General features: G+C 47.5%; 57 protein-coding genes and 1 riboswitch (1 of these 58 running past the window's edge). Of the genes, 27 read left to right on the top strand and 30 right to left on the bottom strand.

Going from position 1 to position 57,671, the window contains the following annotated elements; all coding sequences use genetic code 11:
* The 4 genes from BUF15_RS02580 to BUF15_RS02565 form a co-directional block, all read right to left on the bottom strand.
* Positions 1–127 carry the 5' portion of a molybdopterin molybdotransferase MoeA gene (locus tag BUF15_RS02580; protein ID WP_073611891.1) on the bottom strand. The gene continues 1,082 nt to the left of window position 1, outside the view, so only the first 127 of its 1,209 coding nucleotides appear in the window; it begins with the start codon at positions 125–127; the stop codon falls past the left edge of the window.
* 3 nt (positions 128–130) lie between these two features.
* Positions 131–1,147 (bottom strand): GTP 3',8-cyclase MoaA, encoded by a 1,017-nt coding sequence (moaA, locus tag BUF15_RS02575; RefSeq protein ID WP_073611890.1) that lies wholly within the window; start codon positions 1,145–1,147, stop codon positions 131–133.
* Positions 1,137–1,262, bottom strand: a riboswitch (molybdenum cofactor riboswitch). Its footprint overlaps the gene before it by 11 nt.
* Before the next feature lie 67 nt (positions 1,263–1,329).
* The gene (locus tag BUF15_RS02570) at positions 1,330–2,112 is read right to left on the bottom strand and encodes a cyclase family protein (RefSeq protein WP_073611889.1); all 783 of its coding nucleotides are present in this window, start codon (positions 2,110–2,112) and stop codon (positions 1,330–1,332) included.
* Between the two features lie 28 nt (positions 2,113–2,140).
* Positions 2,141–2,947, bottom strand: coding sequence for a cyclase family protein (locus BUF15_RS02565; protein WP_073611888.1), 807 nt, complete (start codon positions 2,945–2,947; stop codon positions 2,141–2,143).
* Between the two features lie 721 nt (positions 2,948–3,668).
* Between BUF15_RS02565 and BUF15_RS02560 the strand changes: the two genes are divergently transcribed.
* From BUF15_RS02560 to BUF15_RS02550, 3 genes are all read left to right on the top strand, one after another.
* Positions 3,669–4,184 carry a universal stress protein gene (locus BUF15_RS02560; RefSeq protein ID WP_073611887.1) on the top strand — a complete coding sequence of 172 codons (516 nt, stop codon included), beginning with the start codon at positions 3,669–3,671 and terminating at the stop codon, positions 4,182–4,184.
* Positions 4,185–4,305: 121 nt separating this feature from the next.
* The gene (locus BUF15_RS02555) at positions 4,306–4,740 is read left to right on the top strand and encodes an FKBP-type peptidyl-prolyl cis-trans isomerase (protein WP_073612069.1); all 435 of its coding nucleotides are present in this window, start codon (positions 4,306–4,308) and stop codon (positions 4,738–4,740) included.
* 357 nt (positions 4,741–5,097) lie between these two features.
* Complete coding sequence (locus BUF15_RS02550; RefSeq protein ID WP_084553395.1) at positions 5,098–5,490, top strand: PaaI family thioesterase; 393 nt, start codon at positions 5,098–5,100, stop codon at positions 5,488–5,490.
* A 241-nt stretch (positions 5,491–5,731) separates the two neighbouring features.
* Here BUF15_RS02550 and BUF15_RS02545 read toward each other — a convergent pair whose 3' ends face one another.
* Both BUF15_RS02545 and BUF15_RS02540 read right to left on the bottom strand, forming a co-directional pair.
* On the bottom strand, positions 5,732–6,556 hold the full coding sequence (locus BUF15_RS02545; RefSeq protein WP_073611885.1) for a 4Fe-4S dicluster domain-containing protein: 825 nt from the start codon (positions 6,554–6,556) through the stop codon (positions 5,732–5,734).
* Positions 6,556–9,171 carry a molybdopterin-dependent oxidoreductase gene (locus tag BUF15_RS02540; protein ID WP_073611884.1) on the bottom strand — a complete coding sequence of 872 codons (2,616 nt, stop codon included), beginning with the start codon at positions 9,169–9,171 and terminating at the stop codon, positions 6,556–6,558. Before BUF15_RS02540 ends, BUF15_RS02545 begins: the two co-directional genes overlap by 1 nt.
* Before the next feature lie 518 nt (positions 9,172–9,689).
* Between BUF15_RS02540 and BUF15_RS02535 the strand changes: the two genes are divergently transcribed.
* Positions 9,690–10,367 (top strand): GntR family transcriptional regulator, encoded by a 678-nt coding sequence (locus BUF15_RS02535; RefSeq protein WP_073611883.1) that lies wholly within the window; start codon positions 9,690–9,692, stop codon positions 10,365–10,367.
* 184 nt (positions 10,368–10,551) lie between these two features.
* A complete protein-coding gene (locus BUF15_RS02530) occupies positions 10,552–11,412 on the top strand; it encodes a 3-hydroxybutyryl-CoA dehydrogenase (protein ID WP_073611882.1) in 861 nt (286 codons plus the stop codon).
* Positions 11,413–11,831: 419 nt separating this feature from the next.
* On the opposite strand, the gene BUF15_RS02525 is transcribed toward BUF15_RS02530, so the two are convergent.
* Complete coding sequence (locus BUF15_RS02525; protein ID WP_073611881.1) at positions 11,832–12,173, bottom strand: hypothetical protein; 342 nt, start codon at positions 12,171–12,173, stop codon at positions 11,832–11,834.
* A 287-nt stretch (positions 12,174–12,460) separates the two neighbouring features.
* Here BUF15_RS02525 and BUF15_RS02520 point away from each other — a divergent pair, with 287 nt between their 5' ends.
* Positions 12,461–12,667 (top strand): hypothetical protein, encoded by a 207-nt coding sequence (locus tag BUF15_RS02520; RefSeq protein WP_073611880.1) that lies wholly within the window; start codon positions 12,461–12,463, stop codon positions 12,665–12,667.
* A complete protein-coding gene (locus BUF15_RS02515) occupies positions 12,667–16,254 on the top strand; it encodes an ATP-binding protein (RefSeq protein ID WP_073611879.1) in 3,588 nt (1,195 codons plus the stop codon). Before BUF15_RS02520 ends, BUF15_RS02515 begins: the two co-directional genes overlap by 1 nt.
* A 105-nt stretch (positions 16,255–16,359) precedes the next feature.
* On the opposite strand, the gene BUF15_RS02510 is transcribed toward BUF15_RS02515, so the two are convergent.
* From BUF15_RS02510 to BUF15_RS02500, 3 genes are read right to left on the bottom strand one after another with little or no spacing between them, the layout of a single operon-like run.
* Entirely contained in the window at positions 16,360–17,016 is a 657-nt protein-coding gene (locus tag BUF15_RS02510) for a response regulator (protein WP_073611878.1), read from the bottom strand.
* A 15-nt stretch (positions 17,017–17,031) separates the two neighbouring features.
* On the bottom strand, positions 17,032–19,350 hold the full coding sequence (locus BUF15_RS02505) for an ABC transporter substrate binding protein (protein ID WP_073611877.1): 2,319 nt from the start codon (positions 19,348–19,350) through the stop codon (positions 17,032–17,034).
* Between the two features lie 30 nt (positions 19,351–19,380).
* Entirely contained in the window at positions 19,381–20,400 is a 1,020-nt protein-coding gene (locus BUF15_RS02500; protein WP_159441206.1) for a TRAP transporter substrate-binding protein, read from the bottom strand.
* A gap of 501 nt (positions 20,401–20,901) precedes the next feature.
* On the opposite strand from BUF15_RS02500, the gene BUF15_RS02495 reads away from it, so the two are divergent.
* A complete protein-coding gene (locus BUF15_RS02495; protein ID WP_073611875.1) occupies positions 20,902–22,011 on the top strand; it encodes an MBL fold metallo-hydrolase in 1,110 nt (369 codons plus the stop codon).
* A gap of 301 nt (positions 22,012–22,312) precedes the next feature.
* Here the strand turns inward: BUF15_RS02495 and BUF15_RS02490 are convergent, their stop codons facing one another.
* Positions 22,313–23,125, bottom strand: coding sequence for a hypothetical protein (locus BUF15_RS02490; RefSeq protein ID WP_143170615.1), 813 nt, complete (start codon positions 23,123–23,125; stop codon positions 22,313–22,315).
* A gap of 225 nt (positions 23,126–23,350) precedes the next feature.
* Between BUF15_RS02490 and BUF15_RS02485 the strand changes: the two genes are divergently transcribed.
* Positions 23,351–23,791, top strand: a complete 441-nt coding sequence (locus BUF15_RS02485; protein WP_073611873.1) for an alanyl-tRNA editing protein — start codon at positions 23,351–23,353, stop codon at positions 23,789–23,791.
* A gap of 100 nt (positions 23,792–23,891) precedes the next feature.
* Here the strand turns inward: BUF15_RS02485 and BUF15_RS02480 are convergent, their stop codons facing one another.
* From BUF15_RS02480 to BUF15_RS02385, 19 genes are all read right to left on the bottom strand, one after another.
* On the bottom strand, positions 23,892–24,611 hold the full coding sequence (locus BUF15_RS02480; protein ID WP_073611872.1) for an HAD family hydrolase: 720 nt from the start codon (positions 24,609–24,611) through the stop codon (positions 23,892–23,894).
* Positions 24,612–24,671: 60 nt separating this feature from the next.
* Positions 24,672–24,989, bottom strand: coding sequence for a hypothetical protein (locus tag BUF15_RS02475; protein WP_073611871.1), 318 nt, complete (start codon positions 24,987–24,989; stop codon positions 24,672–24,674).
* A 130-nt stretch (positions 24,990–25,119) separates the two neighbouring features.
* On the bottom strand, positions 25,120–26,097 hold the full coding sequence (locus tag BUF15_RS02470; protein WP_073611870.1) for a quinone oxidoreductase family protein: 978 nt from the start codon (positions 26,095–26,097) through the stop codon (positions 25,120–25,122).
* Positions 26,098–26,565: 468 nt separating this feature from the next.
* On the bottom strand, positions 26,566–27,837 hold the full coding sequence (locus BUF15_RS02465) for an MFS transporter (RefSeq protein WP_073611869.1): 1,272 nt from the start codon (positions 27,835–27,837) through the stop codon (positions 26,566–26,568).
* A 177-nt stretch (positions 27,838–28,014) separates the two neighbouring features.
* Complete coding sequence (locus BUF15_RS02460; RefSeq protein ID WP_073611868.1) at positions 28,015–29,271, bottom strand: hypothetical protein; 1,257 nt, start codon at positions 29,269–29,271, stop codon at positions 28,015–28,017.
* A 161-nt stretch (positions 29,272–29,432) separates the two neighbouring features.
* Positions 29,433–30,377, bottom strand: coding sequence for a methylenetetrahydrofolate reductase (locus tag BUF15_RS02455; RefSeq protein WP_073611867.1), 945 nt, complete (start codon positions 30,375–30,377; stop codon positions 29,433–29,435).
* Positions 30,378–30,436: 59 nt separating this feature from the next.
* On the bottom strand, positions 30,437–31,120 hold the full coding sequence (locus BUF15_RS02450; protein ID WP_073611866.1) for a methylenetetrahydrofolate reductase C-terminal domain-containing protein: 684 nt from the start codon (positions 31,118–31,120) through the stop codon (positions 30,437–30,439).
* Positions 31,121–31,254: 134 nt separating this feature from the next.
* Complete coding sequence (locus tag BUF15_RS26520) at positions 31,255–32,553, bottom strand: (Fe-S)-binding protein (protein ID WP_084553393.1); 1,299 nt, start codon at positions 32,551–32,553, stop codon at positions 31,255–31,257.
* A gap of 74 nt (positions 32,554–32,627) precedes the next feature.
* The gene (locus BUF15_RS02435; protein WP_084553391.1) at positions 32,628–33,065 is read right to left on the bottom strand and encodes a hydrogenase iron-sulfur subunit; all 438 of its coding nucleotides are present in this window, start codon (positions 33,063–33,065) and stop codon (positions 32,628–32,630) included.
* The gene (locus BUF15_RS02430; protein WP_159441205.1) at positions 33,065–37,510 is read right to left on the bottom strand and encodes an FAD-dependent oxidoreductase; all 4,446 of its coding nucleotides are present in this window, start codon (positions 37,508–37,510) and stop codon (positions 33,065–33,067) included. The genes BUF15_RS02435 and BUF15_RS02430 overlap by 1 nt, the downstream gene beginning before the upstream one ends.
* Before the next feature lie 959 nt (positions 37,511–38,469).
* Positions 38,470–38,613 carry a hypothetical protein gene (locus tag BUF15_RS27330; RefSeq protein ID WP_200802312.1) on the bottom strand — a complete coding sequence of 48 codons (144 nt, stop codon included), beginning with the start codon at positions 38,611–38,613 and terminating at the stop codon, positions 38,470–38,472.
* Between the two features lie 119 nt (positions 38,614–38,732).
* Positions 38,733–38,933: a cold-shock protein gene (locus tag BUF15_RS02420; protein ID WP_073611861.1), complete on the bottom strand. Its 201-nt coding sequence runs from the start codon at positions 38,931–38,933 to the stop codon at positions 38,733–38,735.
* 43 nt (positions 38,934–38,976) lie between these two features.
* On the bottom strand, positions 38,977–39,219 hold the full coding sequence (locus tag BUF15_RS02415) for a hypothetical protein (RefSeq protein WP_073611860.1): 243 nt from the start codon (positions 39,217–39,219) through the stop codon (positions 38,977–38,979).
* A gap of 207 nt (positions 39,220–39,426) precedes the next feature.
* Positions 39,427–39,681, bottom strand: coding sequence for a hypothetical protein (locus BUF15_RS02410; RefSeq protein WP_073611859.1), 255 nt, complete (start codon positions 39,679–39,681; stop codon positions 39,427–39,429).
* A gap of 212 nt (positions 39,682–39,893) precedes the next feature.
* Positions 39,894–40,094, bottom strand: coding sequence for a DUF3553 domain-containing protein (locus tag BUF15_RS02405; protein WP_073611858.1), 201 nt, complete (start codon positions 40,092–40,094; stop codon positions 39,894–39,896).
* A 202-nt stretch (positions 40,095–40,296) separates the two neighbouring features.
* Positions 40,297–40,518, bottom strand: coding sequence for a tautomerase family protein (locus BUF15_RS02400; protein ID WP_073611857.1), 222 nt, complete (start codon positions 40,516–40,518; stop codon positions 40,297–40,299).
* Between the two features lie 543 nt (positions 40,519–41,061).
* Positions 41,062–41,322, bottom strand: a complete 261-nt coding sequence (locus BUF15_RS02390; protein WP_073611855.1) for a hypothetical protein — start codon at positions 41,320–41,322, stop codon at positions 41,062–41,064.
* Positions 41,323–41,327: 5 nt separating this feature from the next.
* Positions 41,328–41,489, bottom strand: coding sequence for a hypothetical protein (locus tag BUF15_RS27005; RefSeq protein ID WP_159441204.1), 162 nt, complete (start codon positions 41,487–41,489; stop codon positions 41,328–41,330).
* A gap of 85 nt (positions 41,490–41,574) precedes the next feature.
* Positions 41,575–42,132 carry an excalibur calcium-binding domain-containing protein gene (locus BUF15_RS02385; protein WP_159441203.1) on the bottom strand — a complete coding sequence of 186 codons (558 nt, stop codon included), beginning with the start codon at positions 42,130–42,132 and terminating at the stop codon, positions 41,575–41,577.
* A 295-nt stretch (positions 42,133–42,427) separates the two neighbouring features.
* Here BUF15_RS02385 and BUF15_RS02380 point away from each other — a divergent pair, with 295 nt between their 5' ends.
* The 18 genes from BUF15_RS02380 to BUF15_RS02295 all read left to right on the top strand — a co-directional run bounded on the left by BUF15_RS02380 (position 42,428) and on the right by BUF15_RS02295 (position 57,588).
* Positions 42,428–43,177 carry an MBL fold metallo-hydrolase gene (locus BUF15_RS02380; protein ID WP_073611854.1) on the top strand — a complete coding sequence of 250 codons (750 nt, stop codon included), beginning with the start codon at positions 42,428–42,430 and terminating at the stop codon, positions 43,175–43,177.
* Positions 43,178–43,554: 377 nt separating this feature from the next.
* Complete coding sequence (locus tag BUF15_RS02375) at positions 43,555–44,175, top strand: LysE family translocator (RefSeq protein ID WP_073611853.1); 621 nt, start codon at positions 43,555–43,557, stop codon at positions 44,173–44,175.
* A 115-nt stretch (positions 44,176–44,290) separates the two neighbouring features.
* On the top strand, positions 44,291–45,217 hold the full coding sequence (locus BUF15_RS02370) for an alpha/beta fold hydrolase (protein WP_084553385.1): 927 nt from the start codon (positions 44,291–44,293) through the stop codon (positions 45,215–45,217).
* A 151-nt stretch (positions 45,218–45,368) separates the two neighbouring features.
* Positions 45,369–45,749, top strand: coding sequence for a tautomerase family protein (locus BUF15_RS02365; RefSeq protein ID WP_073611852.1), 381 nt, complete (start codon positions 45,369–45,371; stop codon positions 45,747–45,749).
* A 69-nt stretch (positions 45,750–45,818) separates the two neighbouring features.
* Positions 45,819–46,403, top strand: coding sequence for an HD domain-containing protein (locus BUF15_RS02360; RefSeq protein WP_084553383.1), 585 nt, complete (start codon positions 45,819–45,821; stop codon positions 46,401–46,403).
* A 260-nt stretch (positions 46,404–46,663) separates the two neighbouring features.
* Positions 46,664–47,455 (top strand): TIR domain-containing protein, encoded by a 792-nt coding sequence (locus tag BUF15_RS02355; RefSeq protein ID WP_073611850.1) that lies wholly within the window; start codon positions 46,664–46,666, stop codon positions 47,453–47,455.
* Positions 47,456–47,802: 347 nt separating this feature from the next.
* Positions 47,803–48,258, top strand: a complete 456-nt coding sequence (locus BUF15_RS02350) for a hypothetical protein (protein WP_143170614.1) — start codon at positions 47,803–47,805, stop codon at positions 48,256–48,258.
* 148 nt (positions 48,259–48,406) lie between these two features.
* Positions 48,407–49,240, top strand: a complete 834-nt coding sequence (locus BUF15_RS02345; RefSeq protein ID WP_073611848.1) for a CvfB family protein — start codon at positions 48,407–48,409, stop codon at positions 49,238–49,240.
* A 119-nt stretch (positions 49,241–49,359) separates the two neighbouring features.
* Positions 49,360–50,127 (top strand): sugar phosphate isomerase/epimerase family protein, encoded by a 768-nt coding sequence (locus BUF15_RS02340; RefSeq protein ID WP_073611847.1) that lies wholly within the window; start codon positions 49,360–49,362, stop codon positions 50,125–50,127.
* A gap of 247 nt (positions 50,128–50,374) precedes the next feature.
* Entirely contained in the window at positions 50,375–50,932 is a 558-nt protein-coding gene (locus BUF15_RS02335; protein WP_073611846.1) for a DUF3833 domain-containing protein, read from the top strand.
* Positions 50,929–51,462, top strand: a complete 534-nt coding sequence (locus BUF15_RS02330; RefSeq protein WP_073611845.1) for a chalcone isomerase family protein — start codon at positions 50,929–50,931, stop codon at positions 51,460–51,462. The genes BUF15_RS02335 and BUF15_RS02330 overlap by 4 nt, the downstream gene beginning before the upstream one ends.
* Positions 51,463–51,483: 21 nt before the next feature.
* Positions 51,484–51,900, top strand: a complete 417-nt coding sequence (locus tag BUF15_RS02325) for a nuclear transport factor 2 family protein (RefSeq protein ID WP_073611844.1) — start codon at positions 51,484–51,486, stop codon at positions 51,898–51,900.
* Entirely contained in the window at positions 51,897–52,616 is a 720-nt protein-coding gene (locus BUF15_RS02320; RefSeq protein ID WP_073611843.1) for an SDR family NAD(P)-dependent oxidoreductase, read from the top strand. Before BUF15_RS02325 ends, BUF15_RS02320 begins: the two co-directional genes overlap by 4 nt.
* The gene (locus BUF15_RS02315; RefSeq protein WP_073611842.1) at positions 52,613–53,854 is read left to right on the top strand and encodes an NAD(P)/FAD-dependent oxidoreductase; all 1,242 of its coding nucleotides are present in this window, start codon (positions 52,613–52,615) and stop codon (positions 53,852–53,854) included. The genes BUF15_RS02320 and BUF15_RS02315 overlap by 4 nt, the downstream gene beginning before the upstream one ends.
* Entirely contained in the window at positions 53,851–54,588 is a 738-nt protein-coding gene (locus BUF15_RS02310; RefSeq protein ID WP_073611841.1) for a DUF1365 domain-containing protein, read from the top strand. The genes BUF15_RS02315 and BUF15_RS02310 overlap by 4 nt, the downstream gene beginning before the upstream one ends.
* On the top strand, positions 54,585–55,841 hold the full coding sequence (locus BUF15_RS02305; protein WP_073611840.1) for an SAM-dependent methyltransferase: 1,257 nt from the start codon (positions 54,585–54,587) through the stop codon (positions 55,839–55,841). Before BUF15_RS02310 ends, BUF15_RS02305 begins: the two co-directional genes overlap by 4 nt.
* Positions 55,838–56,353, top strand: a complete 516-nt coding sequence (locus BUF15_RS02300; protein WP_073611839.1) for a DUF2878 domain-containing protein — start codon at positions 55,838–55,840, stop codon at positions 56,351–56,353. The genes BUF15_RS02305 and BUF15_RS02300 overlap by 4 nt, the downstream gene beginning before the upstream one ends.
* A complete protein-coding gene (locus tag BUF15_RS02295; protein WP_073611838.1) occupies positions 56,350–57,588 on the top strand; it encodes an NAD(P)/FAD-dependent oxidoreductase in 1,239 nt (412 codons plus the stop codon). The genes BUF15_RS02300 and BUF15_RS02295 overlap by 4 nt, the downstream gene beginning before the upstream one ends.
* The last annotated feature ends 83 nt before the right edge of the window (positions 57,589–57,671 follow it).

Raw genomic sequence — 57,671 nt, 5'->3', positions numbered from 1 at the left:
ATGGTTCTGGCGAGAGAAGGTCGTCGGCCAGGCGACGCGAGAACGCGTCTTGTAAAGGTAACTGTACTATCCGTGGATGTGGCAGGTTCTCTTTGAGTATATGTAACGCTTCATTTACAGAAATCATCTTTCACCCCCCAATGGTTGCCATTGAGTTTTCACATTTCCCTGGTCGTTGGATGGCAGCCTGATGTCCATCGGGCTGCTTGTTCCAAACTGCTGCTGTTATCTGTTTGCCGATTTCAATATTGTCTGCGCCTTCGCGTAACAGGTCTCGTAAATTGAGAATGCCATCGTCGTAGAGGCAGTTTTTCATGAGACCGGTAGGTGTGATTCGCACTTTATTGCAGGAACCACAGAACTTTCTCGATTCACCTTCTATGATTCCGAGGCTCCCGAAATAACCATTCATGGTATAGATTTTTGCTGTTGAAATATCTTTGGCCTCCATTTCAGTCAGGCCGGGGAAGAGTCGCAGCAGCCGTAAGTTAAGTGGCTCAGATTGTTGCGACTGACTCGGGACAAGTGCGCCAGTAAACGGCATGAGCTCAATAAATCTGACAGTTATTGGATTGTCTTTGGCGAGAGAGGCCATCTGCACCAGCTCGTCATCGGTGGTGTCTTGCTGGACAACAGTGTTCAGTTTCAGGGGGATTCCCAGCTCCATTGCCATATGAAATCCAGACAGAACGGTTGCCAGCTTGTCTCGTCTGGTAATGTGGGCGAATCGATGGGTGTCCAGAGAGTCGAGGCTGAGGTTGATTCCGCCGATGTTGATCTTGCGCAGCCTGGGGAGATGTTGCACCAGTTCGGTACCGTTGGTGGTAATCCGCAGATCAAGTTTTGGATGCTGCAGCCTCAGCTTCTCCATGAATTCCAGGCAATCCCTTCTTACAAGCGGCTCGCCGCCAGTTATACGGATTTTATTTATGCCCAAGCCAATAAAAATATTACTTAGACGCTCCAATTCCTCATAGGACAGGATCCTGGCATGGGGAAGAAATTGCACACCATTTTCCGGCATACAATACCTGCAACGCAGGTTACAGCGGTCCGTTATAGAGAGTCGGAGATAGGTGACACACCGGCCATGCTTGTCGCTGAGGCGGGGGAGAGAGAACAGGCCATTGCTGAGAGGTGCATTCATGTGGACTCCTTTACGAGCATCGGAAGGTTGTACCGTTTCCAGTGCAACCCTATCGGCCGGAGACCATAGTCTTTGTAAAGATCGTAGGTCTTGTGGCTCGGAGTTATAGTTTTGCATGTGAAGAGGTCGTTTGAACAAGCCCCTTCACATGTTTGCTGCGTTGATATAACTTTTGGTCGAGGCTATAGCCCGGTTTCGAAACGGAAGGTCTGGTCCGGATCGATAACGGCAAGTACACGCATGATGCAACCGTCACCTCCGGGCCAGCGCCATGGGAAGGCCATGAAAAAGCAGCGCTTGCCGGTTACTTTGTCAAGATCACCACCGATGTTCTCGATACCTGGGATGCCGCCCTTGACCATCAGGGTCTTGTGGGCCGGTTCCCAATCCGGGAAATCTTCCTTGGGGTCTCGACCGGTTACAGCCTTGTATTCCTCTATAAGATGAGGTTGGGAGGGTCCAAGACCGTGATCCACCAGTTTGGTGGCGATGGGATGGTCATTGGCCTGGCATCCGTAGCCGACACATTTTACTTTTTTATCGACCAGCCATTGGGCACCAGCTCCGGAAATACCGCACCCATAGGCAAAATAGTCATCACAGTCCGCCCACTTATGATGGAAACCGGTGTTGATCATGACGATATCGCCTTCCTGGATCTGCGGGCTGGCTTTTTCAAGATCTTCCGGTGTTATTACACCCCATTTCTCTTTGGGGATGGATACCGCAACTCCTGTACCGACAAGCCGCCAGGAAGGATAACCGTTAATGCAGGGTGTGTTTTCGGTAACATGAAGTGGCGCGTCCATATGGGTGCACCGGTGCATGATTCCGTCCCATCTGACCTGATACACACCATCTTTGGCGTGAAACTTGTCGACAGTGACATTGACCCCGGGGGTTGATGGCCACTCCGGCATGTGCTGATGAAATGGATGGCTTAAATTATATATTTCAAGAGTCATATTCTTCGCTCCTCGACATTGAAGGTTGTTATTTTCCGCTATCGATCCGACATTTCCCGGAAGGATCCACCATCGCCATGAAACGGACTGGGCACGCATCGCCGTGTTCAAATTTCCATGGAGTTGCTGCAAAGGTGGCTCGTTTTCCATTCAGGATGTCGACATCTCCACCAACCTGTTCAATGGTTGGTATTCCTGCTGCGAGAAGTGTCTTGTGGGCGATATTCCATTCTGCGTGTTCCTTCAGTGGATCCAGACCGGTGGCATCCTGATAGGCTTTTGCCAGCCGTTTCATGGTGGGGCCACCGCGATGCGGACCTAATGAAGTGGCCAGAGGGTGGTCAACCTGAGGCATATCGACGGCAACCAGTTTACAGTCTTTGGCAACCAGCCATTCGGCAGCATCCTTCGACAGCCCGGGAGATTCACCATAATATTCGATGGCGTCAGAGTACTTATGATGCCATCCGCAGTTGATGACGACGATATCACCAGACTGTACTGCCGGTTTGGCAGCTTCAAGGTCTTTGGCTGTGATAACTTCATATTTTTTCTTGGGGATATGCAGTACAACACCGTTGCCAAAAAAACGATCGACAGGAATGGATGCGAGGTCAGCGGCTCTCTGGACCAGATGCAGGGGGGCGTTCATGTGGGTCCCGGTATGCATGACGGTATTTATTCTATGAGCTAATACACCGTGCTGGGCAAATTTTACTGAACGGAACATTTTCACATCATCCTGGCCAGGATAGGATGGCACACCATGGCCCCATTCATGACTAAGTTCGATCAGTTGTAACCCACTGTACGGGTCGGTTGTGACTGCTGTCATAATTCTCTCCCTTGGTTCGGCCACACTTTTTGAGGTGGCGGAGTCTTATTGATCGATGAATACAGTAACTTTCGTGAGAGGCCTTCCAGTTATGAGGCCAACTGTAATGCGATTATGATGCTTAAGTGGTAAGGATCCGTTGCCAGCAGAGAATTTTTTCGACATCTCTTGCGATTGAACGACATCTTTCGTACTTGGGCGGGCACGATTCCAACCAACGCCCTAATATGAGTGCATGTTGGCATATTGTACGAAGCCGGTTCTTCTCAACCTTACTGCCTGCAAATCACTCTACCGTACTGTATAATTACACCCTGGGTCTCATGTGTCAAGATATATTACATGTAAAATTAAATGTTCTTTATTCTTGTACAAAAGTAATAATAATAATATTTTATCGTCTTAATGTCTCGGATGACAGGTGTCACTCGCCTAAGTTGTCTTGACATGGTTTAGGGCGTGGCATATATTTGTGCATGGAAAGTGGCAGGTTACATCGGCAAGAGGGATCCATTAATTCTCGTCATATCAGAATAATATGACAATAAGTCGGTATTTTTCGCGTTATCTGAAACATCAAGGTTTTCTCATTATTCTCGTGAATAGAGAGGTGTTGCATGATAAATCGTGTGCAACGATGGGCCGCCGGGAGATATGATAACCACATTGCAGTCGTTCGTATCGTCGAACTGTTCATTCATTAAAATCAAGAGGCATCAACATGTTGAAACCTTTAAACGCAATCCTCTTTGCCACCGATCTGACACCCAATTGTCAGGAAGCGTATGAATTTGCCATATCGCAGAGTCTACGTTTTAAGGCTGTTGTTTATATTCTCTATATTATTGAGGCAATGCCTGAAAATGTTGAAGGAAGGATTAAGGGGTTGCTGGGACGGCATCGCTGGGAAGACATCATTGAAGCAAAGAAAACCAATGCTCAGAAATCGTTGACAGGGAAAATCCGAGCGAGTCATCTGCTAACGGATATACATGACTTTTGTGAGATTACCGGGGTCGGTGATGATGCCTGTCAATTTCAACCTAGAGAGTTGCTGATTAGCGCTGGTGACATTGCAGAAACGATTATAAAAAATGCCCAGGAAAATAAATGCGATCTGATTGTTCTTGCAGCTCGCAAGGGGATTATGTCACGTAACCTGATCGGGAATAACATCAAAAGCGTGCTCAAGCAGTCACCGATCCCAGTTACAATTGTTCCAACGAACAATGGCTGATAAAGATCAGGCCGCTGTGAGCTTTCAAGAAGATTGAAGCGCCGGAGCGCGGGTCTTCAAGGAAGACGAAATCGTGAATTTTCTCAGTTCACATCACCATAAGGAATGCATGGAAAGCCATATGACAACTGAAAATGTGATCGCGGAAAGAGGCAAATCTGTCACGATACGTTACACCATCATCCTGGAAGATGGCACCAGAATCAGGGAAGGAGCAACAAAGCCTTTGACCTTCAAGATCGGCGGAAGAAAAATTTTGCCGGCCTTGGAGGAGGGGGTTGTCGGTATGCGGGTCAATGAGGTAAAGCAAATTCCGGTCAGTAGTGAGCAGGGGTATGGAAGATACAAAGAGGAACTTGTCATAAAAGTTGATCGGAAGATGTTTCCCGATGATATCAAAATTGTACCGGGACGTACGGTCCAATATCAGAATAGGGATGGTGAGAGGGCTAATTTTGTCGTCCAGGTAGTTGAGAACGATAAGGTCGTTCTCGATGGTAACCACCCTTTGGCCGGGCAGAATCTGGTGTATGAGGTAGAGTTGGTGAGCCTGTAGCCCCGTAAGCGATTTAAAAGTAGAATTTTCCATGAATGTCTAGAGTGCGGATATACGGAAAAGGGCAGTGTGATACACTGAGTTGGCAGTCTTTTTCGTATTTCCGCTATCCGCAGTTAACTGACAGAAGAGTTTCCAGTTTTCGTCCGAAAGCTGAACTTTGAACAGATCACGGATCCGTCCTCACAATTCTGTAGCGATTCATCATCCCTATCGTGCATAGTGCAGATTTGGTACGCCAAAGCTTTTTAATGAGTTTACGCAGAGGTGTGAAATCGCAAACAGGGCCAATCATATACAACCGTTATGTTTTTTTTGAGCGGTTGTCTGTAAATTTCAACGGATATGCAACACGTTATGGATACTGAATTTGAACAGGTCAGCCACACAGGTTTCATGCAACACAATGGTGGTATGTTGTTTCGCAAAATTTCCGAGTTGGAATATCAATTTAAGACCACGGTGCAGGAGTACCACCTCAATCCCGGTGGGATCACGCATGGTGGTTTTATCATGAGTCTTCTGGATTCGGGACTGGGCACGGCGGTGCATCGTTTACTGGCGCCCGATGCGCGAGCGGCGACTATATCGTTTGACGTGAAATTTATATCTGGATCCAGCAGTGGCGATGTGCTTTTAGGAACAGCCTGGGTGTTGAAAAAAACTCGATCTTTGATTTTTGTACGGGGTGAGATCTCTTGCGGGGAAAGGTTGATTGCCACGGCCGAGGGAGTTTGGAAAGTTCTATAGAACTATCTTGCTTGTGCAGACAGACGAGCAAAATTGCTGTTCGCTATGAAGCTCCGTGAAAGGTCTTTTTTGGGGGAAGGGGTGTAGAGGAGTTTGGGTATTTCAGCAATTTGAAGAACCAGCCCTCTCTCACCTGAAAATATATTCCAGGCGAGAGAAGGTCGGCCAAAACGGTATCGAAGAGGAGAACGACCATTACTGGCAGCCGATACCGTTTTGATCTCTTATGTTCTACGTATCTTCACTTCAGGTCCATTGGGATATCGCCGAGTCCTCGATCGATATCGGTTGTGATCCCGGGTATAACCTTCTGGTGGCCATCTTTTTCAATGGTCAGGGTGAAGGAGCGATCATCCGGCAATCCCTTCAGCCAGAAATCACCAAAGTTTGTCGTTGTTTCGGAGAATGTCTCGCCAGATTGCTCATCTTTCAAGGTGCATACTGCACCGATGATGACCTCTTTGTCTGTCGGCTCATAGACGGTTCCGGCAATGAACTTTTTCGGCAACCCTTTGTAGTATACCCTTGATTTCGTGCCTGCTTCCACCCGATAGGGCTCGGCCTCGGCAATGAAATCGGCAAAGTCTTCTTCCTCTCCAAAACGGATTGCCTCAGTTGGGCACTGGTCAACACATCTCGGCACAGACCACTCCTCGGGGTCGCTGTCGAGAAGATGGCTGCAGCCAGTGCATTTTTGCGCCATATTCAGCTGTTCGTTGAAAAAGATGGCGTTATGCGGGCAACTATCTGCACACAGCTTGCAGCCGATGCATTTCTCAGGATCGATAATAACCAATCCGTCTGCACGCTTGTAGATTGCCTCAGCCTTGCATTGCTCAATACAAGGTGCATCGTCACAATGGTGGCAAAGGTTCGGAGTATACGCGACCTTGACATGGGGGACATGGCCACGAACCACTTCGGTCAGCCCAATCCAGAACTGGCCGGTATCTGGCTGTGGTTTGGCATATGGTGTCCAGTCATTTCCTACATGCTCGTCTTTACAAGCAATCTGGCAACAATAGCAACCGTTGCAAACTGAGAGATCTATAGCAAATACTTTCATTATTTCTCACCTCCGTCAGCTATCCAGGCTTCAACGCGCAGGCCGGCCGCTGGATCATATTTTCGTGCAAATGCCTCTGGATATTTCTTTCGCCAGCTGTCCATTTCTTCGCCGCTTACTTTTTGAACCTCTACCAGGTAGCCGCCACCGATCTGGCCAACACAGTTCTCGCTGGTGATAGCACCCGGGGTGATGGTATTGATTGCGCCACCTCGTTCTATCTCGCCTGTTTTAATCGGGTCATGACGTGCACCGTGGTCAATATATGTAACTCCGGGGCGCAGTCTTTCTGTGACATAGGCACCGGCGAGTACAATACCGCGCTCGTTATAGATTTTGACAATATCACCGTTTTTGATTCCCCGTTTTTCTGCTTCGCTCGGGTGCAGCCAGCACGGTTCATATTTATATCCATCCGGCCCGGTAACCTTCATTGTTGGAGTCTCACGGGTCCAGGTAATATCGTCGCACTGGGCGTGAACACGCCAGCGGCCGTGATTTGACATAACCAGTAAGGGGAACATCTTTGCCCTATGACTGGAGAGGCGCTCGTCGTGGTTTTTACTTTTTTCTATCCATTTGGGGATAGGTCCACGTTCCTTGTCGTCAGGGAAGTTTTGCGCGAGTGCTTCGGAGTAAAATTCAAGCTTTCCAGATGGAGTTGTGAGCTTATTCTTTTCAGGATCATTATAAAAATCTCGGAATCCCGGTGTGTCATCGGCCCAGTCTTCGGCTGTGGAGTAGATCCAGTAGCCTTTTTCCTTCAGTTGTTCCCAGGATACAAGTTTCTCACCACCCATGTAGCCCCAGATAGCTTCCTGCAGGTCGGCGGTGGTTTTGCCTTCGGTCATCTGCTCTACCATGCCTTCGAACTTTTTGGCGACCTCACGAACGCATTCCGCATCACTCTTTGATTCGCCGACCGGCTCAATGGCTTTTTCGGCGATCATGATGTTGGGCTGCATGGTGCCTTGGCGGATATTGGTTACAATATCATCAACTTCCATGTAGGTGTTGGCCGGGAGGACAATGTCCGCATAGACGCAGTCGTTTTCAAACCAGGGATGCTGGGCAACAAAACACTCAATCTGCGGGCTTCTCATCGCAACTTCGGTCTCATTACCGTAATTCCAACAAGTGATACGGCATGGACTGTCCGACCAGATCATATGAATGGGGGATCCATTCTTCTCTGGCTCGATTGGATAGGTATATTCAACAAACTGATCGTGAACCAGAGCGTTTTGGGCACCGGTACCCCGGAAGGTGATGGGCTCGTCAGTAAGGAACGCATTTTGGATAAGGGTCTTCGGAATCACCTGTTCCTGCCATGCGGTTACAGAACTGAGAACCGGCAGGGCGAGCTGCTCTTCAATTTCAGGATTCCAGAAGAATGTCCCGCCCAGGCCTTCCGCACGAGGTAATCCGAAATACGTCCATTGGTGCTGATGGACGCCTGGTCCGCCGAGCCCCTGCATACCAAGAAGGATGCACTCAAGTCGTGCAGGCTCATGGGAGAACGGTCCGCGAATGAAACCACCGCCGAAGTAGTGGGCGATGGATGTGGTTTTGGTACCGAACTCACGAGCCAGTGCCTTGATAGTCCATTCCGGCACACCGCATTTCGGTGAAGCCCATTCAGGAGTTTTGGCAACACCATCCTCTTTGCCCAGAACATAATCGGCGACTTTTTCCATACCGATGGTGTGGGTTTTGACATATTCCTTGTCGTAAGTTCCTTCCGTCAGCCACATGTAGATAATCGCCAGCTGCAAGGCGGCATCGGTGTTCGGCAGGACCGGAATCCACTTGTCGGCATGGATGGCTGCGCCGTAGTTGCAATCAGGGCAGATATATACCTGCTTAATACCGACTTCAGTGAGGAAATAACAGAGACGGCTGGCAAACTGGCCGACAAAGCCCCATGGGGTGGTCTCCGGATCGCAACCCCAGAAGAGGACCATATCAGCATGGTCAATGGTGTCTTTGACGATATTGGCAGCGGGGTACATGATACCCTGCGCACCCTGGCCCCAGACGTGTTTCGCTCCCCAGTACCAACCTTCCCAACTGTCGGGGTTACGTACCTGAAGGGTGAAACCTCCAAGATATTCCAGCAGAACACCGGGATGGCCGTGTGGTGTATTGATGGTTTTACATTCACCGTGGCCGTCACCCTGCATGAGGATGGCATTATAACCATACTTCTCATGAACTCTTCTGATTTCGCTTGAGATAAGTTCGGCTGCTTCATCCCAGGAGATTCTGACAAACTTGCTTTTACCGCGATTTTGTGGGTTCCGTTCACCATTTGGATCCCAGTCGATGCGTTTCATAGGGTACGGCACCCTGTTGGGTGAGTAGACGCGCTTTTTGTAAGCAAGAGAGAATGGGCCGGGCAGAGACTTCCAGGTTGGCTCAAGAGTTTTGCCATTTCGTTCCATTTTCCACTGGCGCACTTCCTCTTTCTTGTATTTCCAGCCGTACCGCATCGGTCTGACTCTGACGATCTTTCCGTTCTTGACATCCACCATCCCTTCAGCTCCGCCGCCGAAATAACCACCGAGACCGAGCGATCGTAAAACAGTTTTGTCTTTTATTTTGACTGGTTTCATAGATGTGACTTCTCCTTTAGTTAGAATTTCATCGTCCGGCAAACTCTCGCGGCCTGGTAGTTGATTCGGGCACCTAAAACACATCCAGAACACGTGACTTGGTTGAATACCAGTGTGATCATTTCGTTTTATGCTCCTTTTAATGTATGTAATATTGCATGGAGCATAGGCTGGGGAAATGCTCAATTTTTCCCCTGATGGATGCCAAGTATGTGTTGCCTCTTGTCACAGCTTACGCTTTTAGACCCAGATCAATGGTTGTAGCCAATTCGGAGAACCAAAAGCCAGCAACCTCCTAAAATGAAATGAATTTGTCTATTCTTGTTTGTGTGCAAGAGCAGAAACATGGAAATCTAAAACGAAAAGTATAACTTGATTGCTATTGCATTATATATTACATGTTATGTTGTCGGTGTCAACATATTAAAATGGCCAAATGCAATCGTGTAAAGGCTTGAAATACCTAGGCGGAATCGTTGCAACTTTATATATTTACTGGAAAAAATGAAGGAGCATGTTTGAAAAGAAACAAAAATCTCACCTTAAAAGTGTATCACCGAATTCTTGAGCTCATGAGTAAATATGAGATCGTTCCTGGTCAGCGTCTGGTTTTTGTTGACCTGGCAAGACAGCTTCAGGTGAGCAGAACACCAGTCAATAACGCGCTGTCCATTTTGGCACAGGAGGGATATCTCGATTTCAGGCCGCATCAGGGGTATTCGGTACGAAACTTGTCGAGAAATGAGGCAGAAGATCTTTATGAGATTCGTGATGTGCTGGAGACAGGTTTCATGTCGCAGGCAATAGACAACCTTACGGACGATAATCTCAAAAAGATAGAACAGCACAAAGTATCGTTTGAGAAAGCAATTTCTCATCGTGTCCACCGAGGTCTCTTTGTGCTCGATACCGAGTTTCATCTGGCCATACTGGATCTGATTGGCAATGAGATGCTTTCATCCAGATACAAAGAGATCTGCCAAAAGATATTTCTGCGTATTCGTATTGAACAGCTTGGAATGGAACGTGTTGAGGCGATCATTCAAGAGCATAACCAGCTGTATGAGGCGATCTGTAACAGGGATAAGAAAGGTGCAAGAGATATGGTTTTACAGCATCATGAAAACTCAAGGAATTCACTGTATCCTATCCTCTTTCCGGATGAGCCTCATACTAGAATTGAGCTGAGAAATTGACAGGATCGAACCTACTACTGATTACGCACGAGTGGCAAACTTAACATTAACATAAAGAGCAGACGGCTATGGCACCGGCTGAAAAATTGTGCAGTCAAGAATGGCAATGGTGGTGAGTAATAAAAATTGAAAATTCAGAGTCGGGTGTATTGAGCCTCGACCGTGGGTGTGAAAGGAGACTGTTATGGATGTGAAACGTATTGGTGTAATCGGGGCCGGTCAAATGGGTGGAGGCATTGCCCAGGTGGCAGCCACAGTTGGCCTTGATGTTATGCTGATGGACATCAAAACTGAATTTATTGAAAAGGGTATGGCGGCTATTTCCGCAAATCTCAGTCGAGCAGAAAAAAAGGGAAAAATATCTGCTGAAGAGGCAAAAGCTGTCCTGCAGCGAATCAAAAGCACGACAGATATTGCAGGTATGCAGGAGGCTGATTTTGTGATCGAAGCAGCATCTGAGGTTGAGGAAATTAAAGGTAAGATTTTTCAAAAGTTGGATGAGGTTTGTCCCGCAAAAACGATTCTCTCTTCAAATACCTCGTCAATCCCGATAGGCCGCATTGCGTCCATGACGTCTCGACCGGATAAGGTCATCGGCATGCATTTCATGAATCCTGTTCCGGTTATGAAACTTGTTGAAGTAATCCGTGCCTTGCCGACTTCAGATGAAACGTTTCAGGCGACCGTTAGCCTGGCCGAGAAAATGAATAAAGAAGTGGCAGTTGCAAACGATTATCCCGGGTTTATTGCCAACAGAATATTGCTGCCAATGATTAATGAAGCAATATTCTGCCTTTATCAGAGTGTAGGTACCCGTGAGTCCATTGACACGGTTATGCGTTTGGGAATGAATCACCCTATGGGGCCGTTGGCGCTTGCTGACCTCATTGGACTTGATACATGTCTGGCAATTCTCGAAACCTTACATAAGGGCCTGGGGGATCCGAAATACAGGCCATGTCCAATGCTGCGCCAATATGTGGAGGCCGGCTGGCTCGGACGTAAGACGGGAAGGGGATTCTACAGTTATAGCGACCCTTCTTGAGAAAAACAGGTAATTGTCGCCTTATTCTCATTGGTTCCGCTGCTTGTCACGGTGGAACCAATGAGCTTCTTCAATCCCCCCCAAAAAACAGAACGATTTTTTTCCTGATCTTTCCACAATATGTTGGACTACCTTTCACCAGCAATGTGTGAACAGAACTTTTAGCCGGTTACCAGAGCCGCAAGAGGTTTGGTTTCCCCTATCGATGTCCTGCCTCAGCCTTAGACCATGGTAGTGAAGAAATCCTTTTGGTAAGCGTTTGAGCAGGCCCGAATATCCGGATTTGCCTGACGTTAAGATTGTGTCGTTCAGGTTTTGACATATCAATGAAATTTGGTAAAGGGAAAGAACATTGGTAAGGGGTATTGTGCTCCCCGGTATCTCCCAGGGAACAGCTATCAAGATATTACAAGAATGCGTTACTCTTGAAGGGAAATTGTTGTTATGACATCAAAGCCAATCTCAGCAGGCTCAATTGTTACCGTCACCACTCCAACCAACTGATCAACATAGTTGAACAGCCCGTCATCGATAAGATTTGATAAGGTTGTCATATCGTCTGTAATGATCACCAGTTCTGCGCTTGATGAATTACCGCCTCCCATATCATCGAACACCATTTCAGCGTGTGGGGTGTCAGCTATCATTTCATCGACACGGAGAAAAATTTCTTCATTAATCTCCTCCAGTGGATGATGGGCGAGAGCAACAGTTGTTGACATCAACATGCAGCAGGCAAAAAGTCCGATACATTTCTTCATAGTGTCCCTCCAAAGTGCAAAGATTTGGAAAAAACAGCTCCTGACTGGATACTGTATTTATGTGAACGTATCAAAAAAAACCAGGTTACAACCTTTATCTAGAGTCATTCGACGGTTGGAGCTCCGGTGCCTGTGTGTCAGGGATCTGGAAACTCTTTCAACTGCTTGTTAAGAAAAAAGGTTTCTCCTTGAAAAAGAGAGCCCCTTCCCCCACAATGAAAGTAGACAAGGTCTTTTGCAGGCTTTTTGTTCTGGCCTGAATGGTTTCTGCCTTGGGGGAATGTGATATGTTACGGCATCCTGAGTTCAGCGTGGTTCTTTTCTTTCTCTGTCTCTGTATTTTTGGCTGGCCCTTTATTTCCATTCCTGGAGCGAGTTCCCTGAAATCAATGTTTTATTACCTCTTTATCAGTTGGGGGATAATCATTGTCCTGTTGTTTCTCATTGGCATTAAACAAGGCAAGAGCGACAACCACGATGGGAACCTGATCTGATGTTCAGTCAAGCGGTTGTCATAGCATCATTTACTTTATACGTCTGTTTACTGTTTCTCGTTGCTCTTTTTGTTGAACGGAAATCGCTGACGGGCAGGGATATCGGCAATAATCCTTTCATTTATTCACTGTCTCTTGCGGTGTACTGCAGCACCTGGACCTACTACGGCAGTGTAGGCAAGGCGGTGACTTCCGGGATGCTCTTTCTGACGATCTACCTTGGGCCGACCATTGCTATTGCGGTTTGGTGGACCGTTCTACGAAAAATGATCCGGGTCAAGAATCTCTTCCGCATCACTTCAATTGCCGATTTTATCTCTGCGCGCTATCAGAAGTCGCAGGGATTGGCCGCACTGGTAACGGTTATCTGCATCGTCGGTATAGCTCCCTATGTTGCAATCCAGCTGAAATCAATTCTGGCGACCTTTGACATTTTGACAAAGTCGACCAGTACAGGTTCGCCTTCATATGATGTCGGATTAATCATTGTCGGTCTTATGATCGTTTTCACTATTATCTTCGGGGCCAGGAGGCTTGACAGTACCGAGCGGCACCAAGGTATGGTCGTAGCGCTGGCGGTTGAATGTGTGGTGAAATTGGTGGCTTTTCTTTCTGTTGGCATCTTTGTTACCTATTTCATGTTTGACGGTTTCGAGGATGTTTTTGCCCGTCTGTCGGCGTTGCCTGGAAAACACCTGTATAACCCTGCCACAGCCGGCATATCCTATTATATGACGTGGACGACCTATCTCGTGCTCGCCATGTCGGCCATTCTTTTTCTGCCGCGGCAGTTTCATGTAGCGGTTGTCGAAAACTTTGAAGAGAAGCATGTGCGGACGGCGATGTGGGTGTTTCCGCTTTATATGTTTCTTATCAATATCTTTGTACTCCCCATGGCCGCAGCTGGGCTGCTTCTTGGTTTGCCCGAATCGGCGGCGGATACTTTTGTCCTTGCCTTGCCTATGGGCGCCGGCCAGAAGTATCTGTCTCTGCTGGTCTTTTTGGGAGGGTTTTCGGCGGCGATGGGCATGGTGATGATTAGTACCATGACAATGTCGACAATGATAACAAACCACCTTGTCCTGCCCGCTATCGAGTTCCTGCAGCCTCTGGGGGGTCTGAAGCGTTATCTGATACAGTGTCGCTGGGTCGCCATCGCTGCATATATCATGACTGGTTATCTGTTTGCCCGTCTTATCGGCGAGTCGTATATGCTGGTCAATATGGGCATGATCTCCTTTGCCGCTGCATTGCAATTCGCACCGGCTGTGCTGGGGGGGCTTTTCTGGGAAAAAGGGAACAGATTTGGCGCCATATCAGGACTGACCGCGGGCTTTGTGATGTGGTTCTATACTCTGCTGCTCCCGACTTTTGTGAAGTCGGGATGGATTGATGCGAGCCTGCTTATTGATGGTCCCGTCGGGATATCCGCGTTGAACCCGGAACGGCTTTTCGGTTTGGCAGGCCTGGATCCGCTGAGTCATGGTGTTCTCTGGACCTTGCTGTTCAATGCAGGAATGTATGTCCTTGGCTCATTATCGTTCAGGCAGGATGACGAAGCTCAAGAGAAAGAGGCTGATGCGTTCATCAATGTTTTGAATGCGGAACCTTCGCGACAGTATCGCTTGAGTGAGCCCTTTATTGAAGTGGCCACGAAGGAGAAGGAGATCGAGAACCTGCTTGTGCAATATTTCCCCGTTGAGAAAGTCCGCTCTATTACCAGACAGTCGCTTCTGCGGATGGGGCTGGAAGAGCGGGAACGTATATCGATTGTTGAACTCATCGAACTGCATGAGGATATTGAGCGGGTGCTTGCAGGCTCGATTGGTGCGGCTGCAGCATATCATGCGCTGCGGCGGGAGATATCCTTTTCTCCACAAGAACAGAAGGCGCTCTCTGATACCTATGCGGAGATTCTTGCAAACCTCAAGTTGACTCCCTCAGACCTGAAGGCAAAAATCGATTTCTATCAGGAACGTCATGATCTCCTGACAAAACAGGCTGCAGAGCTAAAGGATAACGTCAACGAGCTCAATACGGAGATAGAAGAAAGGCGAAAGGCTGAAGTCGCGCTCAGGGACAGCGAGGAAAAATACAGGACCCTGGTAAACAATATCAATATCGGTGTGTTCAGGAGCACGAGTGGCCGAGGGAGATTTGTTCAGGTGAATCCTGCCATGGCGAAGATCTTTGGTTATGAATCCGTTGACGAGTTTCAGAAGGTTGAAGTTGTCGATCTGTATCAGAATACCGATGACCGGGAAAAATTCATTGCTGAAATTCATCAGAACGGTTTCGTCAGGGATTGTCCTCTGGCCATGCGTAAGATGGACGGGACGCCAATCTGGTGCTCGGTGACGGCAACCGCTCACGATGATGTGGCCGGTAACCTGTTATGGATCGACGGTGTTATGGAAGACATAACGGAGAGAAAAAAACTTGAGGATCAGCTGCGTCAGTCACAGAAAATGGAGGCAATTGGCACGCTGACAGGAGGAATTGCCCATGACTTTAACAACATCCTGACAGCGATACTGGGCTATTCGAACCTGTTAAGGCTGAAGATCCGCGATGATGAGACGGTACTGGTCAATTATGTTGAGCAGATCCTGGCCTCGTCTGAGAAAGCGGCGAATCTGACTCGCAGCCTGCTGGCCTTCAGCCGTAAGCAAATTATCGATCCAAAGCCTGTTGATCTCAATGAAATTGTTAAAGGGGTTCAGAAGCTGCTTATCCGGGTAATAGGTGAAGATATCGAGTTCAGGACAACTATGGCCGACAGGGATCTGGTGGTTTTAGCCGATACAGGACAAGTCGAGCAAATACTGCTTAATCTGGCCACGAACGCGAGAGACGCCATGCCCAATGGCGGTATCCTCACCATCGAGACGAGTTATGTGAATTTTGCCGGGGACCACGCCGGATTCAGCAACCAGGTAGAACCTGGAGAGTATGCGGTGATTTCTGCTTCTGACACTGGCATAGGCATGGACGAGGTGACGCGGCAGCGTATTTTCGAGCCTTTCTTTACCACCAAAGACGTCGGCAAAGGGACGGGACTGGGGCTTTCCATTGTCTATGGGATTATCAAGCAGCATCGGGGTGATGTTCATGTCTACAGTGAGCATGGAAAAGGAACAACATTCAAGATTTATCTGCCATTGCTTGCGCGGGAAGCGGCAGACAGCGAAAAGAAAACTGTTGAACCGTTGACAGGTGGGACAGAAACCATCCTGGTGGCAGAAGATGATGACGATGTCAGAAAACTGATGGTTGCAATGCTTGAGCAGTTTGGCTACACGATCATTGAGGCAGTTGATGGTGAGGATGCGGTGATGAAGTTCAGCGAACATAAGGCTGAGATTGATCTGCTTATCCTTGATGTCATCATGCCGAAAATGAACGGCAAAGAGAGCTTTGAGCAGATCAAAAAGATGAATCCTGAAGTGAAAGTTATCTTTTCAAGTGGCTATACCGCAGATATTATCCACTCAAAAGGCATACTTGAGAGCGGTGCTGGATTTTTGCAGAAACCTGTGCAACCTCAGGCACTTCTTTCTCTCATCAGGAAAACCATTACAGGATAAGGGACGTGAAGCTAAAGCGATTTTGTCAAGACCTGAAACGGGAGCACAACGGTCCTATTCTGAGAGTTGAAATTGGGTTGTTATTAACGCGGAGATCGAGCTGAATCATTCCAGCTTAATCAATCCTTTCATTATTGCATACTTCGTAAGCCTGGCTGTTCCGTAAATGTTTAATTTGTTTTGGATGTTCTGTTTGTGAACGTCAATCGTTTTTGTCGAAATGAAGAGCATTTTTGCTATTTCACGATTGTTGTAGCCTTCAGCGATTAATTGAAGAATTTCTTTTTCTCTCAGTGTTAATTCAAGAGTCTCATTTCTGTCGGTTCTTTCGCTCCCTAATTTTGTATATTGATCTATAATCGTTCTGGAAATAGTTGGGCTGAGATATGATTGCTTATTGGCTACAGCGCGTATAGCCGAGCATAGATCATAGGGAACTGTATCTTTAACCAAAAAACCAGATGCACCCGCGAGGAGAGCTTCTTTAACATATTCTTCATTCGTATACATCGTGAGAATAATTATTTCAATTTCAGGAAATGATTTTTTTATGTTTCTGGTTACATCTATACCATTTAACAAAGGCATATTGATATCAACTAAAATAACATCCGGTGAGGTGGTATTGAGGAGACTGATGAGCTCTCTTCCATTTTCCGCCTCCCCGATGACAGAGATATCTTTTTCACCTTCAAGAAGCGAGCAGAGCCCTTTCCTTACAATTGTATGGTCATCAGCGATAACTACTCTAATATTTTCCAATTGATCACCTTGCAGTTATTCATTCAAGGGAAGCTCTACTACAATTCTCGTCCCGATATTCACTGTTGAATAAATGTTAAAGTTCCCACCTAAATTGGTTGATCTTTTCTGCATTCCCAGAATACCAATTCCCATCGTATTTTCAATACTATGAGCGTCTGGAATATGAAAACCTTTTCCGTTATCTGTAATTGTAAGGTGAATATTGTTGTGATACCGTTGTAGAGAGATAGCAACCTCACTGGAACTGGCATGTTTTACTACATTATGCAAAGCCTCCTGGATAATGCGGAATAAATTGATTTCGATTTCAGGGGGAAGCTTTGCTTCACATTGTTCCGCCATAAGCTGAACAGAAATCCCGGTTCGTTTTTGAAAACTGGTAATGTGGGCTTTTAATGCAGGCAATAAACCAAGTACATCGAGCATTGGAGGACGCAACTCATGGGAAAGATCTCTTATCTGGTCTGCCATAGTATGAATTGATCCGGTGATGTCATGTAGCAATTCTATAATTTTATGGTCATTCAACTGTCCTGAGATAACTTTTTTCTCAAGAAGCGACACACTCATGTTCATTGCAGTGAGGGCCTGCCCAAACTCATCATGAAGCTCCAACGAAATCTTTTTCCTTTCATCTTCCTGGCTCCTGATTAATATGGCAGACATTTTTTTCAGATCTCTTTCACGGTGCAGGATATTATTTACAAATATTGTAGCCTGTATTGCCAATGCCAATGAGGTCGAGATCTGTTTAACTGTTTCAATTTTTTCGTCACTAAACACTGAAAAGTCAGAATGGCCAAGGGTAAGTGCCCCAATTAATGTTCCATGATACATGAGGGGGATTCTAACGTATGCATTGATTTTTTCTGCTATTAGAGCTTTGTCAACTATAGATTTTTCAGTGATTGATATTATGTCATTTGCATAAATAATATTTCCTTCCTTGAGGTCATCAACTGGAAAATTCTTTAAGGGAAATTTCGTTTTTTCGCCAATAGTGGTTTGATGATCACAGTTTACAGCAAGAACAACAGCATAACGTTGTTCATAATCAAATAATATGACGCTAACCCTTCGGCATTGAAATAAATTTCTGACATATTTCAGAGCGTCATTTGCGATTTTTTCGGTAGGCTTTGCTTCTAATATTGCGCGGTCAATCTTGTTTTGAATTTCAAGTTGGTTTGAATATTTCTTTTGGATTATTTCAGCTTGTCTTCTGCGAAAAATATTAATGAGGAGAGTGAAAATTATTACTATAAACAGTACGAAACCGATTAGTATCGACCATATAACTGTTTTGTATTCATTGTAAATATTCGATGGTTTGTTAATAATTTTGCTGTCTTCAGGTAGTAACTCCATATCGATCTGAAACTTCTCCAAAACATGATAGTCAAACATGTATTCGTTAGGGCTTTCCCTGATGATATCAATTTGAGAAGGTGATTCTCCTTCAAATACTTTTAATACCATCTGCGCTGACTGTTTCCCCTGACCCAGTCCGCTTATCAGTTTGCCACCTATAATTCCGTTTCCTAGGTAACTGTCCCAGAAACTATACACCGGCACTTTTGCTTTTTGAGTTATCATTTGTGTGCTTTGTTCGATAGAGTATGTCTGACCAGATTTGTCTACAATAAAATTGACCACAATAACAACCCAGTCTGTGGGAAGTTCTGCAACAGTATTTATCAGTTCTCTCATGTCCATATCTTCATTAAAATAAAAAGAGAGCCTGTCTTGATACGTATGCATATTTTCGATAAACAACTGTATCGCTGCAATGCTCGTGGGTGTTTTGTCAACCACGACAAACGCGTTACGCACCTTGGGAGTGAGAGTTAAAACGAGGTCCAATGTTTCATCTATATCTATCGTCTGAACAATGCCGGTAAAATTGCTCTGCCCGTAGAGATCATATGATGCAAAATAATTTACACCGCAGAAAATGACAGGTGTTCCCGGCAAAAGTCTGCTGTGATAATTCAGCATGAATTGAAAGGCTCGATCATCGGTTACTATCGCGGCGTCAAATTTGACAATGCTAAATTTATGTTTGTAGAGCTCATATAAATTTTGAACATGTTGATTGTCAAATATTCTATCTGTATCCATATATTCATAGAAAATACGAACAGGAAATTGACTTTGGGAAAAAACTGATTCGATCCCGTTGCTGAGTCTGTCGTTCCATGATAGCCCCTTGTGAGATGCATGAAGGACCAATACATTTTTTATTTCACTGTTGTGTGTAGCAATCGCTGCTGGACAGTTAAGTGGCAGATTAAACAAGACAACTATTGTCAATATTATGAGTGTGAGCATGCTGTTGCAGGATATTTGATATATTTATTATCACATCATGTCGCGTTCAATGCCTTCTTCGATAATTGACTGGATCCTTTGTAGAAAAATATCGGAATCCTTAAATCCAGCACTTTCAGCCTCAACTTTCCATTGGTTGAAAATACGCTTTATCTCTGGCTGTTGCATCCATGTATCTATGTCTTTTTCGCTTGTTAAAACTATTGTCCGGCCCAGTTTTTTATGCTCAGCTATATTGAGTCTAAACCAATATGAATAATTCTCAGTCATTTTTTTTCGCACATTTGACGCGGCGATTTCAATTTCATTTTGAATATCTTCTGGAAGACTGTTCCAGGTATCAAGATTTATGGTGATTTGTAGTGGCCTTGGAGTCCATATCTCTCTGGCAATAAAAACATATTTCATGATTTCATTGAATTGTATCACATTTGCAGACATAGAGGTCATAAAACCTTCGATTGCATTTGTTTTGAGTGCTGTATATAAGTTTTGTCCTGAACTAGTGATAGGTACCGCGCCTAATCCTTGTAGTATTTCAGAATCCCAACGACTTGTACAGCGAATTCTTTTGCCTTTGAAATCTTCAATACTTGTCACGGGCTTATTGAAAAAAACGACTGTCGGTAAGTTGGCAAACCTGTATATTGTTTTTAGATTGAACTGCTTTATCTCATTATTTAATTCAGGTAATCTCTTGTATATCTGGTCGTATATCCACATTATGTTATCATAATGAGTTGGTCCTCTCTGGAACAGATAAATAGAACTGTTTAATATTAATCTTTTAGGGTAATAGGCAATGTTTAAAGCTCCAAGCTCGACTCTGCCCGAACTCACTTCATCGAAAATTTCATCGGTTTTATGAAAATATTTACTCGATCGCTGTATGAGGACTTCTCCATTGGTTTGCTTTTCGATTTCATCAAAAAATAGTTGTTCAGCATCTCCTATATAACCTTTTGGGGGACCTATTGAGGCGAAGGTAAGCGTCATTGGTTTTGAAAAAGCTAGTCCATTTATAAATACTATCATGATAACAAGAAACATAATCTGACTGCTCTTTAACACAATTTTTCTCCAAATTGTTGTAAAGCGATATCTCTTAGGCATGCAATCGAATCCGAGAGTGCCCTCAAATACCTTCATCTGCAATTCTGTGATCTAAGATGGTCGCCCATCTTTCCATGTCTCACTTGCATTCATTTTATAGCCTTTTTAGTGTCACATAGGAAGTCAATAAAGAAAACAGTGGTTTTTCTACATGGAAATAAGGAAATCACCTATTGAGAGCCCAGTGTAATCCCGTCATAATTGGTAGTAATTCAAAAGTACATATATTGTGGTTAAATATATGATAAATATACAAATAACCTTGTAGCTGTTATGTGGTTTTGGAATTTACTGAAAAAGACAATTTAGGTTCATCCTACTGATCGTACGATAACGGCTGCAAAAGGGGCAGCTTCGCTCAGGTAACAAAAGATTTTTTATATCCTGTGCTTTCGGTTGCTTATCCCAATCAATAATAAAAATGCTGGGAGGTATAAAATGAAAAAGAAAACCCTTGGGTTGTTGGCTGTGTCGCTTTGTCTGAGCTGGGGCTTTTCGATGTCCGCGGTAGCCCAAGATCCTGCTAAGATTTGGCTACGTCAGGGGCCTAATAAACTTTTGGATTCAGATGCGATTATGGCCAAAATGGATATGGCTCGTGATCTCGCGGGATATGATTATTACTTATCTACTCTCCAGCGTTTACAGTGTCAGGATATTGATGAAACTTACACGATAGTTCAAACTCCCGGCGTTAATATGGGCGCATGGAAAGAGGTACCTGCCGAGCCGACACAAGTGTTTGACAATGTTTACTATGTTGGAGGAATGGAAGTTGGTGGCTGGATAATTGATACCGGCGAAGGGTTAATCATGCTCGACTCTTCGTACGAATATGGCGCTACTACGATCCTTGAGCCTAACATAGCGGCGCTGGGCCTGAATCCTGCTGATATAAAGTATATTCTAGTTACCCATGCCGGCCCGGACCATTTTGGTGCTGTGATGCACTTCGTTGACAATTATGGCACAAAAGTTGTCTTTAATCGCCAACTAGCTGGTGGGCCTGCAAATCCACCTTGGCTGCAGGTTGTACCGGAAGATATGGTCATAATGGGTGACGGAGATAAGCTGACCCTTGGGAATACTACTATTACTGCAGTTCACACACCAAGAAGTTACAATGCCGATGGAATTACCCCCGGAGACGGACTCTCGTATTTCATCCCTGTAAAAATTAATGGAAAGCGTCACCTGTGGGCGACATATGGGAATACAGGCCTTGTCGGCACGGTAGCTGATAAAGTGTTATATCGAGAGTCTATGGCGAAATGGCTGAAGTATGTAGACGCTCTTAAACCTGATATTGCGATAAGTAGCCATCCGTTTGTTGATGCATCACTTGATCGCATGGAGATAATTCGAGAATGCAATGACAGAAGAGGTCAACACAAAGGATGGAACAAGCAAGAGTGCAGCCGCAATCCATTTGTGATAGGTAGAAAGGCTGCAAGGCGCTACTTCGAGATCATGGATCAGTGTGCGGTGGTTCAAACAATGCGCCAAGAAGCTGGTATAAATAGCACTGGACTTGAGGAATTGCCATAGGGAGGATAGGGGCAGGTGCCAGTATCGAAGCGATTGGGCCCCTATCAGACGCCTCCGTTGAATCAGCAAAGACGTGATCTGACACTTTGAAAATGATATATATGGAGCTCCGACGGGTGTGAGAAGCATAGCGGAAACACCGGTCGGAGCCCTTTCAATCCTTTCATACAGGGCAAAGGAGTGTCAGCTTGCTAAGCACAAATGAGAAGACTTTTGCTATAGATTTTGCAGCAAGCCACATATACATCGCACCTGATCGTAAAAATTTTGTCAAATATATCCACCGGAAGGTAAGTTGTCGTTAATGCGACACGATGGCACGCACGGTTTTTCCTAAAAGATTGTCCAATAACTGGTCTGCCGCGTCAATTTCCCTTGAGGAGGAAAAGCCGGAGTCGAGCTCCATATAAATCTTTTCGTATGAGGAATGTCGAATTTCCTGGGTTGCCCGAAAGGCATCCGGTCGAGGGTAAAGGCCATTTTCAAAAAAGAAGTTGCAGGGGGCCGGAGAGTTATCTCGACGATAAGGCCAGTTGGACTTGAGTTCGGCAAATTCCCTGAACGCATCTCTTGCCCCGGTATTTTGTGTGTAATCACTTTCGGTGACGCGTCTGCCAAGGCGCAATTCAACTTCCTTGAAATACGCGGTCAAAAGGGCGTGCTCTGTCACAATCAGTCCAAACACATACCAATCGTCAATGGTTCGGATAAGTATCGACTGGTAAATGGTTGGTAATTTCTTGGTGGAAGGGCAAAAATAGGTCCTACATGCCTGCTCACCGTACCAGCTCAGAGATCGATAATCTACGCCATTGTTACCAGGCGTAGCCGGGTGGAGAAGGCAGCCAGGGCGGCTCTTCTTTTCACCGATGAGCCCCAGGAAAGGGCAATGATGAAATTGGGCAAACGGCCGTGATAGCCTGTGAGGCCCCTTGTTCTTTCTTTGGAATTCAAAGATCCCGTCTTCGGTTCTGGGGACCGAAGTGAAGTCTTTGGTCCGCTTTGACAACAGATTCTCTAGTTTTTCACGTGATAGATCTGGCAAATTATACAAACCACAACAGGCCCCGCAAGATACTGTTTCACTCACCTGGCAAAAGTAAATGTTGTTCATACCATCATCCATTCATCTATCACCCTCGTGCTCATTAACCATCCATACGCTTGAGTCGCAGCGGTTTCGATTTGACTTCACATTAACCAATTTACAGGTGCCTGTCAGATCAAATTCAATTAAGCTTGCTACCAGCATGACGATGTGGAATTGACAAGGTCGTTCCTCATATTTTCATGAGTGACGGGGGGCCGCTTAACTCTCAAAAACCAGCAACAGGTTGACATGGCAAAATCTTATGCCCCGCGGATGCATTCGGCAGAACACATACTCAATCAGGTAATGGTAAGAAAATTTGACTGTGGTCGTTGCATCAGTGCTCATGTGAACAAGAAGAAATCCAAGTGTGATTATCGCTTCGACAGGCTCCTGACTGATAACGAAGTGAAGGAAGTGGAGGCCGAAGTCAATAAAGCTATTTCTGCGAATCTGGATGTGACTGAAGAGATAGTCTCTCTGGAGGAAGCCGATCGGAATTTCAATCTCACCCGTCTGCCTGATGGAGTCGAAACGGTTCGTATTGTTCGCATCGGCGACTTTGATTCCTGCCCATGTATAGGCGAACATGTTGACAATACATCAGAAATAGGGGTGTGTCACATAAGCTCCCAAGATCTTAACGATGGCGTTCTGCGGATACGTTACAAACTCGACAACCCTGAATAACGATAAGAATGAGCAACTAACAGCCTATTTACTACACCGAAAAGGCGCAAGTATTTGAAAATACACTTAATGGATAAATTTTTCGCTGAAATTCCGTACGTCATATTCTCTGACTCTTTGTGTCCATCATGGCAATGAGTGATTCAATCAGAGGATTTGAAAATCCCTGGCAAAAGACAATATCTTGGGTTGGAATTGTCATTTTTGTTTGATCAAGATATGGCTCAACAGCGACGATTTTTGCAGCACCAGCACGATAGGCAGCCCGGATGCCCATGTAACTGTCTTCGAATACGAGACAATCTGCAGGGGCCAGGTTCAACTTTTCTGCGGCAAGAAGAAATACATCTGGAGCCGGCTTGCCCGGATAACTGCCATCGTCATAGACAACCTGCGAACGGTTGAACCACTTTGCCAGGTGAAGGTGTTGAAAGTAGAAATCAACATTGACGGAATACGAGCCGGTGGCAATGGTTATCGGGAAGCCTGCATCTTGCAATGAGTCGAGAAAGGGGATCACGCCCGGTGCAAGACGAAAGGTTTCTGTGTTTTCAAGGCACATTTTACGATAGTACGATTCCTTTTCTTCAACAATATTGCCAAGCTCTTCCTTGTCAGGTTCGCGGCCCAGCAAATCCGTTATGATCGCTTTATTGGTACGTCCATGACCCGTCAGTCGGAACTCCTCGGCGGTAAAGGGTGTTTCCCTCAGTTTTGCCGACATGATGATCCAGGCTTCTTCGTGTAAGGGGGAGTCAAGCAACAGGGTCCCGTTAAAATCGAAAAGTATGCCCTTAATGCCATGTAACAGGGAGCTCATTCTTTCTCGTGGCCAAAAAATTACGAAACAGCTTTGTTGACAGCCTGGTAGAATGTCATCTCATTTCTCATCTTCGAAATGGCCGAGTGGCCGTTTAAAGGTGAATTCCGCGGGTTCCGCGACCAGTACGTCCCAGGCTTCCTGGGTGTTTCCACCCATAGCTGAAAAGGGCGAGGATACCAAGAAGATTACCGACCCACATAGCGTTGCCACCAATCCAAGCGGGCGGACGAGAATGATATCGACGGTCATAACCTCCGGACTGTTTTTCTCTTTTGCCTGATTACCATCAACGGTCGCAGCAAAAGAGCCATACGGCAGCATCATCAATCCACTGATCAGACACCAGGTAATGACTGTTTTCTTGAGTAGAAACATCGCATCTCTCCTGTTCAAATCTTTTGTGTGAATACCTGGCTGACGTACAACCAGATGTATGCCAGGCTAACGCGAAGCCGGTTTGCATTCTATGGTGTTTCTTTAAATCTTTTACTGCTCTCGTAAATGCTTATGGCAGGAGTATCGTGCTGCCAGTTGTCTTTCGCTGTTCGAGGTCACGATGCGCCAACGCGGCATCTTTGAGCTTGTATTCCTGCATGATATGCATTTTGACTGCCCCGGAGGTTACCGCATCGAACAGGTCGGCAGCATGAGCAAGAAGATCTTCACGCCTGGCTGTATAATGCATGAGGCTCGGCCGGGTTAGAAAAAGCGATCCTTTGGCCCCGAGTAGGCTGATGTCCAGCGGTTTGATTGGCCCCGAAGACTGGCCGAATGACACCAGGGTTCCCATTGGCCGCAGGCAATCAAGAGAGTGCAGAAACGTTTCCTGTCCCACCGAGTCGTAAACCGCGTCAACACCCTGTCCCTTGGTTATCTCTTTCACTCTGGCAACAAAATCCTCATCCCGGTAGAGGATGGTGTGCATGCAGCCGTTCTTTTGAGCCATTTCTGCTTTTTCGGGGCTGCCTACCGTACCGATGGTTGTGGCCCCGATTTTACTGGCCCATTGACAGAGGATGGAACCGACCCCACCAGATGCTGCATGAATGAGGATGGTACTATCCGGTTTGACCTGATAGCAGCCGCGAAGCAGGTAGCGAGCGGTCATCCCCTGAAGCATCATTGCCGCCGCATCGCGGGTTGAGATCGCTTCGGGAAGCTTGACCAGCCGGTGTGCCGGTATGCAGCGGATTTCGCTATATGCTCCTGGCGGAACCCCAGCGTAGGCGACCCGGTCTCCCTTGACGACCTCGGTCACTCCATCTCCAACCGAATCGACTATTCCCGCTCCTTCAAGCCCGATAACAGCAGGGAGGGCAGGTAACGGATAGAGACCCGTTCGGTGATAGACATCGATAAAATTGAGACCGATCGCCTCGTGAACAACTCGTACCTCTCCTGGACCGGGAACACCTGGGTCATATTCTTCATAGGAAAGAACTTCAGGTCCGCCAGTTTGGTGGATGCGTATAGCATAAGCCATGGTGCTTCTCCTTTGTATTGTACATTTTTAGCAAAAATGTGAACAAGTCGAATCAATTGCTTTGGCAGAAAATAGTCACGAATGAGCATAGCGCTAACCAGAAACTGCAGTTGGTCGTCAGAAATGGCAACCAACGACTTGGGGAGGAGGTGGCAAACAACGGGATGACCAGAAACTGAGGGGATTAGGGCCGGTTCATTGAGGTGGTTGGCATGGATGTGGCCAGTATGAGCAGATAGCCACAGATATAGTAATAAATTATGTAATTACCCCTCATTCTCAGCCTGATAAGGGTAGGTGAGAGGTGTGAGGTGTGAGGCGTGACATGTTGGGAAGTGATCAATCAACAGAATTTCTCCTACTTTCATATTGTTAAAACGAGCACTATCATTTCATGCAGGCGCTCCTTACTCTTCTCTCCTTACCCCTCACTTCATGTGGCTGGGCTTTCGGGGTAATCAGAAAAAATTATATATTATCGGTATCCGGCACGCGTTCATAATCGGTTTTGAAGGCAAAGTAGCACGTTGCCAGGATAAACAGTGCAGAGAAGCCAAAGAGTAGACGATACGCATCGGCCCCCATGAATGAGAGTGAATCAAGCACCGTGCCAAATAGAAGGGGAAAGCCTGAGCCGATCGGCAGAGTGAGGATGGGGGCCAAGGCAAAATAGGCGGTGTTGTCGCTTTTATTGGCAAATATCCTCACAGACGGCGGGTAGACCATATTGCGAATGGCCCTGCCTATGCCGAGAAGAAAACTGATAATAAAAAAAGTAAAATAGCTTGGGATCAAAGTGAGAAGTATGAGGAGTAGAAGGGTGATGCCTTTTGAAAGGAAGAGCTTTTGCTTTATCCCGAGGAGATTCATCGTCCCGAGAAGGATATTGACAGTGATTGACCCTGCATAGATAAAGGCGACGAATGCACCGGCTGCCACTGCGGTGGGTACTGCGAAATAGGTGGTGGCATAGTTGGCGTAAAACGATAAGACCGTGATAATGACATAGAAATCAAGATCGGCGGCGAGGTAGATGAGGAAACGGCGATTGGTGAGAATCTCGTGGAATGTTTGTCGGGTGTGACGAAAAAATGAGGTTTTGTCAGGTGCCGAAGGAGCGGAATCGGTGATTTCTACGGTGATCAAAAAGCACAAAGAACCGAGAATAAATAACAGCCCCGTGGCGATAAACACCCAGGCTGATGATTTGAGAGAGAACGCGTAAGTATCGACGATCTTCAGAATAAAAAAACTGGAAATAATTTTGCCAAGATTCTGGGCAAGCATCATATAGCCCAGGCCCGGAACGGTTTTCGACTCTGAAAAGATGCGTGTCAGATAGTTGAACCAGATGGGAATAGTCAATCCCATCAAGATCGAAAATACTGTGTATGCCGAAAAAAAGAGTATCAGTACATCGTCCACCTCACTGATACACGGAAGAAGCAGGCCCAGAGCTAAAATAGCCAACCCTGAAAAACCGTGCAGAGCGCCAACGAGCGATCTTTTTAACGGATAATTTCTGCTCAGATACGTCGAGAAAAGAGGAAACGTTGATATGCAAAAGATAAAGAGGGAGGGCACGAAGCCGACCAGAGTGCTTGATGCACCGAGACTTTTCAGAAACAGCTGAAGAAAAGTTGACTCAAGAACAATGGGAAATCCCAGGCCCCAGAAAAGCTCAACGAATGCCACCCCGGCAACATTTCTGATAAAATAGTCGTCTGTCTTTGTTGCCATGTCTCATCTTTGCCGGGTGGATATTTAAGAGGCGTTTTTTGCCCGAAAAGGCGCCAGTCGATGGATAACAGGCAATCGAGTGTACCCGAAAAAACACATTTTCCCATCTATTCTCTTATTTCAGAAGATGGCCTGAATGTGACCTTGGTCCATGGTCAGTATGAGTTTTCGGGGCAATTAGAAAAAGATACTGTTAACCCCACAGGCGAGAACCCACATTACTACCGCATATTGCCAGTTGTTCATTAAAATATCTCGAGGTGACACGTGGTATCGGCTGGTCAGAGCGAGGCCTACGCCTGACAGCGGACTGCATCCTGTTGAGATTGCCCAACTGGTGAGAAAGAGAAAGCCCAGCTGGGAGTGGTCGGGGTTCAGTGGCAGAAGCAGAGGGCTCACGATTGCGATACTGACAACCGGGTGAACGCCGATGATACCTATGATAATTAATCCACCTGAAATAATAGCAAAGAGAACAGGCGTGAAGCTCAATCCCGCAAGGTTGAAAATGGCAGGGTAGACATACGTAATTGATTTGAGCCCGGTAGAGAATACTCCTGCTGCCAGAAAAAGCACAAATTGGCTGCTCACAGAAGAGATCCGATTATTGATAAAATCATGCAAGGTTGAAAGTCGTGGCCTGCCTTTCATAAAAATGAGGGAACCTATGGGGGCAACAAGGCAGGTGAGAACGAGAATTTTCAGATCGTGGTAGAAGTGGTGAACCACAATCACTGTGGCGGCAAGCAACAGGGGTACCATCAGACTTTCCGCTTTGAGAGGATATCCCCTGAATTCTTTCTGCCTGCGAATATTCACCTCAATAATTGAGTAGCATATCGCAAGAAGACACATCAGTATTCCAGGTTGAAGGGTTTGCTGCCAATGCATGTCGGGGGCATAGGTGAGTGCAACACCCGTGGCAATAAAAAAGGGTGACCACCAGGCGGCTGCGCAGAAAGAACGGGCCAGAATAGTCGTTTGCGATCTGCTGAGCGTACCGTTCTTTTTCATCCTGTCTCCAAATACAAAGAGTATCGAGAGATTGATGACAGCGCCGAGCATATTGGTCCCAAAGGCTGTGGTGATGACGGCGAGGTTGCCTTGAGGGAGATCCTGATCCTCGTTTCCGGAGTTGGTGAGTGTCAGAAATGATACGGCCACAAACATGGCGAGCAAAGGAACATTAACTGCCAGCACCTCTGAAAATCCGAGAAAAACCCCGTTAATTGATGAGAACAGGAGCGCCAGCGCGCCAAGGACTAATAGTATTATCGCCTGGTTGCGGCCACTCTTGCCAAGTTCGGTCCACATCAGGAACAGTATCATCCAGGCGAGGAGTGTTGGTAGTGCCAGAAAGCGAGGGGAAACAAAGACACTGAGTAGATACGAGATAAGAGTGGAGGCAATGATCCATCCTGCAACTTTTTTCATGTGGTTCTGATACGTAATTCTAGCAATGTTATGGGATTAGGGTCGTGTCACATGAGGCGGTGTCAGGGTACTATATGGATGGATATCTTGAAAAGATAGGACCCGGCTCATAATCTGGCCGGGTCCTATGATACTGGTGGGAGTGGTGATAGGTGCTCGGCCTAATCAAAGACAGGACGAGGTAATACCTTAGCTTGCTCGGCTATCTCGGGAACTTTATGTTCCCATTCGATGGCCATCAGGTGAACACCATGGACGCCTTTCATCTCCTTGAATTCCTCGATCTGCTCGCAGGCGATCTTTATGCCTTCATCGGCAACCTTGTTCTTTTCAACACCTTTTAAGCGATCGATGATTTCATCCGGGACATCCATTCCCGGCACCTTGGTTTTCATATACCGTGCCATACCCACACTCTTCATTGGTGTGACCCCGGCCAGGATATAGACTTGCTCGGTGAGGCCTTCTTCATTGGCAACCCGGATAAATTCACGAAACCTGTCCATGTTGTAAATACACTGGGTCTGGATGAAGTCGGCGCCGGCCTCGATCTTCTTGGCCAGGCGGTGGACACGCCACTCATAGGGCTCAGCGAAGGGGTTGCTCGCTGCACCGATAAACATTTTGGGCGGTTGATGGATATCGTTGCCACTCAAAAACTTGCCTTCATCGCGCATCTGTTTGACCATGGCAATCAGCTGAATCGAATCGATATCAAAGACGCCCTTGGCATCGGGATGGTCGCCGAACTGCTGATGATCTCCAGAAAGACAGAGCATGTTTCGGATCCCCAGGGCGGAGCCGCCGAGGATATCGGCCTGCATGGCCAGGCGATTTCTATCCCGGCATACCATCTGATAATTGGGTTCGAGCCCTTCCTGTATGGCAATAAGGGACGCCGCCCAGCTGGACATTCGCACCACGGCGGTTTGATTGTCGGTAATATTGACGGAATCGACGTGTCCTTTCAAAAACTTTGACTTCTCTCTGACCTCTTCGGCATCGGTACCTCGGGGAGGTCCAAGTTCACCAGTGAAGGCAAACTGGCCTGATTTGAGGACCTTTTCCAGGTTACTTTCGGACTTGGAGTTGGTTTCTGTGCTCATATGTCATCCTCTGTTTCTTGATAAGGGGAAGAGGAAAAATGCTTGGGTTATTTACCCCATTATTTCGCCATTTTTTCAGGTTTCTTGTATCCGGGTTGAATCAGGTTTCGTGGAGCCTGATCCTTCCAGCCGCGGGTGACGTTTATTTTCTTGATGGCATCGAGACGACTTTGCCCGGAAAGGCGATCATAGATCCGAAACCAGGCACATGGCTGTTCGTTGCTGATCTCACAACTCCCTTTATTGGTTCCGCCGCAGGGACCGTTCAGCAACCCTTTCGCGCACATGGTGATCGGGCAGATTCCGCCGGTGAAGCCGAGAACACACTGGCTGCAGGAACGGCATCGTTCTTCATACCAGCCTACGGCCTGATTGACTGCGAGTCCGCTGGTATCCACTGCCGGAAAGGTTGGGATATGCGGGTATCGTTCTGCGAGAAACTGGATACCGACACCGCAGGCCATGGAGAGCAGGGCGTCGAATTTTTCATTTTCGATGAGGCTGTCCAGTTCGGCAAGATACTCGCGGTCGCATTGCCGTTCGATGGTGTGCGCATAAATGTCAATGGGATCATCGTCGAGGCGCCTTGCCATCTCGAGCTCGATGTTCAGAACAGCCACCTCTTTTTCTCCGCCGGTAAGGCAGACGGAGACGCAGGTTCCGCAGCCGACGTTCAAGACCTTGTGGTACCCTTGCAGCATTTCCTTGATCTCGGCAAAGGGTTTTCTATTGGCAACTATCATAATATCCTCCGAAACGGACCGGGAGTGCAGGTTGATTCCTCCCGGTCCAGGCAAATACTAGCACCCCACGAGGGGGTATAACTGCCTTAAGACAGTTTTTTCTTGCAAAAAAGCAAGAAAAAAACTGGAAGGCACTAAAGACCGACTTCTGCAAGATCCGGCCCGAGGTACACTCTTTCGTTTTCACCCAGCATACCCATCGACAGGCAGATAAGGGTCCAGAGATGTAACGTGTGCCAATGGCCACCGTAATGCTCGCACAGATCATGGATCTGGGCATGACAGTTGTGACATGGCGTGATGGCATACTGAGCCCCGGTAGCCTGGATCTGCTCGGCTTTCAGCCGGCCATATTCCCGACGGGCATCTGGGAATCCCGACTGCAGAAAGCCACCGCCACCGCCGCAACAGTAGTTGTTGGATTTGTTGGGTGTCATGTCGATGAAGTTTTCTTCGCCGACAACCTTTTTGACCACATAGCGCAGATCATCGGCCACAGGGTCACCAAAAGACTTTCTGACCAGCTGGCAGGGATCCTGAACGGTGAAGGTGATCTTCAGGTCCTTGTTCCAGTCGGAGCTTACCGGCAGTCTTCCTTCCCGGATCCATCTCGCGTAATACTGAATAATGCTGGCAATCTCGAAGTTGTGAGGAATGTTGAATTTTTTCAGTCCGGCCCGGACTGCGAAGAGTTCGTGTCCTCATTCCGTGTTGAGCCACACCTTACAGCCCAGGTCGTCTACAGCTTTGGCCTTGACCCGGATAATATGCTCCCAACTCTTGTTGTCGGCGAGAAAGAGGCAGTAGTTTTCCGCTGCCCATCCTTTGGAACCGTACGTCCAGTCGGCTCCCACCTTGTTTAAGATTTTCCAGAGCGGGATCATCTCATCGGGTTCGGTCACCGGCTCTCTTGAGTTCTGGTTGAGGTAGAAGAATGAACCTTGCTTGTCCATTGGTGCCTGCAGCGCTTCAAAACCTGGCTGCATGTCGCGAACCTCCTGGGCAACGTCTTCAACCACGAAACGCCAGTCCTCTTCCGAGGCACCCATGGCGCTGCAGGTATCGTTGCGAAGCGCCATATCGCATGAGCCCAGGATACCTTTCGGGCGTTCCTCGCGAGGTCTGCTGGCTCGCAGGTTAAAGACCAGCTGGGGTATGTCGATTTTCATCGGGCAGACATAAACGCAACGCTGGCACATGGTACACATCCACGGCCAGTTTGAGGCCATCAGCTCCTCATCCATACCGAGAGCTGCCATGCGCAACATCTTGCGTGGGTCCAGTCCTTCCAGTCCGGTTGCCGGGCAGCCGGAAGTGCAGGCTCCGCAGGTGAGACACATGTCAAGATTTCCACCCTCAGGCAGAAGACCTTTGACCGTGTCCATGAACCTGCTTTTCTTTTTACCGCGTATTTTTAATGCTCCTTCAGACATAGTTGACTCCTTTTATGGGGTGCCGCTATTTTCAACACATCCTTTCAGGTTTCAGGTCCAGTTGCGCTGCCGTGCTAAGCAGGGGCAGCGGCCTTCCTGGCTTTCGCCTTCAACGGATTGGGTCCGAGGGACAGTATATGCTCGGTCATCTCCTGAGCGTATTTGGCAAAGGTCGGTCCTTCGCCGGACGACAGGTTGTACATCCTGACCCGGTCGCCCTCAATGCCGATCTCTTCCAAAAGATCGTGGATGTGGGCGACCCGTTCACGGCAGCGGAGATTCCCCTGATTATAATGACAGTTGCCTTCAAGACAGCCGACGCAGAAAACACCGTCGGCACCTTCCTGAAAACATCTGAGCAGGTACATCACATCTACTTTGCCGGTACACGGGACGCGGAGTATTTTTATATTGGTGGGGTAGGTCAGTCTCATCGAACCTGCCAGGTCCGCAGCTGAGTACCCTCAGTAATCGCAACAAAATGCCACAATAGTCGGTGTGAAATCAGCCATTACATTCCTCCCGCAAGCAAAGTTTCAATCTCGCATGTGATCTGGTCGTCTTCGTAGTTGTTGAGGTTGATGGTCTGTCGTGGGCAGACGCAGGCACAGACACCACAACCCTGACAAAGTGCAGGATCAATAACAATCTCTCCTGCCTCCGCATTGAATTGCGGAACCTCAAACGGGCAGGACCGGACACAAGTCAGACACTTGACGCAGTGATCCGGGAACACCTGAGCCTTGATGGCTGACAGTTTGATCTGGTCTTTGGAGAGGAAGGTGACAGCGCGTGATGCCGCGGCATTGGCCTGAACGATGGTCTCTGAAATCAGTTTCGGGCCATGGGCGGTACCACAGAGGAAGACACCGTCGCTTGCCATATCGACCGGTCGCAGCTTGACGTGAGCCTCGAGGAAATACCCTTCGGAATTGGCATTCAGCTTCATCTTCCTGCCAATCTCTTCCGAGCCGATCGGCTGCACGCCTGCGGAAAGTGCCAGGATGTCAGACCGGATCTCGATATCCCGTTGCAGGACATGGTCCTTGACCGTTACCAGAATGCCTTCATCGGATGGTTCGGCGACTGGTGGGTTGTCTTTCTGATACCTCACGAAGATGACACCCTGCCTTCGTGCTTCGGTGTAATAATCTTCCAGGAGGCCATACATACGCATGTCGCGATAGAGGATATACACCTGGGTGTCCGGATTGCTTTTCTTGATGGCGAGTGCGTTTTTCACCGCCGACTGACAGCAGATCCTCGAACAATTGGGTCGTTCGTCGTTACGGGAGCCGACACACTGGATCATGACCACAGAATCCAGATCAGCGGCGCCTTTTTCCTCCAGCCTGTCGCCCAGTTGGGTCTGGGTGAGCACGCGATTGTCTTCCCCGTAGAGGAATTCCTTCGGGGTGTATTCACCTGCGCCGGTGGCGACGATGATAACACCGTGCTGGATTTCCTGCGGTTGTTCCTGGCCGTTTGCCCGAACCACAGTCTTGAAGTTGCCCTGGAAACCTTCGAAATCGACGATTTCCGAATCGGTGAGAACGGTTATCTTCTCATCTGAAATCACCTGATCAGAGAGCTGACCGACATAGGATCTGATGTCGGCACCTTCGATGGTGTGGTGCAGGGTGCGCCCCATACCGCCGAGTTCGCTCTTTTTCTCAAGCAGGGTAGATTCAAACCCCTGTCGTGAAAGATCGAGGGCGGCATTCATGCCGGCGATTCCGCCGCCTACCACCAGGGCCCGCTTGTTGACAGGGATAACCTTGCCATGCAGCGGTTTCAACGTAATAGCACGGGCGACGGCCATACGGACCAGATCTTTAGCCTTTGCCGTGGCAAGTTCAGGATTGTTGGCATGAACCCAGGAGTCCTGGTTCCTGATATTGGCCATTTCAAAGAGGTATCTGTTCAGGCCGCATGCTTCCAGGGTCTCCATGAACATGGGGGCATGGGTTTTGGGACTGCAGGAAGCGACAACCACTCGATTGAGTTTCTCTTCGAGGATCTTGTCCTTGATCTTGCCCTGAGTGTCCTGGCTGCAGGTGAAGAGGTTGTTGTCGGTGAAGACGACTCCCGGCAGGGTTGCTGCGTACTCCTGCAGGCCGGGAACATCAACGACACCGGCGATATTGGTGCCGCAGTTACAGATAAAGACACCGACACGCGGTTCCTGGCCGGAGATGTCAATCTCTTCCGGAATCACCAGGGTTTTGGTATCGGTCCCCCGGGCCTCGGCAATCTGACAACCTGCAAGACCGGCGGCGGCGCTGGCTTCGGTTACAGAGGAGGGGATATCCTTTGGTCCCTGGAAGGTGCCGCAGGTGAAAACACCCGGTCGTGATGTGGCAAGGGGCGTAAAGGGCTCGCTTTCAATGAATTTATGTTTATTGACATTGACACCCAGCCTTGCTGCCATCTCAAGGGAAGATTCGGTGACCTCAAGGCCAACGGAGAGCACGAGCATGTCGAACTCTTCTTCGACTATCGCACCATTTTCATCGGCAAAGCGCAGAATGAGATTTCTGTTCTCCGGATTTTCGATGACCGAATGGATTCTGGCTTTGACGAAACGGATACCTTCCCGGTTCCTGGCCCGGTCGTAATACATTTCGTAGTCTTTGCCGAAGGAGCGGATGTCCATATAGAAGATGGCCGCGTCGAGATCGCCACCGGCATGTTCCTTGGCGATCATGGCGTCCTTGATCGCATACATGCAGCAGACCGAGGAGCAATAGGTGTTGCCGCATTTATTGGTGTCCCGTGAGCCGATACACTGGAGCCAGGCGATCTTTTTTGGTTCCTCGTGATCAGACGGACGGACGAGATGACCCATGGTGGGGCCGCCGGAACTGAGCATCCGCTCGAACTCCAGACTGGTCAGGACATTGGGATTCTGCTTATACAGATAGAGTTCGGAAAGCGGGGTCGGGTCATACGGTCTGGCGCCGGTGGCGAGGACCACTGAGCCAACGGTAATATCCTTGTCTTGTGCAACCATGGAGTGGTCGATGGCTCCGGCAAGACAGGCATCAACACACTGGTAGCATTCCGAACAGAGACCGCAGGAAAGACACCGGTTCGCCTCCAGCTTTGCTGCATCTTCGTCATAGCCGCTGGCGACCTCAAGGAAATTGCCAGCGCGAGCATTGGGATGGAGGCATTCGACCTTGACCCGGTCCTTTTTCTCTTCGTTTTCAATGTCGGGTCGGACAAACTCCCATGTTGTGTCGCGTCCTTCCCGCAGATCCATGTTGTTGATATAGCGATGGATGCTAATGGCCGCTTCCTTGCCGCAGGCTACCGCATCTACTACGGATTTCGGTCCGTAAAAAGCATCGCCGCCAGCAAAAACCCAATCGATGGGGGTCTGCAGGGTTACAGAGTCCGCCTCCAGGCCGCCCGGCCGTGAGATGGCTATTCCCTGATCCTTGATGCCGTCGAGGTTGGCGCTCTGGCCGATGGCCACGATGACCGTATCGCAATGGAAGGTCTGACAGACGCTTTCATCGAATTGCGGATTAAAACGGCCGTTCTCATCAAAGACCCTGCTGCAGCTATTGAATTCGATACCGGAAACGCGCTGCTTATCCTTGTCGATGAAAAAGTTTCTGGGTCCGAAGCTGTTGACGATCTTGATATCGTCTTCCAGTGCCTCGATAATCTCATATTCCCAGGCGGGCATTTCGTCGCGACGTTCAAGGCAGATAAGGGTAACGTTCTCGGCTCCGAGACGTTTGGCCGTCTGGGCGACGTCGACGGCAACGTTGCCGCCACCGACCACCACAACCTCGCGTCCGAGCTCCACCTTTTTACCCATGGCGGCATCGCGCAGGAAGGAGACGCCCTGTAGAACACCCTCGATATCCTCGTTTTCGATGCCGAGCTTTCTGCCGTTATGTAAACCAATGGCCAGGAAAACGGCTGAATAACCATCCTGTTTCAGGCTTTCCAGGGTAACGTCTTTTCCAAACGTGACCCCGCATTTCAGTTCGGCGCCAAGATCCTGAACCACCTTAATCTCACCGGCGAGGATATCCCGCGGCAGACGATATTCGGGGATGCCATAGCGCATCATGCCGCCTGGCTCGTCCTGTTTTTCGAAGATGGTGACCTGATACCCTTCCTGGAGAAGGCTGTAGGCAGCCGTGACACCAGCAGGGCCAGAGCCGATTATTGCTACCTTCTCGCTGCGTTTTTCGGCCTTGATCTCGGGAAGATAAAACTCGCCTTTTTCCCTTTCATAGTCACCGAGAAAACGATGCAGTTCCCGAACTGCCAGGGGGGTGTCAACCTGGGCTCGGGTACATTCCCCTTCACAGGGATGATGACAGACCCGACCACAGATTCCGGGGAACGGATGCTCTTCCTTGAAGAGTTTCAACGCTTCATCGTACCTGCCGTCATTGATCAGGGCGACAAAACCCTGGATGCTGACATGGGCAGGGCAGGTGGCCTTGCATGGGGCTGTACCATGTTTACTTATACCGAATGCGCCTGGAATGGCTTGCGGGTATTGTTTGAAAATTGCTTTTCGAAAGTCGAGTAACTCGTTGTACTCGTTGGTGGTAGAGACGGGGCAGACCTTTGCACACTCGCCGCAGCTTGTGCACTTTGCCTGGTCCACATAACGTGGGTTCTGGTGAATTTTAGCGGTAAAGTTTCCGGGCTCGCCTTCAAGGCCCAGAATTTCTGTATTCGTGAGAAGCTCAACATTCAGGTGACGGCCGACCTCGACCAGTTTAGGTGAGATTACTCACATTGCACAGTCGTTGGTCGGAAAGGTCTTGTCGAGTTGCGACATGACTCCGCCGATAGCAGCGGATTTTTCTACCAGGTAAACGTGATAGCCGGATTCAGCCAGGTCAAGCGATGCCTGCATGCCTGCGATACCAGCTCCTACAACCATAACCGATCCACTTTTCCTGTTTGTGTCAAATCCCATGATGACTCCTTCAGTGCTGATGGTTAAGTGCTTTTCGTATACCTCAAAATTTTAGTTTTCAGTTGCAGTGAACTCCTATGAAATATCGTCGATTTTCGTAGATAGATACTCTGCAGGATCAAGACCTCCTTTTGGAATGTAAAATTATATGTAAAGATAATTAGCTGGTATGGCGTTGTTTTGTCGCCGACTCCCGCCAGGATTTCTCATCGGTTGTGATTGCCGTCTATCGCTGAACGCGAAGCCGAAACCCATCCAACCCCTGCTTCTTGCTTCAAGGAAAGCGGTGGTGCGATAGGATCAGCTTGTCATCGGCGAGCATCGTGTTTTATCCAGTTTTGAAATATTGAAGGTAAATATTACCATATCAATATGTTAACTGGATCGGCACGATGCTTGTGAGAAATCCTGGCGAAAAGTTGGCCTGCCCGACCGTTGCTCTTCGATATCAGAGATTGATCCTAGCTGTTCTGTGACGTCATATCAACAATTTTTATGCATTTCTTCATAGGATTCTCACAATTACCCCTACAACTAAAGTTGTGAAGAATTAGTAAGTTGGTCTTTGCTCAAAGGATTCGACATCTCACATAGTGGTTGTCGATTGGAAAAATTCAGCTCCAGATGGCTGAGAAGAACTAAATGAGAGGGAGAGTGTAATGAACGGTGCTCAATGAATGCTCATCTCACTTTTGATGATCTCCTTGAGAAGGGTTTCTGCTTGGTCGGGAGCGACAATCGTTTGGCGATCCGGAAAAAAATGAAAAAGCCTCCGATCGCGTGGACCGGATTAAGGTCACGAGAAGGAGGCTTTATGAACAACGTACAATTGTTTAAGCCACTCGAAATGGGAATCTGCGCACTACGTGCCTGCAACGATTCCCTGCATCCGAAAGACTCCTGTGAAAAGAATCCTGGCGAAGTGTTCTCAGTTATAAAAAAAGTCGGGCATCAAGCTGTCAATCTTCTTGAGGACGAACGATGTCCTTTTCCTCGGTTGTTTCTTTTTGCTTTTCGAGCTTACTCTGCTTTTTTTCTTCTTTCTTTTTCTTTTTTGCTAATTCTTTCTGCCGCTTTTCATATGAATAGTTTGTTTTAGCCAAGTTTCCATCCTTTTGTATGTTTCGAATTCAACGAAGTAGATCGGGCTTTTCACGAGTCCATCAACGAAAAAGACCCAGCAATTTGCTGGGTCTTTGGAATGGTCAATCTTGAGGCAATATTACTTCTGAACAACGTTCTCTGCAGCAGGTCCTTTTGGGCCGTCAACAACATCGAAGGTTACCCGTGCGCCTTCCTTGAGAGATTTGAAACCATCGGACTGGATGGCGGAATGGTGAACAAATACATCTTTGCCGCCGTCCATCTCGATAAAACCAAAACCTTTCGCATCGTTAAACCACTTTACTGTACCTTCAGCCATCTTGAAACGCTCCTTTGTGACGGGTCCCTTCGGAACCATTGAGTTATACCGCCGAAGTACCATTCGATACATCGACTTGTGAAGTCTGAGTGTCCAGACAAAACAGCTTATCGTTGCAGAGATTCTCTTTTACCGAAATCGGCAGAGGAAGCTCTACAGTAAAGGTAAAGGGCTTGTGGCCTGTCTTGGTTTTGGCACACGTTTCAAGCGGTTCTCGTACGCTGTCGTTGATAACATGGAAAAGTCCAAGAGCATCTATAATACGGGTCGTTACAAAGAAAAGCACGCATAATTCTTACAGTATTACATCCAATCGATTTAAAAGGTTTTTCCTGATAACTGTAGGTTGGACGGAATCAGTAGGTCGTTGGGCACATCTTTGTCTGGTGCCAACTCAATTCGCGAAGGATCACTATTGAATTTCGCGTATCTTTTCCTGTAGTCGTGTGAATTGTTACCACATTTCCTGAAGTGGCCTGCACTGGTGAATCTCTCAGGTCATTACGCCAAAGCGAAATTCTTTCGTGGTTTTGTTCACGTTGTTAAACTTTTTCTGGTGAGATAAGGAAACTTTCTTGGCAATGAGTCCTTGTTTGGTGACATGGCATTCAAACTCAACCACTGCACCGACTTTCAGGAACGCACAGCCAACAAGATCTTCCTTGCGAACCAGTATGTCTGAACCGCCTCCGTTATCGAGAAATCCAGAATTCTTGTCACGAAACCATTTTTTAACAACCGTTTGCAAAAAAACACCTCCAATGTGTTATTCAATTTTGTAAAGTCCATAGAACTGAACACAGAATGAGCCAATAACCAACAATATTTTTTCAATTCGCTGGGTTTTTAAGAATCTTTTCACTCAGTGAAAGAGGGCTCTGCTGCTCTGAATCGGATGATACCATGCAGTGCTTCACTGCATGGAGATGATCTATCTATTTGATAATGTAATGAATGGTCTTACTTTTTAGGGCCTTCTTTTTCCGAGACAGTTGGAATTCGAGTAAGATATTTTGAACCCTTGGCAATTGATACGTTTTTGTTGCCTTCAAAGATAACCCTGATCGTACCACCTTTTTCTACTGTAACAATTTTTCCGATACCCCAATCTGCTTTTTTGTTGTGTCGAACGTTTTCGCCTGCGTGCAAAAGTGATGTCATGCGTTTTCCTCCAGAATTTTATTGGTGCTACATGGATATATAATACGTCATTATTTCAAAAAGACTCCCTATTTTATTTGAAACGGAGGAGATCGGCAGTGTTGAAACCACTTAAACGATAGGGTGTAGAGTGATCTACCACAATGGAAGATCTTTAAATTGTTAGGTATTGTGTCAGGGGCGACCCTTTTCGCAAGTTTTTTTAGCTTTTCCCTGCGGCCAGCGCTTTTACCGCCTCGGTGGTGAGTGGATTTCCACCTATGCCCCAGTTGCCATTTTTCACCTCGTCAATCACGACCCATGTGACAGGCCGCATATTTTCACCTTCGATAGAGACCATTGCATCGGTGAGTTTTTGCACTATTTCCTTCTTCTGGGACTCTGAGAATACACCTTCGATGACTTTCACGTTGATAAGTGGCATAAGATTGCACCTTTGATGCTGAAAAAAAAGATTTTGTCCGAGAAAGTGATGTCGAGGACGCGTAAACAGAAGAGCCTTTTGCCAAATGAGGATTTTTGTTCAAAATCGAGGCATGCGAAAAATTTTACCACAGGCATATGCATAATATTCCGAGGATGAAATTTTTTAGCATAACGCTGAGTTTGGGCGAAAAGACCATTTTGCAAAAGGCTCAGAAGACAATGGCTTTATACTCTGAGCAAATGCTTGGAGTAACAGGCACCGCGATTGGCGCCAGTTTGATGAAATTGATGTGGAGCCTTGAGAATTCCCAAGCCAAAGTCGCCCGACATTGCAGTAGGAAGTACTTGTGGCATCTCACAAGACACACTCCTGTGTGTCACCCTGACAATCTAATGATCCGTGGGTGGTAAATCAAGTCGCCGCATTTCTTCTGATGTGAACCCAAAAAGAAATCTAGCGGGAGAGGGACCTCATGGAGCCATCTGGAAAGGATAATCTCTGGTAATTAGAACTCACAACGCGGTCACTGTGATTCTACTTTTATCCGCTGATTACCCGAATACCTGATTCCTCAAGGAAACGTCTGGTTTTGCTGCACACGGGAGCCGTCGTTTTGAGAACAACATTCACATCAGGACTTGCCGTGTGAATAGTAGACGCCTTTGCAAGGATGTTCCGACCATCGGCCATTATGATCCGGCTTTTCCGGTTGACGACAATGGCGACACAACTCTCATCGATTTGCTCAAGGACAGTACGTGACGGCAGGCCGAACTGCGCAGGGGGAATGGTGTTTGTCATTATGGTTAATCCAAATACGCTTGGTTGATTTTCACTCCCACATACACACCGACCAGGCTCCCAGCAACGCTCACGAAGTAGGCTGTCATGATGCCAACGAAGGCACCCAGCCACCAGCCAATCGAGCCAAAGAGGGAAATCATGATGAAAAGAATGAGTTTCTTCATAGTCTTGTAACTGACTTTTGGCCGTCCTTATTGAGTGCGATTATGAACCGTCGTTTTTCTGCTCTGAAGTACATGTGACAATTGCTCAATTGCAAAGCTGCCTTTCGCACGGGATGCCATCTCCATCACCATCCATCATGGTGCCGGGACAGTTTCTCAGATAGAACTTGGCCTCTTCGCAGGATCTCATCTGGCTGCAATGGGTTTTTCCTGTACAGCCGTATCGAGCAGAAGCTTGCACGGTATTGTGAGAAAAACTCTGCACTAGCAAGAATCCCCTGCCGGAGGAATGTCGTATATAGACTGTTGCCCAGACAGCGATTGTCAGAATGATAAGCACGATAATAACAGTTGTAGCTGTTGGTGATGACCGATGTGCGTGCGATTTCTTCTCGGAGACTTCCTCCCATTCGGATGATGCCAAGCCTTCAATCACTGCGTCATACGCCTTGATATTTCCCTCCTCATCTTTTTGGATGTAGTAAAAGAGCCTATCGCCGACTTGGGGTCTTCTCGAAATATTTTCACCAAGTGCAGAAATATGAAGGAGAATATCATCTACACCTTTCTCTGGTGTAATGAAGCCGAAACCTTTGTTGTCGAACCACTTGGTTAGCGTCCCTTTAGATCGAATATATGCCAAAGCGTGCATCCTTTTGGGAACTGGTTGTAACTGACGAGTGTGTCATTATCACTAACGTGGAAAAGCATACTGACGGTTGAACAGCAGATCAAGAAAATAATAACTATGTATATGAATGGAAATTCTGGCCTAGACAAACTTCGAATTGTACAGTAATAGTTTGTAACTATTCGGATATGCTATCGATTGGTGGAAGGGTTGGGTGATTCGGAAATGTATTGAGGAAATGAGTAATTATTGTGTGGAATTTGCAAATATATGGGGTTTTTTTTCATATAATTATTGGTTGTGACTAATGAAAATATCAAATAATTGCTACATAGTATCCGGGCTATCTGTTGAACCTCCATGGGCAGTAAATTCAGGCTTTATCGTAGGAGAGCATACCACATTAATTGTTGATACTGGCTCGAATTATTTATCAGCACAAACGATTTATGGATATGCACTCTGCGCTGCACCACAAAATAAACTAGTCGTCATTAATACAGAGCCACATTTTGATCATATTGGAGGTAATTGTTTCTTTTACGAGAAAGGTGTTGAGATATTCGCTCACCCTCAAATATATAGAAGTGAGGCTGATTTCCAACAAAATATTGTTGAATTCAACAATACGATTCCAAACGAAGTTCGAAGGAAAAATAACGAATCAAATATCTTTTTTTACAAAACAAAACTCGTGAATCCAAACAGGTCGTTAACTGGGATCAAGACTATCGATATAGGAGGTTTGATAATCTCAATTCACGAAATGCCGGGCCATACTCCATTTAATATAACCTTGTTTGAACCTGAAGAGAGGGTGCTTTTTTGTGGCGACACTATGGTGACAGGATATTTGCCAAATTTGGAGAATAGCAATAAAACATTGTGGAAAAGTTGGCTTAAGGCTTTGAACGATATTTTTGTATTATCCCCAGAAATAATAATACCAGGGCATGGCTATAGTATAGTTGGTATCGATAATATAAGAAATGAAATAGATAAAATGAAATCAATCATTGAGACCGCAATAAGATACAATAAAGCTCCAACAGCATGAAAATGAAAATTGTCATAACAAGTCGTTGCAATGGCGAAAAAAAATGCGTGCGGCCCTAATATTTGCGTTCTGCGTAAAAGGTAAAAGTAATGGATTACACATAAGAAACTGAATGCATCAAAAAAACACCAATACATCAGGCTGATTACAAGAGTAATTTCATGGAAAAATGGGACAGATCTAATTTCAATAAGGAAAGAATTTAATGGATGAATAAATAATCCTTCCATTTGCCAGGGAGATCGAATCGAAGAAGCAATCCTCAGGAGGTTTAAGTCAATTTTGTACAATAATTTTTCCTTACCAGTATTGTATTCCTATCTCAAAGTAGCACCGTGTGAAAAAAAAAGAGGATTATAATACAAAAGGAGAAGGTTATGGAAATACAAGTGTATGCCGCATTTGTCATCGCCACCGCAATCATGATCGCCTTACCAGGCCCGAGTGTACTTTTGACAGTTGCCCATAGCATCTCATTTGGTTCGCATCGTGCTCTGGCAACTGTTGCTGGTGCTACCGTCGGAATCGCCGTGCAACTTTTTGTTGCTGCATTAGGCCTAGCCTCACTATTGAATGGTGTCGCTGTAGTATTTGAATGGCTTCGCTGGTGCGGCGCCGCATATCTTGTATACCTGGGGATAAAACAGTGGCGAGGCGCAAGTGAACCTCTACGTTTTGAGACTACGACAGTCACCAAATCACATTTATTTGTGCAAGGGGTTGTTGTTACGATTCCTAATCCAAAGAGTTTGATATTTATTGCCGCCTTTCTTCCTCAATTTATTGATGTGGCCCGTCCGGTTGGATTACAGTTTGCCATCATTCTTCCAACATTTTTGGTCATCACTTTTGCTGTAACATCCGTTTGGGCCCTGGCTGCAGGGAAAATGAGTGGGTTTGTCCAGAGTCAGAAAGCATTTAAAACTGTTTTTAGGACAACTGGAGGACTAATGATACTATCGGGGGTAGGTTTAGCTCTCGCTCGTCGTGGGAACTGAATATGAGAAAAAATTACTAGCACCTAAAACACATCATTCCACCGGAATACGTATACAATATGATGCCGAGGACTTCGATGTTCGGAGTATTAGGTAAATAGAAGTGGAATATTCAATGCAAACAGAAAAGATCACAAAACATCAAGACATCAGGTCGATTACAAGAGCAATTTCAAGTTTGACCATCCTCTTTGCAATCCTGTTTTTTGCTGTTGGGCTGGTTGACGCCAAAACGGAATGGCCGAAGATCGTTTCCTCTCAAGATGGCACACCAATTTCTTATGAAATTTACGGAGCAGGAGAACCAACACTTGTATTCGTGCATGGTTGGAGCTGCGATGCGCGATACTGGCGTGAACAGTTACCATATTTTTCAAAGACTCATCGCGTTGTCCTGCTTGACCTTGCTGGCCACGGGCACTCCGGTTCAACACGCTCACAGTATTCAATGAGGTCTTTTGGGGAGGATGTGCAGGCTGTTACAGAAGCTACCGGTAGCCGGAGTGTCATTCTGATTGGGCATTCTATGGGTGGCGTTGTCATTGCTGAAGCAGCTCGACTAATGCCTGATCGCGTTAAGGGGTTAATAGGCGTGGATAAGCTTGAAAATGTCGAATATCCACTGACCAAGGAAGAGCTTGAGCAAATGATAGCTCCCATGAAAAAAGAATTTCAAACGGCAAGCCGTGCTTTCGTGCAGGAAATGATTTTACCAAGCACTGATTCACAACTTCGGGAGTGGATTCTTGCAGATATGTCAGCAGCCCAGCCTTCCATAGCATTAAGTGCGATGGAAGAGATGATGTCACTGTATGTTTCGGGTCAACTTGCCGAGCTTTTTGATGAAATCCATATCCCAGTTCGGACCGTCAACGGTGACTTATGGCCCATTGATTATGAAGCCAATCGACGCCATATGGTTTCCTATGATGCCATAATCATAAAGGGGGCGGACCATTTCTTAATGATGGATAGGCCAGATGAGTTCAATCAAGCATTAGAGAGTTCAATTGATTCGCTGCTGCCCAAGCCAACGAAGTAAAATGATTTTTGAGGATTTTCAACTAATGGGATGCAGGTGGGAAGAAGCTCCAAAAAAATGCATTTACCAGAAGGGAGGCAGCACGGGCCCATCCGATATCACACTGTTTCCGCTGGTAGTGCATCTCCTTCAACTATGAGAACAATATCACATGCCTTTCTCTCGAATCACAACCAATTTTATCCTTGAAAATGAATCACGTTTTATTGATACATTTCATGAAACCATGATGAGGGTACTGAAGATACCAGATTATGACCGCTTTGTACTTTTAGAGCAAAAGTCAGAAGGGTTCTATCAACCGACGAATACCTCGGGAAAGTACATAGTCATTGAGATTGACATGTTTTCAGGAAGGACAATAGCCACAAAAAGGCAACTCTATAAGGACCTGGTTGTACTTGCAAATTCCGTAGGTATTGTCAGTTCAAACGTAACGATAATTTTGCGGGACATTGATAAGGAAAACTGGGGGATTCGGGGTGGCCAACCAGCCAGTGAAGTTGAGCTTGGTTTTAAAACCGATATTTAAAAATTATCGTCTATTCAACACGGACGGGTGTGTCGCACACCTACGTTGACTCTGAGTCGGGAGGCCGGTTTGTCAGACCGAGTTTCACATATATCCGAATTTCTGCTTGAACTAGATCTCTTAAAGGGCATAAATCGTCGGACCTACATCAACGGGGGAGCTCGATTAGAAAACTCAGCCGAGCATTCATGGCATTTAGCCATGGCGTGCTGGGCATTTGCAGAGTTACTGCAAGATGATTTTGATGTATTGAAGCTCCTCAAGATGGCCTTGGTTCATGATCTTGGCGAAATAGATGCCGGAGACACCTTTCTCTACAGTGACCAGCGGAATGACGCCCACGTTGCAGAGCATCAGTGTGTTGAGAGGCTTGGTTCACATGCAGGGAATTCGATCGAGAATCTCGTTGAGCTTTGGGAAGAGCAAGATCATGGCGAGAGCAAAGAGGCGAAACTCTTGAAAGTCATTGATCGTCTACTTCCTTTTCTGCATAACATGACAAGTAAAGGCCAAGCGTGGAAGGATAACGGAATCAAGAAGAGCCAGGTGATGAAAATGCACCAGTTTATTGAGCATGAAAACCCGGAGATTTACGCATGGTTTATTGCAAAGCTGGAGTCTGCTGTGGAACAAGGGTGGCTACAAGACTCCTGACGAATGGATTCACTTGGAACCTTTTCCCGTTGTTTAGGCTTCGCTGCGCCACCAAAAAAGTAGTCCGGCAGGCATGATGTTACCCGATAGCTCTCCGATATGATATCAAATGCCAATGCAACGCAAACGGCATTGAATGTAAGAATATTGTGATCACATGAAAAAGAGTCAGGAAGGCCAACGAGCATAATATCGACCAACACGTTAATTCAGCTGCCTCCGTGATTTCAGGAGTACTGCAAGATTTGAGGAGATGAATTATGCCGAAGAACAGCAAACGTTCCGCGCCAGATTCAAGTGCGAAAGCATCCGACCAGTCACTGCATCCACCGACTTCTGGAGAATCTGGAAGGCAAGTTTTTGTCAGCTACAGCAGAGATGATCGCAGTTACGTGACAAAGCTCGCCGAATGGCTTGAAAGTCATGGCGCGAAAGTCTGGTTTGACAACGACATCGATTACGGCGCCAAATGGGAAACGGAAATCCTGAACCAGCTTGATAGCTCAACCGTTGTCCTCGTTATCATGTCTCAAGCGGCACAGAGGTCAACGTGGATCTCCCGGGAAGTCGAACGAGCCAAGCAGCAAGGACGCCTCATTCTTCCACTCCTTCTTGAACAAAATGCTATTATCGACTGTGTAGCTGATCTTCAGTTTGAAAACGTCGTTGGCGGCAAAATGCCTGGCCTGCGGCTCTGTCAGAAACTTCCCGGATTCCTCGTCTCTGAACGGGACATCGTCAATGCGTTGACCGCTGAGCAACGCGCTATTGCTGAACGCATTTTCTCCGCTGTGCGCGGCGGTTGGCGACAAGGTGCAGAAGGTCCCGCGGTTGCTGCTCTGCAGACCGAGCTAACCAGGGTAGGCCTTGACCCTGGGCCCATCGATGGTGTCTTTGGCAAGAAAACCCGTGATGCCGTGCGAGAGTTTCAGGCACGTCGATGTCATGTCGCCATGGTTGACGGCATTCCTGGCCCTTTAACCTGGATGATACTCGCAAACTCGGACTTAGGCGATCTTGCTCCGCCCACGCCCCCTGAACAGGCGCAGTGAAAAAGTGTACGAACCACAAGTTTTCCGCTCTTCTACTCTGTGGATTGAAAAACATGAAGCATGTTTCACGTCCGCGTCCTATTGTTCGTTTTTAAAAAAATACATTGTGAAAGTGCGAACAGTAAGGTAATTACGGCGTCCTCAAGTCCCAGAAAAATCCCCGGGAAGCGACCTGTTCGGTTCGCTACCAGAAATCCAATCAACGCCCTCACCGAGGTTCGCTAATGGAATGGGGCGGCTTATCGGCGCACCACTTCGCTGGATTCCCCGGCATATTTCATCTAGTATACGAATCAATTTCGCGCTGCTCTCAGCGACAGTTAATTTCTCTCCTTTAGGTGTCACCCATGAAGCGTCTTCCCCGATATATTCTTCTAATAGCAGGGCTTATGTTTGTGCATGGCTGTGCTGTATATGCTGTTTACGGTCTCTACAAGACCGTTACTGAAGTCAACACAGCTCTCACCCAGGTCGATTCCTCTATCAATAGAATTCAACGTGTCCTCAACGAAGGCAAAGAGCTGCACAGAGCCGCAGAAGACGGAAAGCTCATTACCACTCTCGCAGAGAAGATTCCGACCCTTATTCAAGATGAGGTCGAGCTTGCCGCACAGGAGAAGATCAAAACTCTTTCGGGTGCTCTCCAGCTCTCGTCAATCCTCTTCACCAGAAATGCGGAAGAGGAAAATCTGAACGGGGCAACAAAAACGTTCAACGATATGAAGACAACTGCAAACGAGTTTGCAGACTACATGAATGAATTATCCGAATCCGCCGACCTGCCGCTGAATAGACGACGTTGAGAGCCGTAGGAACGGTTCTGTCTCACATTCTTTCCAGGAGAAGTGAGCGATTATTATTTCTGAAAGAAATGAGGTATTATACGTGACCGAACTACAAGGTTGGTATAATTCATGCCTCAGTGGCACATACGCAGTAAACAGAGGGGAAATGGTACAAATAGGTAAAATCAACAGGCTTTCAATAAAACGTTCGCAGGAACAAGGCATTCACCTTGATGGTGGAGAATCGGGAGATATTCTTCTTACCAGCAAGCTTTCCGGCAAAAGGTACCACGCAGGTGATGAGCTTGATGTTTTTGTCTATGTAGATAAAGAACAACGCCTGCTGGCAACCATTCATAAACCAACGGTCATGGTGGGTGAATTTGCAACATTGCGGGTCGTGTCTACTTCAACTGCAGGCGCCTTCCTGGGATGGGGACTTGAGGATGACCTGTTTGTCCCCAAAAGTGAGCAGCAAAACAGCATGAGGAAAGGCAACGCATATGTTGTCTTTGTCTTTCTCAGCGATAAAACACATCGCATCACAGCATCTTCAAAGCTCGACAAATTTCTTGATCTTCAGCCTCCGAAATATGAAGAGGGCGAAAAGGTCGACCTTCTGATCTATGCCCGGACAGACCTTGGCTACAGTGCAGTTGTCAATGGGGCTCATGTCGGCATGATCTATGACAATGAAGTCTTTCAGACACTTGAGATAGGTCAGAGGCTTGAGGGCTACGTAAAAAAAATACGTGAAGACCTTAAAATTGACTTACGGTTGCAGCAGACAGGCTATCAATATGTTGATGACATTTCACAGTCTATTCTTGATACCCTGAAGGGGAATGACGGACTGGTTACCCTCACCGATAAAAGTCCTCCTGAAGAGATCTACGCCACGTTTGGTGTGAGTAAAAAGACCTTTAAAAAAGCAATCGGGTCCCTCTATAAAAAGAAGTTGATCATGATCGGCACCGATGGCATCAAGCTCATCAGTTGAGAAGACGGATTGCTCTTTTTGACATAATCGGCGACGATACAGGTGTCAAAATATCAATATGACCGCCGCGAAAGTAAAAGGCCACCTCGAAAGAGTTCCCACCAAAGAAGGGGAAGCCGATGAAAATTGGAGTAATGAACAACCCGTCAAAATCTGTCTATGATGAGGCGACGTTCTGTGGAAACAATGGATTCGACTTTTTGGATTTGACCATTGAAGGTCCTGAGGCCGCGAGCATTGATGTTGAGAAATTGAGGCCGATCCTTGATTCCTATGGCCTCACTATCACGGGGCATACCGACCCCTGCCTGCCGTATGCGTATCCCATACAGGGGCTACGAGATGCTTGCTTAAAGGAGCTGGAGCGATGTGCCGGGATATTTGCCGCCCTGGGTGCCAGGGTCATGAATATCCATCCCTGCTATTTTTGCCCGCCGGCTATGAGAAAAGATCTGGTCTCATTCCATATAGAGGCACTACGACCCATTGTTGAGATGGCTGCATCATATGGGCTCACAATGGTATTTGAAAACTTTAAAGCTCCTTTTGACAGGGTTTCCACTTTTAAAATATTACTGAAGGAAGTTGATGGGTTACAATTGCATCTCGATTTCGGTCACTCAAATTTAGGTGTCGATAATCATGAGGTATTTTGCCGTGAACTGGGAGAACACATTCAGCATGTTCATTTTTCTGACAACCGGTCCAGATCCGATGATCATATGCCGCTTGGTGTAGGATCCGTGAATTGGCAGAATGCGGTCAAAGTATTAAAGGCAACCGGTTATAACAGTACGATTACCCTCGAAGTTTTCTGTAACGACCCGAATATGCAGGATAAATATCTCGATATGAGCCGAAAGATGATCCAGGATCTCTGGGGGTAATATATGTCTTTCCATCACGTTTTCTTGTGAAGCACCTTTGGCAAAAGGCTCTGTAGTACCAGCATTATCAGGTTCTTTATCTGACGCACGTTTTTATACACCCAATGAATGGGTGCATAAGCTATCATTATATCCTTATTAAATCAGTATTACCTCCGACTCGTTGACTGCTTAGATTAAAGACATACTAGAAGTTAACAGTCAACCGTTTCTGGTCGTTAGTGTCGCAACCAGACAGGAGGGAAAGATGAAGAGGATGATGTTGAGAGTAATTGTGTTGCTGTTACTGGCCGGTTGTGCGGGTAACGATGTTCAGCAATACGCCGGATTACAACCAAAACTTGATCTTTTTGCCTATTTTGACGGGTCGACCAGAGGGTATGGCATTGTTCAGGATAGAGGTGGTCGCCTGAAGAGACAATTCGTTGTCGATATTACCGGGACTATAAATTCTGCCGGTAACCTGATTTTAGACGAACAATTTGTCTGGAACGATGGTGAGAAGACGAGCCGCATATGGACCATCAGCCGTCAAGAGGGGACGAGTCGACTTGTTGGCGAGGCTCCAGACGTTATTGGCCGAGCCACTGGTGTCACTGCCGGGAATGCATTGAACTGGCAGTACCAACTTGCCCTTGTTGTCGATGGCAGCACCTGGAATCTCAATTTTGATGACTGGATGTTCCTGCAACCTGACCATGTTCTCCTTAATCGAGCGACCATGAGTAAGTTTGGCTTGCGTGTAGGAGAGGTGACAATTGCCTTTATGAAGGATCAATCGATCTTGAAGGAGGTCCAGCCATGACGCGTATAATCCTGTTTCTTTTCCTTGCATTTACTGCAACCTGTACGTGGGCAATTGGTGCCACGTCCGAAATGGTTCGAGTGGGGAGTGGCGAGATTCGCTACCTTGGTCTCATCAAGGTCTATGATGCTTCGCTGTATCTGAATGCTGAACAGGCCCGCACTCAGCAAGTTTTGGATAGTGACGTCTCCCGCTGCCTCAAACTGGATTATGATGTGTCCTTGAAGGTTGAGCATTTCGTCGAAGGGGCTGAAACTATCATGGCTAAGCAGCATAATCAGGCGACCATCGAGGCAGTTCGACCAGAAATTGATATGCTCCATCAGGCGTACAGGGATGTTGAGCCTGGTGATAGTTATTTTCTGTGCTATGATTCAAAAAGCGGAGTTACCTCCCTGGCCTTGAACGCCCAACAACTGGTGGCAGTCGAATCGCCACAGTTTGCCGAATTGTACTTTGGCATCTGGCTTGGAGAAAAGAATCCTATCGACACGAAATTGCGAGACCAGCTGTTATCCAGACAGCTATAACCTCGATATCCGGGAGCGATTATGGAACATTTTCTTGCAACCTATCAACAACTGAAGGCCAGCAATCTCGATCTCCTGGCCGATATCTACACCGAAGATATTGTTTTTGTCGACCCGGCCCATGAGATACGGGGGCTGCAGCAGCTGACGACCTATTTTGCAGGTCTTTACGCCAATATCAGTGAGATTCGCTTCGACTTTCACGAACCATTGATGGTTGGCAATCAGGGTTACGTTCAATGGTCGATGCTATTTCGGCATCCCCGGTTGAACGGTGGTCGAGTCGTTACGGTTCCGGGCACCAGCTTCTTGCGTTTTGCCGATTCTGGGCGGGTGGAATATCACAGGGATTATTTTGACCTTGGCGCGCTGCTCTATGAACATGTGCCACTCCTTGGTGGTGTGGTCAAGGCCTTGAAAAGGAGGATGCAGGCATGAAGATTCTGATAACAGGTGCAACTTCCGGGATCGGTCGTCAGCTGGCCCTCGATTATAATGCGGATGGTCATGAGGTGATCGCTATAGGGCGAAACGAGGAGGCACTCGCAGAGCTGGACCTTCTTGGCATGACCAGTCATCAGATTGACCTTACGGATCGGGCGCAGGCCTTGGATTTTTTTGCCACTCTTACAGTTGTCGATCTGGCCATTCTCAATGCCGGTACCTGTGAATACGTCGATCTGCCGGAGTTCGACTCAGCAATGGTTGCCCGGGTGATGCGTGCCAATGTCGAATCCATGGCGATATCCATAGAAGGGGTATTACCGCTGCTGCGCCAGTCTTCTGCACCGCACCTCGTTGGTGTCGGCTCGTCGGCGGCTTATTTGCCGTTGCCCCGGGCTGAGGCATATGGGGCTTCCAAGGCTGCAGTTGCTTACCTGATCGACACATTGCGGGTCGATCTTGCGCGGGAAAACATTGCGGTCAGCCTGGTCAGTCCCGGCTTTGTCCGTACCCCGCTCACGGACCGCAACGATTTCCCGATGCCGATGCGGATTGAGGTTGAAGAGGCCAGTCGCCGTATTCGTAAAGGAATTGCCGAGAGGAAAAAAGAGATCCATTTTCCCAAACGATTTACTCTGGTCATGAAACTATTCGGCCTGCTGCCGAGGGGGTTGTGGCTACCCATCGCGAAAAGGATGGTGAAAAAATGAGACGACAACGGATAGCCATCATCGGCAGTGGTATCGCCGGACTCACCTGCGCCTATCATCTTGCTCCACATCACGATCTCACTGTGTACGAGGCCGAGGAACGAATAGGTGGCCATACTCACACCGTGTCGGTGGATCAGGGGGGCGAAACGGTCAGGGTAGATACTGGATTTATCGTTTGTAATGACAGGACTTATCCGCACTTTCTCACCCTTATGGACAGGTTGGGTGTTACCCGTAGGCCTACGGAGATGAGTTTCTCGGTACGTAACGATGGTGAGGGGCTCGAGTACAGTGGTGGCAGCGTGGCAGGACTGTTTGCCCAGCGTCGTAACCTTGTCTCGCCATCTTTCTGGCGGCTGCTTTCTGAAATTGTCCGATTCAATAATCGGGTTCGCAAGGAGAAGGAGAACGACGCGAGTATGACGATTGGTGAATTCTTGGCGGCGGGAGGTTATTCACAGTTGTTTCGTGATAATTACCTGCTGCCGATGATTTCAGCCATCTGGTCTATGGGGCTGGACAGCTGTCTCGACTTTCCGTTGCAGTTTTTCGCCCGTTTCTTCGATAACCATGGGCTGCTTGATCTGACCAACCGGCCACAGTGGTATACGATTACAGGTGGCTCAAGCAGTTATCTCGGGCCGCTCAGTGCATCTTTCGCTGATCGGATCCGGACTTCCAGCCCCGTTGAGAGGGTTGTTCGGCGGGAGTCGACGGTTGAAATCACCGCCCGAGGCGAGACTAATTCCTACGACCAGGTAATTCTTGCCTGCCATGGCGACCAGGCCCTAAAGCTGATCGCAGAGCCTACAGCCAACGAAAACCGTGTGCTGGGGGAGTTCCGTTGTAATGACAACGATGTCATCCTCCATACCGATACGCGACTGTTGCCGCACCGACAATCGGCCTGGGCGAGCTGGAATTATCAGGTGATCGAAGGCGCAGCAGAGCGAACCGCCCTGACCTACAATATGAATATCCTGCAGGGGTTTGATACGAGAGAAACCTATCTGGTCAGCCTTAATCAACCGATCGACGAGCGCTATGTCCTGCGCCGCTTTAACTATCGCCACCCGGTCTTTTCCTTAGGGGCGATTAAGGCCCAAAAACAATGGCAGGAGGTTTCGGGAGCAGATCGCATTCACTTCTGCGGGGCGTATTGGCAAAACGGATTCCACGAGGATGGGGTCGTCAGCGGCATGCGGGTGGTCGAGATGCTGGAGGGTAGGTTATGAAACCGGCACTCTATATCGGTGAGGTGGCCCATCATCGCTATCTGCCTCGGCCGCACAAATTTCAATACCCGTTTTTCATGTGGTTTCTCAACCTCGACGAACTTGATCGCCTGCCCGATCTCGGCAGGTGGTTCGCTATTGACCGCTGGGCGGTAAACCGGTTCCATCGTCCCGATTATCTGGGCGATCCGGCAACTCCACTTGGTGATGCTGTTCGTTTGCGGATGGCAGAACTCACTGGCCAACCCGTTACAGGTCAGGTCTGCGGACTGATGAATCTGCGCACTCTCGGGCTCTATTTCAGCCCGGTGAATTTCTATTATGGTTTTGACAGCGAGGGTGGATTAAGTCATTTCCTCGCCGAGGTTTCCAACACACCCTGGAATGAACGGCATCACTACGCCTATCTGGTAGGGGACGGTAACCTCAGTCCATTCCAGGAAAAAGCTTTTCACGTCTCGCCATTCAATCCCATTGACCAGCGATATCGCTGGCGGATTGAACCGCCTGGCGAGACGGTCGGAGTGGCTATTGAAGTCTCGGATAAGCGTGGCGATGTCTTTGCCGCCCGCCTCCGTCTTGAGCGTGAGCCGTTGACCCTGGCCACTGCCAGACGACAAACGTTCAAAAGACCGGCAATGACTGCCTGGATTGTCGCAGGTATCTACTATCAGGCATTGAAAATCTACCTTAAGGGTATTCCCTACGTACCGTATCATAAGGAGGCCGTATGAATAACACGACCGCAACCGGCGAGGAGTGTACGAGCGCCAGCTCGTCTATGAACATTCTCGATCGCTGGGCAAAGAAAACGTTGTTCAAGATGCTTGCAGGCATTCGCTTTGGCCAACTTACCATAACCGACGGCTGCAGTGTCAACTCCTTCGGACCCGATAAGGGGCTGCAGGCGCGGGTGATAATCCATGATCCCCGTGTCTATCGTCAGGTGCTGTTCGGCGGTTCGATTGGCGCGGCCGATGGTTATATCGATCGGTTCTGGGATTGCGACGATCTCACCGCTCTGACCCGGATCATGGTTCTCAATATGGAGATGCTCGATGATATGGACCGGGGGTTTTCTCGACTCTTCCAGACATTTCGGCGGATCGGACACCTGTTACGGGCAAACTCGCCGAAGCGGGCGCGCCGGAACATCCTTGCTCATTATGACCTCGGCAACGAGATGTACAGCACCTTTCTCGATTCGACCATGATGTATTCGTCGGCGATCTACCCGCAACCTGTCAGCAGTCTTGAGGAGGCGTCACGCTATAAGCTCGAGCAAATTTGCCAAAAACTGGCGCTTAAACCTGGCGATCGTATTGTTGAGATTGGTACGGGGTGGGGCGCTTTTGCGATCCATGCTGCGGCCAACTATGGCTGCCACGTAACGACAACGACGATTTCCGATGCCCAGTACGAGGAGGCGGCCCGACGGATTGCTGCCGCCGGCCTGACTGATCGTATTACGCTGTTGAAGCAGGACTATCGGCAGTTGAGCGGCCGCTTCGACAAGCTGGTCAGTATCGAGATGATCGAGGCCGTCGGTCATGAGTTCTTGCCGGATTTTTTTCAAAAATGCGGTGAGTTGCTCCATGAAAATGGGACAATGCTGCTGCAGGCGATCACTATTCGGGATCAGAAGTATGAGCAGTATATTCGATCAGTTGACTTCATTCAGACCCATATATTCCCTGGCGGTCATGTACCATCGCTTACCCGGATGATCGACTGTCTGACCCGAAGGACCGATATGGTTGTTCGCCACGTTGAGGATTTCGGCCACCATTATGCGCGCACGCTAGGGGACTGGCGCCGCCGTTTTCTCCGAGCCTATCCCGAGCTACGCGAAAAGGGCTATGATGAGCGTTTTCGTCGCCTTTGGGAGTACTATCTCTGCTATTGCCAGGGTGGGTTTATGGAACGATCGATCAGTGTCGTCCACCTGGTCGCTACCCGTCCGGAACACCGGGTGCGATTGCTATGATCTTGAGGTCGGTTGCCAATATCGCTTTGTACCAGTTTGTCTGGTTTCTGTGCGTGCTGGGCGGCAATAGTGGCGGGATGTTGGCTTTTGTGCTGGTACTGTTACACCTGGTGATCTCGAAGAAGCGCTTGGTCGACATAAAAATGATGGCATTGCTGCTTATTGCCGGGATGTTGATTGACGGAACCTTGTTGGCAACAGGTTTTTTCAGCTTTACCAACGATACCGGCTGGCCAATTCCGTTTTGGCTGGCAGTCATCTGGCTGGCTCTGGCAACATTGGTCCATCACAGTCTGGCCTGGATGCAAGGCCGCTATCTGCTCTCTGCACTGTTCGGTGCTCTCGGTGGGCCGCTGGCTTACTGGGCTGGGGAGCGACTCGGTGCAATGCAATTTAACCTGACGCTCTTTTCTTCAGTGGTGATCTTGGCCGGGATATGGGCGGTTCTGTGGCCTCTGGTCATCTATTTTAGCTGCTGGAAACATGACAAAGCCGGTGAGGGCAAAGCATGAAATATGATGTCGTGATTGTAGGGGCTGGAGTGGCTGGGCTGGCATGTGCAAGAGTGCTTCAGCAGAAGAATCTTTCCTACACAATTCTTGAAGCAAGTAACCAGATTGGTGGACGAATACAAACAGACATAGTGGATGGGTTTCGGCTTGATCGAGGGTTCCAGGTTGTGCAGACCGGCTATCCGGATATTGCCGAGTTTATCGATATCGACAGGCTGCAGTTGCGAAAATTCCCTGCAGGTGTAGCCGTCCGCCTTCAGGGTCGCTTTCATGTGATTGCTGAACCTCGACATCATCCACGCCATATACTTTCTACGCTGGTGTCACCTGTCGGCAGTTTCAGCGATAGGCTCGCTATGTTAAAACTTGCCTATCATGTATTACATCGACCATTTCAAGACATATTTACGCAACCTGAAGAAAAGACCAACGAATACCTTAAAAGGTGTGGATTTTCCGACAAATTTATTCAGTCGTTTTTTGTCCCGTTTTTTGCCGGTGCCTGTCTTGATAAAAATATCAATGCCTCAAACAGGATCCTCAAGTATATCTTTCGCCTCTTTGCCACTGGAGACGCCGCATTGCCAGCCTTGGGGATGGCTGAAATTCCTCAACAGATCGCAGAGTCTTTAGAAAAGGATGTACTACAGTTTAACCGCAAGGTCACTGACGTCAGAGATGGTTCAGTGACATTGGATGACGGGAGCACTGTTGAAGGAGATCAGATTGTCGTAGCGACGCCAGAACCGGTTTTGCAGCATATACTGCCGGCACAGAAATCACATCAATCCGTTGGTGAAAGCTGTCTTTATTACGCAAGCGACTGGACACCACCTTTTGACGAACCCTTCTTGTTGTTAAACGGGGATAACCGTGGACCGATAAATAATATTGCCTTTCCAAGCCTGGTTGCGCCCCAGTATGCTCCTGCCGGAAAGACGCTCATCGCCGTTGTTGTGGTTGATGATGTGTTTCGACATAGCGCTAACCTGGAAGTCGATGTGCGAAACCAGTGCCGTGAATGGTTTGGAGCTGCGGTTAATGAATGGGAACATATCCGCACCTACCAGATTGAACATGCCTTGCCAGACCAGTCTCCACCAACATACAATCCGTACCATCTCCCGGAAGCTATCAGCAAGAGTATCAGAATATGTGGCGAATATCAGAGCCTGCCTGGTTTGCAATGGGCATTGATGTCTGGTGATATGGCGGGGAAGGCATGTTCAATCTGATAGGTGTGAAAAAGGCATAACCCTCGTTATGGTTTTGGAATAACGAGGGTTACGAGTTGTGGATGTAACGTCAGATATTTTTA

The organism is Desulfopila aestuarii DSM 18488, from assembly GCF_900143695.1.
In the GTDB taxonomy this organism is placed as follows: domain Bacteria; phylum Desulfobacterota; class Desulfobulbia; order Desulfobulbales; family Desulfocapsaceae; genus Desulfopila; species Desulfopila aestuarii.
This window is presented reverse-complemented; position numbering and strand designations above follow the sequence as displayed.

Bases quoted from the DNA above. Each gene is read 5' to 3' on its own strand.
- BUF15_RS02390 (WP_073611855.1), bottom strand. From the start codon at position 41,322: ATGACAAACACCATTCCCCCTGCGCAGTTCGGCCTGCCGTCACGTACT.
- BUF15_RS02450 (WP_073611866.1), bottom strand. From the start codon at position 31,120: ATGATAGTTGCCAATAGAAAACCCTTTGCCGAGATCAAGGAAATGCTG.
- BUF15_RS02565 (WP_073611888.1), bottom strand. From the start codon at position 2,947: ATGACAGCAGTCACAACCGACCCGTACAGTGGGTTACAACTGATCGAA.
- BUF15_RS02490 (WP_143170615.1), bottom strand. From the start codon at position 23,125: ATGAACAACATTTACTTTTGCCAGGTGAGTGAAACAGTATCTTGCGGG.
- BUF15_RS02475 (WP_073611871.1), bottom strand. From the start codon at position 24,989: ATGTTTCTACTCAAGAAAACAGTCATTACCTGGTGTCTGATCAGTGGA.
- BUF15_RS02515 (WP_073611879.1), top strand. From the start codon at position 12,667: ATGTTCAGTCAAGCGGTTGTCATAGCATCATTTACTTTATACGTCTGT.
- BUF15_RS02305 (WP_073611840.1), top strand. From the start codon at position 54,585: ATGAATAACACGACCGCAACCGGCGAGGAGTGTACGAGCGCCAGCTCG.
- BUF15_RS02355 (WP_073611850.1), top strand. From the start codon at position 46,664: ATGCCGAAGAACAGCAAACGTTCCGCGCCAGATTCAAGTGCGAAAGCA.
- BUF15_RS02350 (WP_143170614.1), top strand. From the start codon at position 47,803: ATGAAGCGTCTTCCCCGATATATTCTTCTAATAGCAGGGCTTATGTTT.
- BUF15_RS02400 (WP_073611857.1), bottom strand. From the start codon at position 40,518: ATGCCACTTATCAACGTGAAAGTCATCGAAGGTGTATTCTCAGAGTCC.
- BUF15_RS02295 (WP_073611838.1), top strand. From the start codon at position 56,350: ATGAAATATGATGTCGTGATTGTAGGGGCTGGAGTGGCTGGGCTGGCA.
- BUF15_RS02405 (WP_073611858.1), bottom strand. From the start codon at position 40,094: ATGACATCACTTTTGCACGCAGGCGAAAACGTTCGACACAACAAAAAA.
- BUF15_RS02310 (WP_073611841.1), top strand. From the start codon at position 53,851: ATGAAACCGGCACTCTATATCGGTGAGGTGGCCCATCATCGCTATCTG.
- BUF15_RS02455 (WP_073611867.1), bottom strand. From the start codon at position 30,377: ATGAGCACAGAAACCAACTCCAAGTCCGAAAGTAACCTGGAAAAGGTC.
- moaA (WP_073611890.1), bottom strand. From the start codon at position 1,147: ATGAATGCACCTCTCAGCAATGGCCTGTTCTCTCTCCCCCGCCTCAGC.
- BUF15_RS02345 (WP_073611848.1), top strand. From the start codon at position 48,407: ATGGTACAAATAGGTAAAATCAACAGGCTTTCAATAAAACGTTCGCAG.
- BUF15_RS02550 (WP_084553395.1), top strand. From the start codon at position 5,098: ATGGATACTGAATTTGAACAGGTCAGCCACACAGGTTTCATGCAACAC.
- BUF15_RS02335 (WP_073611846.1), top strand. From the start codon at position 50,375: ATGAAGAGGATGATGTTGAGAGTAATTGTGTTGCTGTTACTGGCCGGT.
- BUF15_RS02560 (WP_073611887.1), top strand. From the start codon at position 3,669: ATGTTGAAACCTTTAAACGCAATCCTCTTTGCCACCGATCTGACACCC.
- BUF15_RS02520 (WP_073611880.1), top strand. From the start codon at position 12,461: ATGTTACGGCATCCTGAGTTCAGCGTGGTTCTTTTCTTTCTCTGTCTC.
- BUF15_RS02470 (WP_073611870.1), bottom strand. From the start codon at position 26,097: ATGGCTTATGCTATACGCATCCACCAAACTGGCGGACCTGAAGTTCTT.
- BUF15_RS02525 (WP_073611881.1), bottom strand. From the start codon at position 12,173: ATGAAGAAATGTATCGGACTTTTTGCCTGCTGCATGTTGATGTCAACA.
- BUF15_RS02480 (WP_073611872.1), bottom strand. From the start codon at position 24,611: ATGAGCTCCCTGTTACATGGCATTAAGGGCATACTTTTCGATTTTAAC.
- BUF15_RS02365 (WP_073611852.1), top strand. From the start codon at position 45,369: ATGCCTTTCTCTCGAATCACAACCAATTTTATCCTTGAAAATGAATCA.
- BUF15_RS02530 (WP_073611882.1), top strand. From the start codon at position 10,552: ATGGATGTGAAACGTATTGGTGTAATCGGGGCCGGTCAAATGGGTGGA.
- BUF15_RS02375 (WP_073611853.1), top strand. From the start codon at position 43,555: ATGGAAATACAAGTGTATGCCGCATTTGTCATCGCCACCGCAATCATG.
- BUF15_RS02380 (WP_073611854.1), top strand. From the start codon at position 42,428: ATGAAAATATCAAATAATTGCTACATAGTATCCGGGCTATCTGTTGAA.
- BUF15_RS27005 (WP_159441204.1), bottom strand. From the start codon at position 41,489: ATGAAGAAACTCATTCTTTTCATCATGATTTCCCTCTTTGGCTCGATT.
- BUF15_RS02545 (WP_073611885.1), bottom strand. From the start codon at position 6,556: ATGAAAGTATTTGCTATAGATCTCTCAGTTTGCAACGGTTGCTATTGT.
- BUF15_RS02505 (WP_073611877.1), bottom strand. From the start codon at position 19,350: ATGCTCACACTCATAATATTGACAATAGTTGTCTTGTTTAATCTGCCA.
- BUF15_RS02315 (WP_073611842.1), top strand. From the start codon at position 52,613: ATGAGACGACAACGGATAGCCATCATCGGCAGTGGTATCGCCGGACTC.
- BUF15_RS02330 (WP_073611845.1), top strand. From the start codon at position 50,929: ATGACGCGTATAATCCTGTTTCTTTTCCTTGCATTTACTGCAACCTGT.
- BUF15_RS02465 (WP_073611869.1), bottom strand. From the start codon at position 27,837: ATGGCAACAAAGACAGACGACTATTTTATCAGAAATGTTGCCGGGGTG.
- BUF15_RS02555 (WP_073612069.1), top strand. From the start codon at position 4,306: ATGACAACTGAAAATGTGATCGCGGAAAGAGGCAAATCTGTCACGATA.
- BUF15_RS02485 (WP_073611873.1), top strand. From the start codon at position 23,351: ATGGCAAAATCTTATGCCCCGCGGATGCATTCGGCAGAACACATACTC.
- BUF15_RS02500 (WP_159441206.1), bottom strand. From the start codon at position 20,400: ATGTTTCTTGTTATCATGATAGTATTTATAAATGGACTAGCTTTTTCA.
- BUF15_RS02460 (WP_073611868.1), bottom strand. From the start codon at position 29,271: ATGAAAAAAGTTGCAGGATGGATCATTGCCTCCACTCTTATCTCGTAT.
- BUF15_RS02495 (WP_073611875.1), top strand. From the start codon at position 20,902: ATGAAAAAGAAAACCCTTGGGTTGTTGGCTGTGTCGCTTTGTCTGAGC.
- BUF15_RS02420 (WP_073611861.1), bottom strand. From the start codon at position 38,933: ATGGCTGAAGGTACAGTAAAGTGGTTTAACGATGCGAAAGGTTTTGGT.
- BUF15_RS02570 (WP_073611889.1), bottom strand. From the start codon at position 2,112: ATGACTCTTGAAATATATAATTTAAGCCATCCATTTCATCAGCACATG.
- BUF15_RS02325 (WP_073611844.1), top strand. From the start codon at position 51,484: ATGGAACATTTTCTTGCAACCTATCAACAACTGAAGGCCAGCAATCTC.
- BUF15_RS02370 (WP_084553385.1), top strand. From the start codon at position 44,291: ATGCAAACAGAAAAGATCACAAAACATCAAGACATCAGGTCGATTACA.
- BUF15_RS02300 (WP_073611839.1), top strand. From the start codon at position 55,838: ATGATCTTGAGGTCGGTTGCCAATATCGCTTTGTACCAGTTTGTCTGG.
- BUF15_RS02540 (WP_073611884.1), bottom strand. From the start codon at position 9,171: ATGAAACCAGTCAAAATAAAAGACAAAACTGTTTTACGATCGCTCGGT.
- BUF15_RS02340 (WP_073611847.1), top strand. From the start codon at position 49,360: ATGAAAATTGGAGTAATGAACAACCCGTCAAAATCTGTCTATGATGAG.
- BUF15_RS02320 (WP_073611843.1), top strand. From the start codon at position 51,897: ATGAAGATTCTGATAACAGGTGCAACTTCCGGGATCGGTCGTCAGCTG.